Genomic DNA, 55645 nt, shown 5'->3' with positions numbered 1-55645 from the left:
TTATTTAAATATAATTTAATAATCATTAAGGAGAATCTTCTATGGAAAATATAGATATTGGCAAAAAAATTGAAAAGCAAAGAAAAGCAAAAGGTTTAACTAGTAAAGAACTAGCAAATATGGCTGAAATCACACCATCTATGTTAAGTCAAATTGAACGTGGTTCTGCTAACCCTTCTATTCAAACATTAAAGGTACTCGCAAAAGCACTTGATGTTCCAACGTTTAGCTTTTTACTTGAAGAAACAAATACAGATGATTTAATCGTACGCTCTCATAAACGTAAGAAAATGATTATCGATAATTTATCATATGAAATGCTATCACCTGATTTCACAGGAAATTTAGCAACAGCAATTATGACTGTTCCTCCAAATACTGCTTCATCAGAAAATGTTCTAGAACATAAAGGAGAAGAACTAGCATTTGTATTAGACGGGAAAATCACATTGCACTTAAATGAAGAAGAGTACACATTAGAAACTGGTGATAGCGTAAAAATACCAGCTTATTTAAAACATAAATGGGTAAATCAATTCGAGAAAAATGCGATTGTTTTATTTTCTGTTACTCCGCCGATTTTTTAATTCATATGATGATAAAAAAATAGCCATGCATGGAGGATGCTCTCCGTACATGGCTATTTTTATTTTTTTGGTACTAACAAAATCCCTAAACTAATAACACAAAAACTGAGTATTTGCTGTATTGAAAGACCAAATAGAACTGAATTTTGTTCATTAATAAGTGAAATAATGATATGAGCAATTCCCTCGGAAATTAAAAAGAAGCTTATATTCTTTCCATTTCCTAATCTTTCATTTTTAATCCATAACGAACCAATTATACCCAGTGCGAGTATAATCTCATACATGAAAATAGGATGATACAAAAATTTTGATTCATATATTTTCATCCCCCATGGCAGTGTCGTTTGTATACCTACTTCTTGATGGAATAGAAAATAAAAGATAATACACACACACAATCCAAAGGGTAATGTATCAAGTAAAATTCGAAGAGAAAATTGCTCTTTTTTACTTTTCCAAACAATGTATATACTAGCCATAATAAAACCTACTATAATATGTTGAATACTTCCTACAGCTAATAATGCTTGCATTGGCGCCCCAATGGCCCATACTGGATTTAAAATTGCCGGTGCGAATTTCCATATGAATACAATGATGAGAAGACCATTCGTTACTGCATCCATCATTTTTTCATATTGAATATTTTGCTTTTTCATCCTTAGTTTCATCAGAGTAAATCCAAATAGACTTCCTATTATAAGAGAAACTGGTTGTAACCTCACCATCCACTCCATCACTATGAAATCCCCTCTTAATTCTCAATTATTTTCTTAAACTTCTCTTCTAATTGATCTGGAGGTAATACACCTCGTGCATGATCTACAATAATTCCATCTTTATTAACAAAAAATGTCGTTGGTAAAGAGAATACTTTATAATCTAATCCAGCTACTCCGTCCATATCTAATAGAACAGGAAATTTAAATCCGTGACGATCTGCGAATGCGCTCGCTTCTTGTACTGGATCACCGATTGTTGCATTTACCGCAAAGATTTCAACATCCTCCTTATATTTATCATACAAACGAACTAGGTCAGGAGCCTCCATTTCACATGGGCCACACCACGATGCCCAAAAATTAATAACATATGGTTTTCCCTTTGCATCATTTAACGAATACAGCTTCCCGTCCAATCCTTTTAATGTTATGTTTGGTGCTTTAAATCCCACTTGTGGTAATACTTCTTTCTCTTTTAGCTCCGCTTGTTTCGCTTTTCTTTCTTTTTCTTCTTTCTTTGTATTATAAAAATTAACCCCTGCCCAAATTAGTGCCCCGGTCAGTATAATAGCAATTAGTTTCTTCACTTTTCTTCCTCCTCATTTCTAAAATCCCGTAAATCCGCCGAATAGACGAATAAAGAACGCTGTAATTTTCGTCATTTGATTCGTATATAATAAAACCCCTGTTAAAATCATCATTCCACCGCCGATTTTCATCATGACATTGGCATAAGTAACAATCCATTTTACCTTTCCAATAAAAAATGCCATCACGAAAAACGGAACTGCAAAGCCAAGAGTATATGCCGTAATATAAAGAAGCGCACTTTCAGGATTGGTCGCCCCGAGCATAAGCACTGCAGAAAATATCGGACCAACACACGGTGTCCATCCTGCTGCATATGTCATGCCGACCAAAACTGAGCGAATATATCCTGTCGATTTACTTCTATACTGCACTTTTTTCTCTGCCATAAGCCACTTAGGCTGAAACAATCCGGTCATAAATAACCCCATCAAAACAATAAAAATCCCACCAATTTGCTGAATCAATCTTTGATTAGATGAAAAAGTAATCCCAATCCAACTCACCGATAAACCTAACGCATAAAATATAACCGAGAAACCGATCATAAAAAATACTGTATGTATAATCGCTGACTTTTGCATAATTCCACGATTTTCTTTTAAATCTTGAATGGAAACACCTGTAATATATGATAAATAAGATGGATATAGCGGTAAAGAACATGGTGATATAAATGACAGTACCCCCGCCCCTACTACAAGCCAAATTGTTAAATCGGCTGCATTCATTTTATTCCTCCTAACCACACTACAAATCGTAGTGTTAACTATTAAAAAAAGAGGCTATATGCACTCTCCAACAATAAGTACAATCGACATACAAAATAGCCCTAACGTTACATATACTGAATTCGTATGTAATGGTATATTCAGCTTAATAACTTTCTCATTCAACACTTGCTCAATCCGTAAATTAATTGCAGTTTTCGCAAACGAAGCTGTAATACATTGATTTTCCATCGTCTTTATTTTAATTAATTTTAATAATGCACTACCTAGCTCAAATGAAGATTTCATTTTTTGCATCGCATATTTATCTGCTGCTAACTCTTGATACGTATGATATCGTTGTAGCAACCCTTTTAATATCGGAATATACATCATTCCCTCTGCTAACAACGTAAAACAAAATAATTTTAGCGGATCCAGATTGTTTTGATGATATTCTTCATGGAATACAATCGCATCAATTTCTTCCTCTGAAAACGTCTGAAGTATTCCTTCTGACATAACAACTTTCGGACGAAATAATCCAATTGTAAATGCTGCAACTTCCATAGTCGGCAGTATATATATTTGTTTTCCTTTTCTAATGAAAGGGAAAATTACTTTTTGCAATTTTTTACTATAGAAAAATTGCCGCCAAAGTCTTTTGCACACTATCAATACAGTAAGTAATAATAATCCAGCTATTATAATACGAATCAGCGATAGTTCTTTCATATGTTTTTCTAATTCAAACAAGCAAAGTTTTGAAAGAAAGAACGCCTTATTTTGAAAAAGAAATGGATATGAAACGTAATACACTAACATGCTGAAAAAGAGAGTACTTACAATTACTGCTAACAATACGATTTTACGCATTTGCCATTTCATTTTATCGATCCTCTTTTTTTAATTGACTCAATTTGTCTTCTAATTTTTTTATTAAAGTCGGATCAGCCTGCTCTAACTCATCTAGCATATGATTTACAACTAAATCTCCAAACTCCCCCATTAATTCCTGTGTCATTTTCTTCGTTTGATTGGATAAGAATTCTTCTTTTGTTTGTACAGCACGATATATGCCACTTCTTTTCACAGTCTGTTTTTCTAAGTGTAATTTCTCTACTAACCTGTTCATAACTGTCATAACAGTATTAAAATTCACAGGCGATTCTTCACTTAATTTCTGCTGCACTTCTTTAATCGCAATACCCTCAGTAGACCAAACAATCTCCATAATTTTCGCTTCAAGCGGTCCAAAGAAGTGATTTAACCCTTGCTCATTTAACTTATAGTTTTGAGTAAACATAGTACGGCTCCTTCCACACTACAGATTGTAGTATGAATTAAATGAAAGGTCAAACTCGAATAATATAAACTAATATCCACTAATTATAAATCTGTACTCCGTTCCATTCATTGTAAACCTAACTTCTCTCCAAATGTAGCGAAGAGGTAATACTCTAATATTTGCACACTAAACTTCTCATTACGCCCGAGTGCAAATAATTCCCGATCTTTAGCTACGATAGTATCTAATGGAATCACCACATTATCCACTATTTTTGTAATTTCAATTATATTACTTTCTACGTTTACTTCTGTTTTAAATTCAATATTTTCTAATACTATATGTGAACGTCTTCCTGATGCAAAAAAAGTAAAGTTAGGATTTTTAAAAATTCCAATTTCACTCTCTAACGGATATAAATATTTATAAATTATCTCTCTGTGCCCATCTTTTATTATTTTTTCATCTTTTTCATCATCTAAATATTCTTTTACCTTCGCTGCGAACTCAAATCGAAAATCCACTCTTTCACGCTCCCTCTTTTCAGTTTACGCTAATAAATATATTAATATAATTTTACCATATTATAAAATAACTTCCTATAAAAAGTAAAAACCACTTTTGTAAAACCTCTGGTATTCCCCGCACTTTTTAAATATAAACACTCTTTCAATATTAATTAGTACGCCGTTATATTCATTTAAACATATTGTTTCCATACTTTAAAACAATATTATCCAGTATTATATATCAATACAGTGAAACTTTAATCAGTGGGGTTTTGTTCATCCCCTACTGATTATTAGTTGAACCAATCGGGCGTTTACGGGCAGTTGATCTCCCACCTAACCGCTTTGCTCCAGTCGAATTTTGAGGTGGGAGTCTTACTGCCCGTTAATGCGGGATAAACTGCTTCTAATTCCTTTCTATCCACAGCTATCGACTCCTTATGCTATTCCAATATATTGTTCACTTTATTTCCCCTTATTCATTAAATCACAGAAGGAATGTAACTCCCCGCTATCGAATTTTTACATAACAAATATTATTAGGTGGTGCTTTACTATGAAATTAGCTGTCATTGGTGGCGGTGATTTACAAGATCCAAATCACTTGCATATTAATGAACGACTTATAGAATTAACAAATAAACAATACCCAAAAGTATTATTCATTCCAACAGCTAGTCGTGATGATGAAGGATATATAAAGTTATTTTTAGAAACGTTTGAAAAGCAATTACATTGTGAGGTTCAAATTTTACGCATTATAACCGAAACACCTACTAAATATGAAATAGATGAGATGATTCATTCTGCCGATTTAATTTATCTTGGCGGTGGAAATTACGTTCACATGCTTGAACAATGGAAAGAACATAAACTAGATGAAAAGTTACTATTTGCTTTAAAACGTGGAACACTTATTGCAGGATATAGTGCCGGCGCTATGTGCTGGTTCACATCTAGCCTACGTTCAGATTATGAAGGTTCTGGTTATATAGAAAGTAGTGGCTGGAGTATTGTTAACAAAAGATTTTGCCCTCATTACAATCAATTAAATAGAATGAATGCTTTCCATACGTTTTTACAAACTCACCAAGGTAATATAGAAGGCATTGCATTAGAAGATAATTGCGCTTTATATATTACAGAAGGTTCATTTGAAATTATCGGTGAGCCAGATACAGCTTGGGAGTTTTATATGAATAATGGAAAACTCATTAGACAACATTTTGACATAACTTTAAAAAGTTATTTATAAGCATTCATTAACGAAAAATGTCCCTAAGTATAATGACTTAGGGACATTTTCATCTTTCAACTCACTAATCGTGTAATTCGTTTCTTCTGCCATGAAAGCTTATAATATGCATACTGTAATATTAAGCTGACGATGAATGCAGCTGGATACCCAATCCATATCCCTTCTATTCCAAGGCTCGTATGGTAAGAAAGATAATACGCCACAGGTACTTCAACAAGCCAAATTGATACAACACTGATTACAGTTGGCCATAGTACTGTACCACTTGCTCGCATTGTCGCACTAATAATTTGTGCATGACCGAAAATTAAGTAGCTCCATAATGTAATCATGATTAGACTATGAGCAATGTCAATTGTATTTTGACTTGTTAAAAATAGTGCTAAAATATCTCTTGAGAACAAGTAAATAAGAGATATTAATACACCACCAATAATATAATTCATGATGATTCCGGCCTTAACAACTTTCTGCAATCGATCAAATTGGTTCGCACCAATTGATTGCGCCGCAAAAATTGATACGGTAATGCCGAGACTAACTGCCGGCATTTGTACATAACTTGCAACTTGGTTCACAACACCATACGCCGCTGTTGCATCTGATCCATAGCGATTCACAAATGCAATTACCGCAATTTCTGATAATGAAACTAATATCATATTAATACTCGCTGGAATACCAAGTCGTAACAATAACTTTAATAACTCCCAGTCCATACGAAGATATTTTCTTACTGTAGCGTCTAATTGCAGTGGATGATTTTTCTTCTTTAAATACACTAGCATGACAATAAACGTAATAACTGTGGATATAACAGAAGCATACGCTGCTCCATAAACATCTAATTTCGGAGCTCCTAACCAGCCAAAAATAAGAATTGGTAATAAGATCATATTTAGCGCTGTACTTACGATTAAAAAGTAAAATGGCGTTTTAGAATCTCCTGTACCTCTCATAAATGTTGTGTATGCAAAATATAAAAATAATACTGGCATAGATATAAATAAAATTCTTGCGTAATGCACACTTATTTCAATAATATTTTCGGGTGTTCCCATAAGGCGCATAATATCCGTTGCAAAAATACTGCCTATTATCGCCAACACGACTCCGATAATAAAAGTAAACGTAAGCGTCGTACCAACGATAGCTTTTAAGCGCTCTTCATTTTTAGCACCAAATGCCTGACCAATTAAAATTGAACTACCAGAACCAATTCCAATTACAAATGAAACGAGCAGGAAAAATAACGGGAAGAATGCCGATATAGCTGCTAGATCATTTACGCCAAGCCATCTTCCTACTACTACCATTCCAAATAACTGTCCAACTGACTGTAATACATTACTTAAAAGTAACGGCACTAAAAACATGGACATCGATTTCCATATCGGCTTATGTTCCGTTTCTGACTGCTGTGACTCTACACCTTCTTTATTGTTATCTGTAGGTGGTTTCAAATTTCATTTCCCCTTTTATTAATTTCTGCACGGTTATATCCGTGCGCTCCGTACTGTTCCAACTTTTCCAATTCTACTTTCGATATTGAAATGCCCAGTCCCTTTCTTTTTGAGACCTCTGATGCTTCAAGTTCATCATACATTTTTTTGTATTTATAATGCGCTACATATTTCAATCCATATCTCTTTGTATAGTTGTTTTTATTCTGTGCTTCTATTCATTTTCTTTGCTTCACACTTATAACTTCACCCAATATTGGCTTCCATCAGCTGTTCTATCTAAAAAACCATACTCGATTAAATATCTTCTTAAAGTTACAAAATCCGGATATACATTTTCTAAAACTGTATTTACTTCTTTTTCCGTATACTTTTCATTGCTATCAAATTTCTTCACTAAATGACGCAATATAATTAATTTACGCTTTTGCTTTTTCGGAAATTTAGAAAGCGGTCCATCCAAACCTTCTGTAAAATGCGCTGTTAAAACTTCAGCATTTTCTTCCTCTGTAATATTGTATCGATCATCCACCATCGTAGCTGTTCTATGAATCGGTACAAATTTAGTTTGAACTTTTGATTTTTCTTCTGACAATTCCATTAACGCTAAAAATACTTTCGCTTGCTTCATTTTCTCTCGTAATGTAAATCGATGATTGCGAATCGTCGACGTGCTCCCGCCATCCATTTCTTTTACAATCTCTTTATCGTTAAGTCCCATATGGAAAAACTGAACCATTTTCTTTTGCAAATCAGTTAAACCTGTAAACTTCTTATCAAGATTTAATAAATAATCAAACATAGACGTGTGCTCATTTTGAATATGCAACTGTACAAACTTCTCTGCTTCATACAAAACTTGATTTTCTTGATAAATAACCCCTTTAATAAACGTTTCTCCACATGCTAAACAAATATACTCCTCTGCTGCCTCGTCAAATACATACCCTTTCTTTAATTCCTCTACCGACGCATCCCAAAACTTCTCTGAAATATCACTCATACTAAACACTCCTTTAAAAGGTTTACTTAAAAACAAACAAATTACAATAACGTTTATTATCACTACATCATCTTAACATATAAAAAGTAAACATTTCAATGTTTCGTTTACCTATTTTATAAACTTTAATTAAAACATCTATTAACAAATCTTAAAAAGGACTTAAAACAACGAAAAGCGAATGTGTTTATATAAATTAATTACTATAGGATGTGAAATAGAGCATGATTATTCTTCAAGACCCTTGGTTTACGGTTCACATCATACACTTGGTCTTTCTCCTACTATATTGAAAGAAGTAAAATACGCTATTCAATATTTAAGTGATAACAACCTCGTTCAACATGGAACCGGCATTCACTCATTCCAAAACTTCAGCATTCAATTTTAACTACAAAAAAGGTGTTTCCACATATAGAAACACCTTTTTACCTTTTATATATTTTATAAACAACTTCCACTAAAACTTTACTCGCTTGTACAAGTACATGTTTTCGCTTTCCATCCTCAACGAATCTATTTGAGCAGCCACTCATAATCATCATACAACTAATTATGACTAGCACTACACTTCTATTCTTGTTAGTCACTTTATGCCACTCCACTACTAAAAACTTCATTTAAATTTATCCTATCAAAAAATTTTACACGAATAATAAACCGAAAGAATATGCAATTCTGCATATTCCCACGTTTCATTACGATGTTATGATTTAATTTAGTTAATGAACACGTATAACGAGGTGACTAACTTGAAGTTTAAAGCGAAAAAAATCCATTTCATGTCATTTTCATTACATTATTTATAATTTTTTTTTTCATTTCGCTATTCTTCCAAAATGAAAATTCTATTTTTTTCACTCTTATGATGCTGTTAAATATCGTGAATCTTTCTTCATTCTATTTCTCTCACTACAACATAACGGAATCTTCTCTCATAATAAAAAACGGTTTCATACTACGTACTGAAATTCCATTTGAAGATATTCGTCACATTAAATACTCTGGCAAAACACTCCGTTCAGAAAAATGGACTAGGCAGCAATTAGAAATTGATTATAATTTATTTGACTCAGTGACAACTTTCGTACCACAAGAAGAAGAAAAATTCATTTTACTCTTAAAAGAGAACTGTCCGAATATGAAAGTAATGAATCGAACACCCCACTAATTCATACCAATAGTGGAGTAAAGTTATATTAAAAGTTCGTTAATAAATTTACGAGTTATTTTTTTATCCTAATGTCCATACTCCTATAATTCAATTACATATATTGTTAATAATGATGAAAGGAGGAACAACAATGGAGAATACAAATAGCAAACTATTTGTCAACACTGAGCAAGGTGTATTTACCTCTCAAAAACTTCAAGTAGCTATGGATCAAGCTTTTCGAGTTCCTGTATTTTTAAGTACTGTAAATACACTTAATCAACTACAACAGCAATTTTTAGACAGGCTCATTTTTGAACTGGAGCAAGCTCTTCTTTTTCCTCGCACAATTCCACGAAGCGATCAATATCCTGAATCACCTTTAACAAGCATAAGAAGAATGATTTTATCAAGTTATGGCCTCGTGGCTGTAGATTTTCAGCGTTTTTTTGTACAAGCCGTGAAAACAAATGTAGGTCCATTTTTACCAGACACACCATTTTGGGAAGGGACTCCTTTTTCTCAAATCGAGCCAGCTATGGGGTACCAATACGGACTTCCCCTCCTATTAATTCGTGAAACGGGAACCGATGTAAATAGAGGGATTTGGCAAATAGGAAATGCACCATTCTTAATTTTAGACTGGAATTCCGACACACAATCTATAGATTCATTTTTTAGTAGTGTTTCATGGAGACAATTTTTTGCGAATTGGACTGGTCATGTAAGAAATGGATATTATCTACAAACAGAACCTGCGTTTAAATATTAATTGCTTACTCTGGCTAACTCAATTCTAAGTTAGCCTATTTTCATGACATAAAGCTCCCCCTATATTCCTATAACAAACAATATGAACATACAAAGGCGAACTGTTACTCTAAAATAATGAACAGTGCTTCGTATGTATAAGCTAAGTCATGGAGAATTAACAGTTAAATTATTACAAAATATGCATAACCCTTTAAGTATATTTACTTTCCCACAAGGCATTATAAATGAATATCAAAAAAAGCCAAGATTCTAAATTAAGAACCTTGGCCTCTTCTATTATTCTTTCGGAGCAATCATTTTTTTCGGATCTACAATTTCATCAAATTGCTCTTCTGTTAGTAGTCCTGATTGCAGTGCTGCTTCTTTTAAAGTTAATCCATCCTTATGAGCATGCTTCGCAATTTTCGCTGCATTTTCATATCCGATATGCGGATTTAGCGCTGTTACAAGCATTAATGAACGATTCACATTCTCATTAATTACTTCTTCATCCGCTTCGATACCAACTGCACATTTATCATTGAATGACACAGTTGCATCAGCTAATAAGTGAGCAGATTGCAGGAAGTTGTAAGCAATAACTGGTTTGAATACGTTTAGCTCAAAATTACCTTGGCTCGCAGCAAATCCGATTGTTGTGTCATTCCCCATAACTTGTGCTACAACCATTGTTAATGCTTCACTTTGCGTTGGATTCACTTTACCTGGCATAATAGAGCTTCCTGGTTCATTTGCAGGAATAATAATTTCCCCAAGACCACTACGCGGACCACTTGCAAGCCAGCGCACATCGTTAGCAATCTTCATTAAATCAGCAGCTAATGCTTTTAATGCTCCGTGTGCAAATACAACTTCATCATGACTCGTTAACGCATGGAATTTATTTGGTGCAGAAACAAATTGTTTACCTGTAAACAGACTAATTTCTTCTGCTACCATCTCACCAAATTTAGGGTGTGCATTAATTCCAGTTCCAACTGCAGTACCACCAATTGCTAATTCTTTCATATATGTATTGCTATCTGCAATCATACGCTCTGTTTTTTCAAGCATACGGTGCCATCCGCTAATTTCTTGTCCTAACGTTAAAGGTGTTGCATCTTGTAAATGCGTACGACCGATTTTAATAATATGTTCAAATGCAGTTACTTTTTCTGCTAAGGTTTCTTTTAATTTCGTAATAGCCGGTAATACATGATTTTCTACCGCGATTACACACGCTACATGAAGCGCTGTTGGGAATGTATCGTTTGAACTTTGAGACATGTTCACATCATCATTCGGATGAATATGTACGTCAGATCCCTTTTCTTTCAAAATTTGATTACCGCGGTTTGCAATTACTTCATTTACATTCATATTCGATTGTGTACCACTACCCGTTTGCCATACGACAAGTGGAAAATGTTCATTCCATTTCCCTGCAATAACTTCATCAGCAGCTTCCACAATTGCTTGCGTCTTCTCTTCTGATAGCTTTCCTAATTTTTGATTGCTAATCGCTGCACTCTTCTTTAAAATCGCAAATGCTTTTACAATTTCAAGTGGCATATGCTCTGTTCCAATTGGAAAGTTTTCCTTACTGCGCTGCGTTTGTGCTGCCCATAATTTATCAGCTGGAACTTTCATTTCTCCTAATGTATCTCTTTCAATTCTGTACTCCATTTTTTCATCCCCTTGAAAATAAAATACCTACATTTCTCATTTTAACAGACTTTCACCCAAATGATAAGAATTCTCACTCTTGTGTATAAAAAAAATTACCTTCCGCCACCGCAGAAGGTAATTTTTTATGATGCTTGCTTTCCTTTATCCGCATCATCTACATACCAAATGAACTTGCCTGTATATCCATAAATAACTGCTAAAATGAGTGATACGAAGCTTAGCCACATAAATGGCACGTATGATAACGTTGATACACCTAAAATACCAGCCATAAAAATACCATTATCAGACCACGGAACCATACCAGAAGTTAACGTTCCACCTACTTCTGAGTTACGTGCTAATACGCGGCGGTCTATTTTTAATTTATCATAGCTATCTTCCATAATTTTTGGTGTTAAAATAAGTGATACGTACATCGCACAACCAAATATATTTGCTAAAAACGCAACAATTAATGTAGACAATGTTACATTACCTGCAGAATTTAATTTCTTCTCAAATTTTGATACGATTACTTTAAGAACACCTAACTTTTCAAGTAGTCCACCAAAACCTAAGCCGAAAATAATAACGGCTACTGAACCGAGCATACCGTTAATTCCACCACGGTTTAATAACTTATCGACAAACTCAACACCAGATTGAATTGAGAATCCGTTATATGCTGTTCCAATCGCCTCTCCAAAGTTCATTCCTTGGAAAAGAGCTGCCCAAATTGCACCAATTAAAGCTCCCATAGCAATTGTTGGCATAGACGGTTTCTTCATCGCCAATAGCACAATAACAATGACCGCTGGAACAAGCATCCATATTTTAATATCAAAGTGCTTTAATAAAGATTCTTTTAAAAACTCTACTCTATTTAAATCTACATTATCCCCGCCATACATCCATCCAGCAACAGTAAACATAATGCTAGTGATAATATAAGCTGGAACGTCTAATACGAGCATAGCTCGAACGTGAGCAATAACATCTACTTTCGCCATAGAAGCTGCAAGAACTGTGCTATCAGAAAGTGGTGATAATTTGTCTCCGAAATAAGCTCCTGAAAGGACTGCACCCGCAACAAGCGGAAGTGGTAATCCAAGCCCTTCACCTATCGCCATCATAGCAATACCTGCAGTTCCAACTGTTCCCCATGATGTTCCTGTCGCGATAGAAGTGATTGAACAAATAATTAAAGTTGCCAACAAGAATATGCTAGGGTGAATGAATTCTAATCCATAATAAATTAATGTAGGTACAACCCCACCAGCAATCCACGTTCCAATTAAAGCCCCAACTGCAACTAAAATAAGAATTGCTTCTAATCCATTAGAAATCCCTTTCGTAATTGCATCTTGCAATTCTTGATAACGAAATCCTAATCTTAATCCAAGCGCAATAACTAAAAACCATGAAATAAATAGCGCTAATTGAATTGGGAGATCAAAAATCGTTTGGAAGTAAAAAACGACAGCAAGAAATAGGCATAAAAGAATAATAATTTCTAGCATCGATGGTAATCTTACACTTTTCATTTTTTTCTCTCCTTACAAGTCGATAACATGATGTATGTAGTCTTACGTGTATGTAGTATACAATTAGCGAAGACAAAACAAAATTTTCATATTATTTCGATTTATTTTTCCAGTATAATATATTCACAACCCTTTCTATTGTAAAAGTAGATGACTCTTTTCGCAATGAAAAATATAAAAAATATTGTATTTTTATTTATTTAGATAAAAACACCTAATGAAATAAAACTTTAATCAATGAGGGTTTTATCCATCCCCCACTAATTATTAACCCATAATAACCTTTTTAATATTTGCCTCAACAAAACTTTTCACTACCGCTTTCACCTCATATGTAATAATATATTTCCACATAAAAAAAGAGCACACATCATTTAATCGATGCATGCCCCTCTTTTATTTATACATATTTTGTATCTCTTCTTTATTTTTAAGTATTTTCGAAAATTTATCGCTACAACCTTTCGGAAATAAAACTCCGAGTCCATATGAATGCCCAAACTGAAAATGAGGGTGTTTCACCTTGACCTCATCCCAAAACTTATACACACCGAAATCACCGTTTTTAACTTCGATATCATGAAATAATACAATACCGTTTTTCGCAACTTTAGGTAACCATGTTTTATAATCATGAGAAACAGCTTCATACGTATGATAGCCATCAATATGCAAAAGATTTATCGTTTCATCTTGAAACTGATCCAGAGCCCCATCAAAAGTAGATCGAATTAGATTTCCTATATTAGGGTAACTAATATTCACAACTTTTTCTACTATATGAAAAATCCCTTCTCCATATGGACCTGTATGCTCATCTCCAGCCCAAGTATCTACAGCAAAACACTTAGTTGACAACCCTCCGTCTTTTACCCCCTGGCAAAAACTAAAAAAGGAAGCACCTAAATGTGTGCCTAGCTCAACTAAAGTTCCTGGCTTTTCAAATCGTACTAAATCATATGCGAAATCCAAATGCCCACTCCAAGCAGATTGCGATCGAATAATATGGCTAAAATTATCAAATTCAAACGATGGTTTATGAGTAACCCAGTTCATCTCATATCTCCTTATACACATATTTTTAACAAACCAAATTACTCTTATTTTTATTTTTTGGGCGTCGCGATTATGATTATATTTCATAAAAATATGCAGAATTTATTCTTTTGAAATTCAATTAAAGATCAATTTTCTCTCCTTCACTATATTTATATTTAACTGGATGATTGTCCAAATGATTCCTACTACAACACAAATTTATTTAGTTATGAAGAAACTGGGATGAACGATATGGAGATCAAATAACTGAGCTCGTATTTATTGGCATTAACAGAAAAAGAAATGAAACAAGATTGGAATATCTTTGTTGATCCTATTCCAGCTTTTACTTATACTTCATAACAAAGTGAAAAAAGGCTTCCGTAGAATGAAGCCTTTTTTCATTTTGTAGTACTCTTATTTAACAGATTTGCTTTAATAAGAAACATAATTGTACCTAAAACAACTAATATAGCATATACGATACCAACTACATCACCTATTTTTTCTAAGCCAAACGGTAATATTATAGTAACAACTCCGACTATATAGGAAAATACTCCTGAAAGCTTCGCTAATTTATTTTTATCTCCAACAAACGTTTCTTCTTGATATCCTGCCAACAAAAACAATCTCTTTTTCACATGCATTTGATACCCTAAAAAAATGATTTCTATGAAAGAATAATAAAGCTGGTTACACAAAAGTGTAACCAGCTCCTTCTTTAATAATCTATATGCTATGCCTAAATATTTACGTAATCTTCAATATCTTCGTACTCTTTTTCCAATTCCTCTAAAGACAGCTCGTATAATTGTCGGTCGCGAATCTTAAACACCCCTGCTCCAATTAACTCATCAATTAAATGCCTCTTACGATTTTCAACAGCAAAACGGAGTTGACTACTCATCTTTTAAAAAACTCCTTTCTACGATCATTGAAAATGATAATCTTTATCAATTACCACTTTTGATTATAAAAGATGATTCTTAATAAGTAAAGTAATCTTATGAAATATTTACCTTACAAAGTATTTGTGGCCACATTATATATATGTATGCCATGCGAAAAATGTTATGACACTTTTTCTAATCCTTTTTCTTTCATACTTTGCAAGTTGTCTCACTATGATTAAATTCACCTTCAATTTCTACTTGAATGGTGACATGTTCTACATGAAACTCCCTCTTTAATACATCGGTAGCTTCCCTTAATACACTTTGCGTTTCATTCCCTTTAATAATAAGGTGACATGTTAATACTTGAAAATCCGATGTGACAGACCATATGTGCAAATCATGGACTTCTTTTACAATCGTAATATTTAATAATGTGTTTTTTACTTCTTCAACATCTATATGCTGCGGTGCACCTTCCATTAATATATGAACCGTATCACGTGTTACACGCCATCCACTTATAATGACTAAAATAGACACAAGAATACTAGCAATCGCATCTGCAGCAGTCCATCCGAAAAATTTAATAAGTAACGCTGCAATAATCGCTCCGACTGACCCTAATAGATCACCTAGTACGTGTAAGAAAGCACTTCTTAAATTCAAATTACCTTTCACATCTCCGCCTCTCATTAATATCCAAGCTGATAAAATATTAATAAGCAGACCAAGTACAGCAATAATGAGCATTCCATTACTAGCAATCTCAACTGGTTCTTGAAAACGACGAATTGCTTCAATAAAAATGTATATAGAAATGACAATAAGTACAACACCGTTACATAATGCCGCTAACATTTCGACTCGCTTATATCCGTATGTTTTCGCGGTTGTTGCTGTTTTCTCTCCAAGCTTGAACGCAAGTAAACTTAAAGCTAAGGATACCGCATCACTTAACATATGTCCTGCGTCAGATAATAGTGCTAAGCTATTTGTTACAAATCCCCCAATAACTTCAGCAATCATAAAGCTTGTTGTTAATAGGAAGGCAAGTAATAACGCCTTTTTATTTTTAGAATGTCCGTGATCATGTGAATGTCCCATACAAATGCTCCTTTAAGTGCAATATCTGTATGTTAGTATGAAACAAACTCCCCACCTTTATCCCGCTTCCTCTGTATACAAACTTCGCTACTTTTCAAACAAGTCCTTTTTCTCAACTAAAAACAAGACTACTTCTTTTTTATTTTCATATTGTTTACTAATGAAAGAATTTTTAAGGAGGTTACTAAAATGAAACGTTTATTTCTCTGTATGGAGCGTGAACTTGTTGTAGTCAAAGAACAATATGGTCACTATGAAACAGCATATCACTTACAAAATATCCAGCCTACTTGTATTGCTGTTGATCCATTTCAAAAGAATCGTGTATATTGTGGCACATTCGGACGAGGTTTATGGTTAAGCGATGATGGTGGGGATTCATGGAGACCCATTGGGGATTCTTATCGTTACTTTGATTTTCCGAAAGAAGATGGTATTTTACATTCTTCGATCACTTCCATAACGATCAGCTCTAATGAACAAGTTAACGGATATGGCGTCGTTTATGTAGGCACAGAACCTAGTGCTTTATTCCGTTCAGAAAATGGTGGTGAAACGTGGACTGAACTTAAAAATATGAAATCATTATTATCTTCCTATACGTGGGCTTTCCCACCCAGACCTTTTACTCATCACGTACGCTGGATTACAGTTGATCCAAACAATCCAAATACAATCCACGTTTCCATCGAAGCTGGTGCTGTTATTCAAAGCAACGATAAAGGGCATACATGGATTGATAAAAAATTCGGTGCTCCTATCGATGCTCATCAATTACTCATGCATCCTGACGCACCAAATCGCCTATATGCATCATGCGGTGACGGATTTATGGGCGGCCCTGATCGTGCATATCTTGAAAGTTATAACAGTGGAAACAGCTGGATCTCATGTAGTGAAGGACTTGAACATCATTATTTATACAGCATGGCTATCGATCCAGCTGATTGTAATACGATTCTCGTTTCTGCTGCACCGAGTGCTGATCTCGCTCATCACCGCATTCCTTATGAATCTTATATTTATCGAAAAACGAAAGATACTCCTTTCCAGCAAGTACAGCAAGGACTACCATCAGCAATCGGTACAGTCATTTCGATGTTTGCGACAAACCCAGCAGAACCACATATGTTTTACACTTTAAATAACAACGGCATCTTCCAATCTGTAGATAGCGGCGAATCGTGGGAGCAACTAAACATTCCGTGGAAAGATGAGTATAAAACGCAGCATCCTCATGCATTACTCGTTACTAGCTCTTAACAAAAAGAGAGACTGCCTATTTATTCATTTCAGGCAGTCTCTCTTTTTATTTCTTTAAATCAATCACAATATCATCTAACACAATATCTTTACTCTTCGCTTCTTTTTTCGGCACTTCAATTTTCTTCTCTTTCCCATTCACATACTCCACTCCACCATGATTTTCAGGTGTATGAACTCGCAAGTGCACGTGAGGTGTGACAATAAGCTTTGTAGCATTTTCGTTCAACTTTTGGAAGGTAGCACTCCAACTACTTTTATGCGGTTCTGCTACTTTACTGCTTCCACCATTTCCTTTACCTGCATATTTATTTCCTATATCATCTTTTATTTCTAATTCCACATCAGCGCTATCCCATATACTTCTTAATGCCTTAGATTCTTCTTGATTGTAAAAAACGATAAAGGACATCGGGGTTACTTCCATTTTGTCTATATTTACTTTTATTAATTCATTTTCAGAAACCCCATTAACCTTTGCTTCCTTACTATCCATTGCTTTTAAACTAAGTGCGAAATTCCAGTTCCCCTTTATTACATTACCTTCATAATCCAACTCAATTGCTTCTATATCCCACCAAACATTTGCAACATCAAGCCTTTCATTATCAGTATCACTCATAGTGGTCATACCTACATATTTTCCCTCTCCAACTTTTGTAACTTTCGAACTACCTGCCCCGCCATTAAAGCCCATAACTTGCGGACTTCCAAATAGGAACGGTTTCTCTCCTAAATCTTTTTCACTCTCAATAGAATATGTGATTGTAATTGTTCTCCCATCAAACACAGCATCATTAATTGTAACTTTAACCCCATTACTCTCTCTCGTCATATTCAATTCAGTCGAAAACTCTTTATAATTTTCATATAATCCTGTTCTACCGTTATCTAAAAAGCGGAATATGTCACCTACAATTGGCAATCCCCCAGCATATGTAGGAAATCCGATACCGAGTGTTGCAACTGATAATCCTACTAAAATAGATGCAGCAGCGACACCTTTTTTCCAAGTTTTCATCTTTTTCTTCGTACGTATAGATCGTTTTAAATTACGTTTCACTTTTTCTTTTTCAATTTCAGAAGTCTCAAGTTCTTTTTCATCTATATCAATATCATTTAATAGTTCATAAATGTCTTTCATATTACACTACCTCCAAAACTAATATTCGTAGCATTTTGTTGTAGTTTCTTCTTCCCGCGATACACACGATTATCTATCGCCGCTCGGGTTAATCCTAATTTATCTCCTATTTCCTCTGTCTTCATACCGAGGAGATATTTCATAACGAACACCTTTTGATCTAAAGGTTCCAATTGATTAATAAGCTTCAATAACTCTTCCCTATCTTCCATAAGAATTAATTCGTCTTCTGCCGATTTTTCCGTACTTATATGAAACTCATCTGAAATGATTTCTACTTTTTTAGTCGCTTTCCGGTAATAATCAATTGCCTTAAACTTTGCAATCGCCGCAATCCATTTTTTAAAATCACTCGGCTCTCCATGAAATTTATTTGCGTTATTCCAAATGGAAAGAAATATATCATTTACACATTCCTCTATCAATCCATCATTTTGAACTGGGAGAAGAACTTTGTGCGTTATCCCCTTTATGAGCGGTAAGTATGTATCAACAACAAATTCTAGCGCATCTTCTTTTTGCCGCTGTAATCTTTTTATATAATTTTTCTCATTTGATTTCATGTAGCGATTCCCCTTATTTTTTGGTAAAAGCTTTTACACCCTATATAACGTCCAGAAAAAATTTTTCTCTCATCTTTTTATTGTTTTTTGTATGCAATGGAATACTTTTCCTTTCCCATTGTCTCATATAACTTTGAATTTGAAGAAAATTTTCTCAAGTCTACAATTTAATTCATGTAGTACACTATTTATGTAGCCTTTCTTTAACTTAGTGTACATTTTATTTTATTAATCTACTTTTAATTATTTTAAATTAGGAGATGAGATGTGTATGTGTGGAATTACAGGCTGGGTAGATTGGAAAAAGGATCTTTCCAATGAACATGTTATTTTAGAAAAGATGGCAAGTAGTATTCAGCATCGCGGTCCGGATGCTGAAGGATTTTGGTTTTCACCTCACGCGGCTTTTGCACACCGGCGTTTAATTGTTATTGACCCAGAAGGCGGGACACAGCCGAAGACATTCCGTGCTGGTGATTATACGTATGCTCTTACTTATAATGGAGAAATTTATAATTTTCGTGAACTGAGAGAGCAACTTCAAAAATGTGGGCATGCATTTGAAACACACTCAGACACAGAAGTGCTACTACATGCTTATTTAGAATGGAAAGAAGACTGCGTACAACATTTAAACGGAATTTTCGCTTTCGCCTTATGGGATGATCAGAAGCAGCAATTGTTTTTAGCACGCGATCATTTAGGTGTAAAACCACTCTTTTATACAGAAAGAAATGGCAGTATTATTTTCGGTTCTGAAATAAAAGCATTATTAGCTCACCCATCTGTTCCTGCTGAAATTGATACGGACGGAATAAATGAAGTATTTGGATTAGGCTTATTTCGAACTCCAGGATGTGGTGTCTTTAAACATATTCAAGAAGTTCGTGCTGGACATTCTATAACATTCACACGTGATAAAAAAATAGTTAAGAAGTATTGGAATTTAGAAAGTAAGATCCATACCGACTCTATCGAAGACACATCTTCGCATATTTTATCTATTTTACAAGATACAGTAAAAAGACAACTAATTGCCGATGTTCCCCTCGTATGTATGTTATCAGGCGGATTAGATTCTAGTGGTATTACTGCACTGGCGGGTAAAGAATTTAGAGAGGGAAACAAAACACTTCACACATATTCAATCGACTTTTTAAATAGTGCGAAAGATTTCGAACTGACATTTGCTCGAACTGGTCTAGATGCTCCTTGGGTAAAACGTGTTTCTGAGCATGTAGGGACATCGCATCATGACATTGTTGTTAATGCAGAAGAATTAGCAAATCACTTATTCGTTCCCCTTCATGCGAAGGATTTACCTAGTGCAGGCGAAATGGAAACTTCACTATATTTACTATTTTGCGAAATGAAAAAAGATGCAACCGTGGCTTTATCTGGGGAGTCGGCTGATGAAGTATTCGGGGGGTATCCTTGGTTTCACCAAGAAGAACTATTATACGTGGATAAGTTTCCGTGGTTAACAAACTGGAAAAACACATCTTCTCTATTATTAAACGACGTAACAAAGCAATGTAATCCTGAGCATTATATTAATAAACGATTCCATGAGGCTGCTCTTGAAGTACCTACTCTTGAAGGTGAAAGTAAAAAACCCGCGAAACAACGGCAAATGTTTTATTTATTTTTAACACGATTCCTTCCGTTCTTACTCGACCGTAAAGACCGTATGAGTATGGCTGTAGGATTTGAAGTTCGTGTACCGTTTTGCGATTATAGACTAGTTGAATATTTATGGAACGTACCTTTTAACATCAAAAGTATTGATAATATTGAAAAAGGTATTTTGCGTAGAGCACTGAAACCTGCTTTACCTGATGATGTGCGAAATAGAAGAAAAAGCGCTTATCCTACTTCACAAGATCCACACTATTTACAAACAATCCGCAATTTAACACTTGATATGTGCAGCAATAAAAACAATCCTGTTTTCTCACTTATTAACCATTCCATATTACTTGCAATTGCTGATCAAAGTAATACAGAGATTAACAATTTTGAAGCAAGAAGTGCAATGGAGTACATGCTCCAAGTAAATGAATGGTTGAAAACGTACCACATTCATATCGCTTAACAAAAAGGAGTTCAAGGACAAAACCCTTGAACTCCTCTTCATGTATTAATTGGCACATTGTTTATTTTCAGTATCAATGGACCATCCAATAATCGTGGCACAATCTCTACCTTTCCACTGCAGTACATTTGTTAATACAGGCTCAATCTGTAAAGAAGTTCCGTCGTGTAATATTTCTACTAAAGATTGATCATCATCAAACTTTCGTTTATCACATTCTAAAATACCATCTGTTGCCATTACAATGTGATTCTGACCTTTTTCTAATCCCCTTATCCCTGATGTAAAGCAAGGTGTATTCGCTGCAAAAACATTTTTTCTTCCTATATATTCATAGTTTTTACGCTTATTTAGCCTACCTTTTCCGTTTTTCGTTTTCTCTGAATGGAATAAATACGCGAAGCAATCACCAACTGATAGCCAATATAAGAACTCGCCTTTTCTTAAACAAATTAAACATGCAAGTTCCTCATCATCTTGGTCACATTTCTTGATAAATAGCTCATCTGTAAATAACGCTAATAAATACATATGTGTATGATGAAAAGCTAGATGGATTGGATATGAAAATAGCTCTTTTAGTTTTTCTTCTCTTTCTGAAATAGCTTCTATTATATAATGTATATTTTTCGTTTTATGATGTGTATCAAAAATCATAACAAATTCAAATTCTAATTTCGGATCCCACCAAGCTAGTACTGCATCTCCTCTTTCATATGCATCACTCTCTTGATTCCCTCCATATACGCCGACTGAAAGAGGACCACATTTTTCAACATGTATTTGATCTACATACATCTTTTCATGACTAATCCATTTAAATGTATTCACAGCTATCATCCTCTCTCTTGCTAAATGTATACCTTTACACATAGATTACCTTATATTTCAATAAAAATAAACTTTTTCAACATTTATTATGAAAATAACAGGATTTTAATTCTTACAAGACGAATATATCTTATAATACGATATAAAAATTAGGGGGAATTATAATATGAAAGACATTAATCCACATTGGGAGACAATATACTACCACTTACGCTATGAATATGAAGACAATCTTTCTCATCAAGCAATTCGTATTTTACAAATCACTTCTCGGGAAAAAGATATAACAATTGGAAAAATTGCTTCTGAACTTGGTTTATCTCATAACACAGCGTCCGAACATGTAAAACGTCTTATTCAAAAAGGATTTATCATGAAAGAAAGAAATAAACAAGATGAAAGAGTTGTGAACCTTACATTAACGGCAGAAGGAATTGAAGCATTAGAAAAGCATACTTTGCTAGATAAAGAAAAAATACAAATATTAGAATCACAGTTATCAAAAGAAGAGCAACAATTAATAGCAAAAGCCTTTTCGTTATTAGCTAAGGAGGCAAAATATGCATTTCCTCGTTAAGGTCATCGTTTCTGCACTTATTATCGGCGTTATTACTGAAGTCGCTAAACATTATAGTACGATAGGCGGCTTTATTGCTGCCCTTCCTCTTGTGAGTTTACTTAGTTTATTTTGGATTTCTTTCGAAGGTGGGAGTAAACAGGAGTTAAGTCAATTCGCTATGGGCGTATTATATGGATTTCCTGCATCAGCATTACTATTATTTATTGTTTATATCGGTTTAAAGAACTCCTTTTCACTTAATACGTCTGTACTCTTTGGCATATGTGCCTGGTGTATCGTCTTTACTTGCCAAAAATTATTTCAAGCTTAGGGGGAATTACTATTAATAGATCAGTAGAGATATTTGGACAAAATGTAGAAGTATATATGAGAGGTAATAGTAAACAAACTATAGTCATTCAAACAGGAATGGGATGCTCATTTTATGATTGGCTTCCTATTATAGAAAAGCTTTCACAAAACTTTACAGTCATTTCATATCATCGCCCAGGTTACGGAGAAAGTGAGCTAGGAACTAATCCACGTACAACAATACAAGCTGCAAAGGAACTACATATGCTGCTACATGAACTAGATATTTACGAGCCTATCATTTTAATCGGTCATTCCTATGGAGGTTTATGCGCACAACATTTTGCGATATTACATGAGGATCAAATTAAAGCACTTATTTTAGTTGATTCTACTTCCATGAACTTACACCGATTAGATGAACTTCATTTACCAGTTTCTGATCAAACTGATTCTGATGATATTTGGCTACAGAAATATCATACTTACCCCAACATGGATGCAGATGCACTTTATACTGAACTAAAACCTATGCTCATCAATACAACAAAACAGCATATCAAATTTTCTATATCTCCTTTATTATATAATGCAATGGCTTCTGAACTATCGGAGTGGAAAAATTGTGCTCGCTCAATAAAAAAACAACACAAAACATTAGAAATACCATTAATCGTTATCGGTAGAGATTCTCAATATTCTATTGCTCAATTGATTGAGGGCGGTATGCCAAAAGAAGAAGCTACACAACTTGAAGATATGTGGCAAGAACTTATTCGTGAACAATTAAATCTCTCAATAAACAGCCAATACATTTTGGCTGAACATGCTAGTCATGGAATAGAAAATGATCGCCCAGATACTATCATTGAAGCCATTCACTCATTGTAAATAAAAAAAGGAAGCAACTAAAGCTGCTTCCTTACTTATCTATTCATAGTCTTCTTCGTCATCATCAACTTCTTCATAATACGAACTCCCATTGCTTACATATATAGGACCATTCGCAACATCAATACGTAGTACCCATGCCCATGGCACAGCTAAACGTTTATGTATTGCTCTCCAAAAATTCATTGATTTTCTTTCGTACTCCTGGAACTCCTGAAGTAACTCTTTATAGGAGGAACCGTCTAACTGAATATTTGCTTCTAATAAACGAGAATGGGCATAGTACTGTAACTCTAGTTCAGCAGCAATCTCCATTTCTTCTTCCGTTGCCATACCTATAATTGCTCCATCTGCTGGTGCGATTTCATATACGTTGTGAACTTCAATAAGCCCTTCTTTCTCTTTCTCAAACATGTAAACAGCCTCCTTTAACCAATATTTTTTATGTTACAAAGTCATACTTCTACAATACCTTCTCTCTTTCCTCTTTTTTTGATAAACTTTTACAAAATGTTTATCTGATGACCGGTTTTTTCTATTCTTTCAGCAGAAATGAAATCATTATTATCAAAAATCAATTTATACACATCGGGCATATGAAGTGTTTTCCAAAACTGAAAATCATATTTCGAATCAAAATAATTCATTAGTAACACCATAATATTCCCATGAGTACCTATTAAAATATTCTTTCCTTTATATTTTCCCAATATATTTTGCATACATAATACAGCACGTCTTTGTGCTACATCATTTGATTCCCCGCCTTCGTATGCAAAAGTCCAGTCTTCCCACACCTTCTGAATAGCATCATTAAAATCCTGTACTGGTTCTTTACTTAATAACCTTTCCCGTAAATCTTCTTCCAATTGTATTGATAGTTTATTTGCATTCGCAATTCCTTCAACGGTCTGAATCGCTCTTTCGTATGGACTAGAAATAACAACATCAATCTTCTCATCTTTTAACAAGATTGTTATGTTTTGTGCATCTAACCAACCCTTCTCAGATAAGGGACGTTCCCTTTCTTCCTTTGTATATGTAGAGTGAGCGTGGCGAACGAAATATATTGTAGTCATTTATTCAACTTCCTTTCTTAGTTTCAATCAATATTCAACGGAGTAAATAGGAAATCCTATATCATTAAAAGAAAAGGACGCTTTCTAATAAGCGCCCTTTGTTTACATAATAAAATTATTTCATTATAACTTTCTTCTGAATTCTTCATCTGTTATAACATCTCGAATGAAGTAATCTATATTATTTCTAAGCTTTTGGTATGTAATTTGATTATCTATATCATCAAACATTATTACAACCTCAACCTTGTTCCCCTTTTTATCCGTAGTATACAAACTTTTTGTCAATACGAATGCGGTAGAACCACCTTTTTGCCCAGCATATTCAAACTTACTATTTTCAACTGTTCCTTTAAAAACATTCTCAATTTCATCTTGCATTAATTCTGGAAAATAATTTCTACTATTTATCTTTTCCATTATACTCATATAATCTTTAGCATTTGCACTCACTAATCGATCTGACCAAATACGTTGAAATTCCATATCTACTTTCAATGGAATTTCCCGCTTTTTCCATTCTTCTTCATCTTTCATCCATTCATGAATCTGTAACACATGTTTACTATACTCATCCTTTGACATGTTACGTATCATTTCTAACGATTGATCTTCTGACTCATGAAGCTCTTTTTCTACGTATCCTCTCATATATAGTGAAGCAGTATAAGAAGTGAACTTGTCATGACTAGTAAGCTCTAACTCTTTTATACTTTCATTTACTCTTTCTATGCCAAGCTTCTCTAACAAATATGTTGTATTTGCATTAGAACTATAATGAATCATCCCTTTAGCGATTTCTTCTAAAGCGATTTGTCCATTTTTTACTACCTCTCTCGCTTTGGCATCTTCTAACCAGGCAGGATGCGCCCCACCATCAGTGTTTTTAACATAATATTTTTCTAATTCATGCAATGAAATTTGCTCATCTCGGCTTACCTTTCCTTCTGACACTTGTTTAGCAAATTCCACTGCTATTACGATTTTTGCCATACTCGCTAATGGCAATTTTTTATTTTCATTTATAGATGTTAATACTTCGCCATTTCTTCTAATAAGTAATGAGCATGTTTCATTATTTTTATGTTCTTTTATGTAATTTAAAACATACTTTGGATCTTCTTTTGACAAATAATTTTTCATAATTACAAAGAAAGCTACAATGCCTACTATAATAACTCCCACAATAATCCCTATAATCTTTAATATATTCACAATATGCCCCTCCTCTAATAAAGTGAAACTATAATCAGTGGGGGTTTTGTTCATCCCCCACTGATTATTAGTTGAACCAATCGGGCGTTTACGGGCAGTTGATCTCCCACCTAACTTCTTTGCCCCAACCGAATTTTGAGGTGGGAGTTTTACTGCCCGTTAATGCGGGATAAATTCCCTTCTATATAATCATTATACCGAGCTTAATTACAAAATTATACAAAGCAGAATAACTCTTCCTTACACTTGAAAGAGTTATTCTATATCGTATAGGAAAATTCGTGATTTGCTCATCATTTACATAACAAAAAAACATGCTTTCACTATGAGAGCATGTTTTGTGATTTTTTTCACATTGTTTAGTTAAAAAATAAACCTTTTACTTACCATGATGTAACATTAAATCACTGAGTTCTTCTTCAATGTGATTTAATTTCGCAACGCCTTCTTTCCATTTATGAATATAACGTGAAACCCCAACGAAAAATAAAATAATAATTGTGGAAAGAATAATACCATACACGATAGCTACAGTACTCATAGTTACACTTCCTTGTAATTAGTTATGTTTTTATTATAAACCTTTTTCTTTTAAAATACTTCGATTTCAACTTTTTGTAACAAAATTGATTTTTCTAACAAATAAATAAAAAGACTTTATATTTTTATCCTACCAAATATCACCTTATATTCTTTAAACATCTCCATTTGTTAAAAAACGTTCGAAAAAGGAAAATTTTTCACAAAATATACAAAACTTCACCATATGTACTATTACCATATGGGTTATATTATTTAATAGTGTAAAGGGGATGATACAATATGACGACTTGGTTTATTGTACTGTTAGTTGTATTTGGGGCATTTAAAATTATCGTTTCTAGCCTTCCTAACTCTGTTATTGAATCCATTATTAGCAGGTACGAAACACATCCGCAACTTGATGAAGAGAATGTGACTGTTACAATCAATGGAAATAGCTTAGAAGGCGAAAAGAAATCTCAAATTATTAATGATTTTAATGAAGGTTTATTTTTAGATCGCTATTATGCACCACCACAAAATGAGAGCACTCCATTAATTATTAATGCAATACGTGGCAAAAAAGATTTTACATTTTATATTTATAGTCATGAAGAGCATGTTGATGTTGTAAAACAACATAAAAAGAAAGTAGTTGCTTATAGTTTACGCTCTAAAAACCTACAAAATAGTGATATGTTCGTATCAGCTGATTTAGCTTAATGCTCATATATTAGAAAAAGGAATCCATGGCATATGGATTCCTTCCTTCTTTCTTATTTACTGAAAAATCAGCTCTGTCTTCAAACTATCTTTCGATAACAGCCATCCTTTTTTCTCTATACTCGCCATTAATAATTCTCTTTGTTTTGTTGCAATACTTTCCTCATTTGTTTTAAACGACACTTCTATTACGAAATCATCTTCTATTTTCCCGGTATTACTTAATGGCCAAATTTCAATATTCGTTTTTATATTTTCAAATTCACCTGTATACCGTTTCATTAATACAGGACCGTAAATGTGAGAATCCTTGAGCATCTCTTCTCCCCAATTCGTATACAACCATTTGTTCATTTTCCCTGGTAACTTTTCTATTAACATATTTTGAGCAGCTTGTTCATTTGGTAAATCAAGTACCCCATATCCTTTAGCACTGTAACTTTTCTTATTTGAAATACTTAACGTTTTCTTCCCAAATCCCCAATCTATTTCCGCCTCATAACTATCAGTTTTACTATCAAATCCATCTTTTTTAGCTACTTCTAGTGCATCTTGAATTACACCATTTTGAATAGGATATCTTTTTTTATATGTTAGCTCAAAATCTTTACTAAATTCTTTCTTTCGAATTCTCGCAAACCACCCTTCGTTACTTAAACTTTTATTCACCGTATCTAAAAATTGCACTTGTATTCTTTCATAATTTGTACCAGCCTGGAAATGTTCTAGTACCTCTTGCTTCATCTCTTTGTTATAACCTAATACTTGTTCTGGCTTTAATAATAACTTCACTTCAAAACTAGGTTTCATTGGACTAGCAGCAAACCCTTCCTTAACGTTATAAAGGAAACAACAAAAGAAAATGCTTACGAATACAAATACTTTTTTCATATACCTATCCCCTTTACATTTTAAATTACTTCTATACGTTCCATTGCAAGTGAATATATATTTTCATATCCTGCTGTACTTAGCTTTTGTTGTAATCGATCCGTATCCTCTTTAAGAGCGTGCACTAACACCGTATGTTCTGGTAATAATGTATTTAACATTTCCTTAACATCACTTATACTTTGATGAACTTTATACGGAACTCGATTCACCCTACATGTATTCCTTACATGCTCTTTCATAACTTTTTCTGCAAAACTCCCTTTAGCAATATGTCCTGTAAAAATAATGGAATTCCGTTCTTCATGCCGAAGTTGTTCATAGTATAACTGTGCTCTTTTCGTTTGCATATTCGCATCACTCATTACAACTATTCCGTAACTATTTTGCATACTAATGTCATTATCCATAACTATTATGTTTCTTTTCAAACTCTCCATAATCCATTGAAGTCCTTCATTATTTTTTAGCCAATCTTTATATATGAACATCTCTTCAAATCCAGCCAAAATTTCTTTATCTACTATAAGCGGAAATTCTTTATATCGTTCATATAAATACAATACTATATCTTGCGCCCTACCAAGTTGCGGCAGCGGTAGTAATGCTATTCCTTTATTTTGCATAACTCGTTCAATTTCTGTACATAGATCGTCTAATCTTTCATTTTGCGAAACATCATCAGTGTGGTAAGCGGCATCTACAATTGCAATTTTTATATCGCTTCGCAAATTTTCAGGTAAATTAGCTCGTAGTATATTAGATTCTGCTGAATAATCACCAGAATAAAATACGTATGTATTACACATATCCACTAAAAACCAAACAGCTCCTAATACATGCCCACTATACCCCCATTGAAACCGCAACGTCGGTGTAATCTGTATCCATTCATTTGGATTACTAATCTCATCAATACATACATAATTTAAATCTTTAATATTTTGGTCGTTATAAGGTAAATCCCACCCTTTTGAAAGATTGTAGTTTCTCCATTTTTCAAAATAAGCTGGCAGTTGCTCCTTCGTATAACGAGTCGTCCAAATTTTTTTCTTATATCCATACTTCGTCAATAAAGGTAATCCCATCGTATGATCTTCATGAATATGTGATAAAAATACCGCATCCAAAAATGTAACTATTTCTCTTTCTATTTTTGGATAACTCTCCTCATAGGATCGATTAATACCACAATCAAATACTATTCTCATCTCTTTATTTTTTACAAAATAGCAGGAACGACCGTATTCTCCCGCTCCTCCCCATACTTCCATCCTCATCATGCTACCCCTTTTCGTTTTTGCTCCATATGTTGCAGAAGTAATAAGCACATTGTTGTAAGCCCAACAGAAACAACGGCCATCGCCATTCCTATAGATACTTCCCCTTGTTCAAATTGAGCAAAAATAAACGTTGCTGACGTTTCTACTGATGGAGGTAGTACGAGAAGCGATGCTACTAACTCTCTTATCGAAATCGTAAATGTCATCGCCCATCCAGCAAGAATGCCTGGGATAATAAGAGGCAATATTATTTTTCTAAAAATATAAATATAATTTCCAGAAAAAACACTCCCTGCCTGTACAAGAGAATCATCAATTTGTCCGAGCGATGCTTTTACATACTGCACCGTATAAGGTAAAAAAAGAACAACATACGTTACTATAACCATGACAGGCGTATTGTAAATTGATATAGGCATATATGGTGAATTCCAAAATAAAATAAGCCCTACAACCATCACTATTCCTGGTACCATATTCGGTAACATACCGCACATATCAAGCCATTTTTCAGAGGACTTTTTCCCCTTTCGAATCATAAGTGCCAAAAAGACCCCAACAATTACAGCAACAATCGCTGTTACGAGTGAAAAAAGAAAACTGTTCCATAAAGCTTCTAATCCTGGAGAACCTATTGTAAACAATGCTTCATAATGGCTTGTTGTAAAGTTATTTAAATGTAAGCCACCGCCTCTTAATTTTGACAAAGAAGCAATAAGTATAGAAAAGTATGGGATTCCAATTGCTACTATTAGTAAAGCAATTACATAAATCCATGCTATAAAACGTGTAAATGTAGACAAAGTATATCTTTTAGATTTCACACCTTTTCCACTAACCATTGCATATGAGTACTTTCGATTCAATACATTTTGCATATACCAAATGAGCATACACGCACTAAGTAATAAAGAAGATAATGCTGTTGCACTACTAAAATCAATCGGCCAACTCGAAATAAATTTATGAATCTCAGATGTTAACACATGGAAACCAATTCTACGTCCAAATGTAGCTGGCGTTCCAAATTCTGCAATCGTCTTTACGAAAATAAGTAAAGCACCCATTACATAACTTGATAATAATAACGGTAATATTATTTTTCTTAAACGATAGAAGAATCCACCACCATGAACTGCTGCAGCTTCTTCTTTACTACTCCCAATCTGAAGTAACGTGTTCTTTAACATGAAGTAAAGGAATGGGAATAAATGCAGACTCATAATTAGAACCATACCTCCTAAACTAAAAAACGAAGATGAAATCGTCTTTAGCATCGGAAAAAATTGTTCAAAATAGCCGTTAGGTTGCATGAACAAAATCCAGCCCATCGATCCAATATACGGCGGCGTCATAAATGGAATCATAAAAACAATGTCCAATTTACTATGCTTTCCAACATCTGTTTTGCTCATAATGAACGCTAATGGAAATGCTAATATTGTAGCTCCTAGTACAACGAGTACACCTAGCAACATTGAATTCAGAAAAATTCCAGCTAATCCACCACTCTGCATGACTTCAAAAGGCTTTAAAAAATTCCAACTGCTATTTTCATATACACTAGAAAATAAAATGAGAAAAAGCGGAATGACGATTAACATCACCACAAGTAACAATGCTACTGTCATTCCAACTTGTCTTACTGATACGAATCGATTTACCATGTAATCACCATCTTATTGAAATACTTTCTTAAATTGTTTTGCTATTTCATCTTGTTCTTTCTCAACTGTTTTCCAATCAATATTTAATACTGGGATTTCTTCTACATTTGGTCTATTTTCAGCTTTTATATCTTTTCTACCAGGCAATAAATACGCTTTAGAAATTTGTTTTTGCACATCATCTGATAATAAGTAATCAATAAACTCTTTTGCACCTTCTACATTTTTACTATCCTTCATAATGCCTGCTGCCCGTGGACTAATGACTGTTCCGCTTTTTGGATATACGATATCAACCGGTTCACCCTTTGCTTTTGCACTGTACGTCATATAATCAACACCAGCAATTACCATATCTTTCGCACCTGTTACAACTGGATCTAACGCTTCTTGGTTTGCCCCTGCTACTGTAACTTCATTTTTCTTAAGCTGTTCAAATAACTTCCATCCACCTTGTCCATTCTTTTTCACGTATCCTGTTACAAAGTCTAAAGCCGAACCTGAAAGCGCTGGATCTGGAAGATTCACTTTCCCTTTCCATTCTCCTTTTGTTATATCGCTCCAGTCTTCAGGCGCTGTCTTCACATTTTTTGTGTTGTACACAATTCCTAATGCTGAAGCACTATATCCAAAATAATGTCCTTTATCATCCGACCATTCAGAACGAAGCTTATCAGCTTGTTTCGCTTCTTTATAAGCTAACGTTTGACCATCTTTCTTTAATCCTTCCATAGCGGGTAAAGAAGCGAGTACGACAACGTCAACGACTGGATTTTTCTTTTCAGCTTCCATTCTCGCTAAAATCTTACCTGTTGTTCCTTGAAACATTTCCACTTTTATACCGGTTTTCTTTTCAAAGTCCTTTTGAATTTTTTCTGCTAATCCTTTTGGTCCTGCACTATATACAACAATTTTCTTTTCATTAGAATTTTTATTGTTTGCATCTACATTACCTGTCTTTGAGCTACAACCTGTTACTACAGCAGAAAATAGTAAAGTACATACAAATAAAGACTTAAGCGAACTGAATTTCTTCATACGATTCTCCCCCTATATGATGAATACATTTTTTTGGTACATATAACGATACCGGTTTACCGATGCTTAGCTTACTATTGTTATAAGCTGTCCATACACCGAGTGTCCCCATATTTACTTTCACTTCATAACGTTCTCCTACATATGTAACGTGCTGAATTTCACCTGTATACATGTCGCACGCGTCATTTTTTGTCCAGCTCACGTGCTCTGGGCGAATCATTTGTTTATTCTCTACAAGCCAATTTGCTTTACCAACAAACTTTGCAACAAATTCATGAGACGGTTTCACATAAATATTTTCTGGTGTTCCTTTTTGTAATACTTCCCCTTGTTTCATTACAATAATTTGGTCTGACATTGACATAGCTTCTGTTTGATCGTGTGTTACATACAATGCCGTTAAACCAATGGAATGAACGATATCCATAAGCTCTAAGCGCATTTCTTCTCGTAAAATTGCATCGAGTGCACTTAACGGTTCATCAAACAAAATAAAATGAGGCTTTGTTACGATTGCTCTAGCAAATGCGACACGTTGCTGCTGTCCGCCAGAAAGTTCGTGTGGATATCTTTTCTCCATACCTTGCAAGCGAACTCGCTTTATCGCATCTTCTACCTTTTCGCGTAAATGATTCGTTTGCTTTGTAGCCCTTAAACCAAATGCAACATTTTCAAAAACAGTCATATGCGGCCATAAAGCAAAATCCTGAAATACCATACCGATATTCCGTTCATGAGGAGATGTTTTTACCTTTTTTGTAGACGAATACATACACTTATCTCCAAAATATATTTCTCCTTTATCCGGTTCTTCAAGTCCTGCAATCATTCTAAGCAAAGTCGTTTTCCCGCATCCCGAAGGTCCTAAAAGTGTGGTAAACTCTCCTTTTTTCATTACAATTTGTAACGGTTTTAACGCCTGCATTTCTCCAAATGTCTTTTCTAATCCATGAATTTTAATATCCATCGGTTCACCTCTCTCCCCTCATTCTTAACCTGCTTTCATTCTATATGGAAGATTTATACTGAATGTTAATGTACTGTAAAGATTAAATTAAAAAACTTCTAATAAACTATTTATTTCTATAGATTTTTTCTATAGTTAAAATAAAAAAGGCGGGTAACTCATAATGAATCTCTTAAAATTAGAAATTGTAGTGCTTATTAAGAAATACAAAAAGCTTACGATTGTTGCAGAAAAACTTGGTGTTAAACAACCTACTATTACATTTCATATAAAAAGCTTAGAAGAGGAACTCGGTGTGTCTTTATTTGAATTACGTTCCGGAAGATATTTCTTAACAGAGGCTGGCGAGGCGTTGCATCATTATGCTTGCAAAATAGATGCACTTATGAAAGAAGCTAGACGGGTGACACAAGAATTTAAAGATTTTAATAAAGGAGCTATAACAATTGGCGCTAGTTATGTACCAGCAACTTACCTTTTACCAGAAGTTGTTCACCAATTTCAGTGCGAATTTCCAAATATAAAAATAACACTCATGGTAAAAACTGCGCCTGAAATTCGGACGATGCTACAAAATCATGAAATTGATCTCGGGGTAATTTCTGCGGCGCCGTTTGATGAACCACTTTTAAAACAAACAAAAATAATACCTGATACACTTGTTCTTGCTTTTTCCAAAGAACATCATTTTTCAAAAAAAGAAAGTGTATCCTTACAAGATATCGAAAAAGAACGTATATTATTGCATCGTAATCCATCTACAACGAGAGATTTACTTACACAATGGATGTTATCATATAACATTACTTTCCAATCTGAAATTGAACTAGATTCATTAGAAACGATGAAACAAATTTTAAAGTATGGTAATGGGGTTGCCTTTATTTCTAAACTTGCTATTGAACAAGAAGTAGAGCGAAATGAGCTATGCTGTATACCGATCCCAGGATTTGAATTTCAGCGTAATATTTATACCATTCATCATGAGGACAGGTGGAATTCAAAAATAATTTCTTTTTTACTACAAAGTATCACTTCTTTTGCAGCAAAAAGTTAAAAGGCTGTCGTTATACACGACAGCCTTTTTAACTATATCTCTATTTATTTTTCTTTTCCTCAATTTTCACTTGTGCCTCTTCAGCCTTATCTAATGCTTCTGACACTTTTTTCTCTTTTTCTTTTACTTCATCTATACTATCGACAGCTTTAATTAGTTTATCGATTCCTTCTTCATTTACTTTTTTTTGTTTCGCTACTCTTTCATTTACTTTCTCTTCAACGTCTTTTGCTTTTTGAAGCATATTTTCTGCATTTGATTTCACAGCCTTTTCAAGTGCATCATCTTTTTTCTTTTGCAACACTTCATTCGCATCGTCTTTCGTTTCTAAATACTTACCATCTTTTAATGCTGTTGCACCGTGATCTAGTAACTGAGCGACTTCTTTATACGCCTTCGCTTCATTTCCTGATTTTTCTTTTTCCGCTTTTTCAAACCACATAATCGCATCACTATATTTTTCATTTTTCAATGATTGCATACCTGTTTCAATATACGTGTCATAATTACTACATCCAGTCATTACGACTAACAGAAAAAGCATAACAAAACTTAATTTTTTCATGATGTTTTCTCCTTTTCTTTGCCTGCTCACTTTACTGTAACATACATGAAAAGGAGTTTCAAAAACTAAAATACTAATTTGGTCATTTTTATATTGTTAAAATTTTCTTTTAAGCCGATACATCCACTTGTTTTTTCGCCATATGCTGCTTTACTCCAACTAATACAACTAACAATAATCCTCCACCTAATGTCATCATAACAATGCTAGTTGGCAACATATCTAATAATAATCCATATACAATCATACCGAGCGGCGCGATTGCAGTAGCAATAGTTTCAAGTAGGCCGAATACACGCCCTAAATAGCTTGGATCTGTCGTCTTTTGCATATGTACTTGCATCGGGATATTTACGATCATCATTGACATACCAGTTAACATCATAAAAACGATATAGTAAATAAAACTTGCTACTTTCGGAATGGTAACTAACAACGGGAAGACTGTACATAAACTCAAACCCGCAAATAAAAACAGCCCAATATAAATAGAACGAAACGGATTATTCACTTCTTTACGCACTGATAAAGCAATCGCACCAATTAGCATCCCGACTGCTAGCATTCCCTCTACAACTCCGAGTTGTTTCGAGGATAAATGCAAGTTTTGAATAACAATATATGGAAGTGAAACGAAAAGTGCACTCGCAAAAAAGTTAACCCATAAAGCAATTTTCATTAGTCCATATATTTCATGCTGCTGTTTTACATATGAGAAACCCTCTTTTATACTCGTCAAGAAATGCTCCTTATTTTCAGCCACTTCTTTTTTATATAAATCAAATACGATAAATAATTGTACAATAACTGCTAAAAAGAATGTAATGCTATTTAACAGAAAGAACGACTTAATTGAAAAGAAACCAAATACAACTCCGCCAATAATCGGCGCTAAAATATTTGATAAAGAAGCTGCCGTCTGGTTCAAAGCACTCGCTTTTTGAATACGCCCTTCATCAACTAAATTAGGAATAGATGAAGTAAACGCAACAGAATAAAAACTTGCGCAAATTGATAATAATGCTGCTGATACATAAATAAAAAGGAGTGATGGTCCAAGCATTATTGTAAGAATAAACATAATAAGCATCGTTAAGCTACTTAATAAATCAGTGCCAATGACAAGCCATTTTCGATTGACGCGGTCAGCTACAGCACCTGCAATCGGTCCACAAATCATTCTTGGTATTGATCCGCAAATAAGCGTAATCGCAAATCCCATTCCTGAGCCCGTTGTCTTTAATACGTATAGCCCCATTGCAAACGTATAAATACCCGCCCCTAACAAAGATGTCATCTTTCCAATCATCATTAAAATAATATTTCTCGTTGCAATCTTCATTTTCCAATCATTTTGACCTATACTTACATCTTCCATTATGACACTCTCCCCTTAAAAGTTAAATTGTGTTAAACTTATTATATAATCAACTTTCCAATTTTTACAACAAAAAGTTAAATTATATTTAACTTTTTAATTATAAAGGAGCAATGTTATGGCAACTCTCGGCGAAAAAATTAAGGCGTTACGAAAAGAAAAAAAGCTTACGCAAACCGAGCTAGCAGGTTCGGAACTGACAAAAAGTATGCTTAGTCAAATTGAAAATGGAAAAGCTACACCTTCTATGAAAACATTACAATATATCGCTAATAAACTTGGATGTGAAACGAGTTTTTTACTAGAAGAAGATGATGCAGAAATCGTAGAACTTATTCAAAAAATGGAGCAACTTATAAAAGCTAATAAATGTGATAAGGTGTATGAAACTTTACTTCCTATCGTTCAAAAGGAACTCCCTCTCACTTTAAATACTGCCCGATTGTATAAACACTTTATTACTGGAGCAGCTATAATGAAAGATTGCAACATTGAATCTTTCGTTGAAAAAGCAACTTCTATTTTTGAAAAATATACTTTATACAGAGACAGTACTGAAACAAAATTAACATTCTCTTATACGTTATTCTCACGTAAAAAGTATGAGGAATGTTTGCAACTTATTGCTCGTATTCGAGATGATTATGAAGCGAACCATTTAGAAATGGATCTTATTATACATATCAGATTGTGCTTAAAAGAAGCCATTATTTTACTCGCATGTGGCAAATATGAGGAATGTGAAAAAATCATATTAGAAGCATTAGCATTTTCAAAAAAACATCAAGTGTATTATAAAACAGATGAATTTTATCGCATATTATCTTATCAAAAAGTCATGACGGCTGATAAAGAACAGTATTTACATTACATTAAGAAATCTGAGCAATTCGCCATTTTTACTGAAGACACTTTATCCGTTGCGATCGTAGATATATTAAAAGCGTATTACTACAACACGATTACTAAAGAATATACAATTGCATTAGAACATGTAGAACAATTTCGAGAAAAACTAAAAGACGAACCGATTTTCCAAGAGGATGGATTGTATTACCTCGAAACCGGAAAAGCTTTGTACGGATTAAAAAAATACGAGGAAGCTCTGAAAGCTTTTCAACATGCTAAAATACCAGATTATATGATGCATCCACTTGATCAAGCATGGCTTACAACGGCAGGTGCATATCGTGCCCTTTGTTATGTAAAACTTAACGATAAGCAAAGAGCTCTTGAAGAAGCAACAGAAGCAGCTCAAAAGATACAACCTTATCCGGATTCCATCTTTTCTTCTTTTATTAAAGAAACATTACAAATAATACAAAAACTTTAAGAATGTCTCGAAATGGTATATTATTCCTCCTTTTTAGCAAAGATAATAATAATGGGAGGAATATAAATGAATATACAACGCGCAAAAGAGCTTTCAGAGTCATCAGAAGAAGCCAATGTCAGTTTTCAAGGCATGCCTGTTATGATTCAACACGTTGACGAAAACAACGAAACCGCCCGCATATATGAAGTAACAAATCCAAGACGCGAATTAACAGTTCCAGTTAATAGCTTAGAGGAAATATAAAAAATGCCACTTCTTTTTTTGAAGTGGCATTTTTCTTACTTTAGATTACTTAATATAAATCCCTTCTATCCTCTGTTTTACAACACCTAAAAAAAATAAGAATCTTCTACTTCTTTTCTGTTTTTAACCTGCTAAAATACAAACTATGAATTAATTATTCGCACTATACATTAAGGGGGAAAAATAATGAAATATGATTTAGAAAAAAACAAGCCCTATTATGCAGTTATATTCACTTCAAATCTATCAAATGATACAACAGATTATAGTACCGTTTCCGAAAAAATGGAGGAACTTGCGAAACAGCAACCTGGATTTTTAGGTGTCGAAAGCGCACGTGATAATTCGGGACTCGGCATTACAATTTCTTATTGGGAGTCACTTGAAGCAATTGAAAATTGGAAAAAGAACGCCTTACATAAAGAAGCGAAAAAAAGAGGCCGTGAGCAATGGTATGAAAACTTCCACCTGCGCATCTGCCTTGTTGAGAAAGAATATAAGTTTCATAGAGGTACATTGTAACTATGAAGAAAAAACTAGCTCTCGTTGTTGTTCATGAAATATACGGTGTGAATGATCATATGCAGCACGTTATAGACCGCTTCACTTCATCTAATATAGATGTATTTTGTCCTAACCTTCTACAATTACAAAATGCATTTCATTATAGTGATGAAGAAAAAGCATATCAGTATTTTATGAATCAAATTGGATTTGATGATGGAAAAGAGCAAATTGAAGAACTCATTACTAGCCTTTCCAGTAGTTACACACATATTGGACTTATCGGTTTTAGCGTTGGAGCGACAATTGCTTGGCTCTGTAGTAACAATCCCAGAATAGATTTTATCATTGGGTGTTACGGTTCCCGTATACGTGACTATGTTCATATTAAACCTACATGTGCTACCTTACTTATTTTCCCTGAACAAGAAGCTAGTTTTTCAGTCCCCTGCTTAATGAAAGCATTGCAGCAACAAAGCAATCCGCTATTAGAAATAAAACAACTACATGGCGAACATGGATTTTTAAATCCATACACAGAAAAATATAACAAGCAATCTACAAAGCAAGTATACAATATAATAGATTCATTTCTTATGAAAACTATGTTGTAAAGGAGTTTCAAATGCCACTAACATTACTATTACTCATATTCATAATAATTCCCTTCATTTCAGCATTAGCTCTCATTTTTATGACGGTTAAAAAAGGAACTTTTCTAAACCGACCATACTTACAATCATTCATCGTATGTGCTCTATTTTTTACGAATTGGATATTATATTTAATAAATTTTTATTCATTACTACCTGAGAAAGTTAGTCGATTTATATTTCTACCTATTTGGTTTTCCCTTTGCGTTTTAGGATTTATCGTTTTCGCACGCGAATGGAAGAACAATCGTGTTTTTTCCATATCTATCGGTTTTCTTTCTTTTATTAGTTTTCTATTTGGATTATTGTTGTTAGTTCTTTCGGGAATGTGACTGTGAAATGGTAGTAAAAACCTAATCACTTTATTTCATTAACAGCTTTGACCTGAACTTGGTATAATACCAAGTTCGGGTCTATTAATTTCTCCTTAATTTTTATGTAATTATTATATCTCATCTATTTTACACTCTCTTCTTGAAATCATTCCACAGTCTTTTAAACTTAGAAATTCATAGTATCAAGGAATTGTTCAGCTGCTTCATTCTCCTCAATATACTTTTGAAGTCGTATATTCATGATCCCCATATAATCATACCAATTTTAATAAATTCATTAATCACTTTTTAACAATTGAACTATCTTATCTTAAACAAATTGAAACTATATGGCATTTTCTTAATGATTGTAAAACCATTGTAAAAATTATAAATCTTTATATCTTATTATTTACACGTACAGTTAAATAGATTATTATCTTTATTGAGAAGGCCTCTCAATAATAAAATAACAGGGAGAAAAACATGAAAACAAAAATTTTTTCTATTATTACAGCTTTAACTTTAATGACATGTTTCGCTATACCAACATTAGCAGCATCTAGTAGTTACAGTTTTAAAATGGACTATCGAGTGGTGGATGGTAGTAAAAACAAACAGTTCCACACACTGTCTAAAGGAAGTGTATATATCAATGGGAGCGCATATATATATTCTACTGATGGAGGAGCGATGGGACCTTACGATGTAAAATATACTCTGTACAGATCTGCATGGGGTTCGGACCCTAGTTATGGAACAGTTAATGGCGGCATAAATAAATCTTTCTCTGGTGCATACAATGTTGATACAAATTCAAATGAATACTACTTATTTATTTGGAAAACAAATGACGATGGACAGAATGTAAAAGGGAACGGAAAAATATCTAATTAAAATATTGCTACTAAACTATGATGTCTAATAATAGACATCATAGTTTAAATATGAAAATATGAGGGATTTTAAACATGCTAATTGACTTTGATGGTTTTATTTTTATTGGAGCATTTATTATATGGTTATTTTTACTCCTCTTTTTTAAGTTACACCTAAAAAAGAGGAACATGTACTTACTATTTTTTTCAATATTTTATTTGTACCTTTGTGTAGTACTTAATTATACCCAATTCCCAATTATTATAGATGAAAATATGAAAAAAGAAATTGGACAAAATGTTTGGAGAGATGCTAATTTTATACCATTCAACACGGAGCATTTCGCTATAACAACATCATTACTTAATATACTACTAACAATTCCTTTTGGCTTTGGTTTTCCTTACATAAAAAAGACGAATTTCAAACAAGTTGTTTTATCAGGAATTGTCTTAGGGTTCTTGTTAGAAAATCTACAACTTTTATCAGCACTTTATGCCGGATTCACTTTTCGATATGTCGATATAAACGATGTAATTTTTAATTGTATGGGTGTCATTTTAGGGTATGGTATATCAAAAGGCTTTACCCTTGTGTATAGAACATTTATACACAAACTTGATATTAAATTGAATTCCTTTTTAAGATATATTTATGAAACGAACAATTCCTCAACATGACTTCCCTTTTACATTAGCATGTTCTATAACGTTTTATAGAACATTATAAAGCAAGAAAAATAGAAGAAAGAAAAGCCAACATTCAACTTTTCTTCCTTCTATTTTTATCTTTAGATTTCACTGTTACTGATTCACAAGGTGTGTAGTAAATTTGAGGTGTCGCCTTATCAACCACCATCATAAACGTAATAAAACCGATAATAAAGAAAATGAATACCGTTAATAAAATAGCGCCTATCGTTAAAAGTATCATAACACCACCCCTATATATTTCATGTTATTACACCTTTCGCTATTATATGAGCTGAATCCTTTTTAGAAAAATAAACGTAACAAAATAATTACAATGACTCCTGTTAATACTGTTCCTAATAAACTACGAGTATATATCGCTACGAAGAATGTTGGGATTGCCGCAATGATATAATCCCACTGCACTGTCTCATGCATAAATAATACTTGTGCTAAAAGTGCTGCTAATATCGCAATTGGTATGTAATTTAACCATTTTAAACCCCAGTCTGGAATTTGTAGTTTGCTAAATACGAGTAGAGGTAAAATACGTGGCACGAGTGTGACAGCTCCTGCTGCTAGTAAAAGTAATAATACGTCTAATCTCATTTCCATTTTTCAATCACCACTCCAATCGTCGCAGCTAATAAGGTTGCAATGATAACTGCTATACTATCTGGCATAAATAAGTGTGAAACGTATGCGATAATAATCGCTACAATTGCAACACTTAGATGAATGGCTAGTTTCGGTTTACTACTTATTAGCTGAAGTACAAATAATCCGATAAACATCGCTGGTAACGCATAATCCATTCCGTACGTATGAGGATCTGGTATCCACTCTCCAAAAAGCCCTCCGAGAACTGTAGCTAAAATCCAATTTAAATATGCTGTTACATTAAGTCCCATCATCCATTTCTCGCCTAAATAGCCTTTTTGTGCTGCTTGTTGCACTGCAACGCCGAAAGTTTCATCTGTAATTTGCGAACCAATTATTAAATTTTTAAAAAGAGGTATCTTGGTGAAGTAAGGTGCGAGTGCAGCACTCATTAATAAGTGACGTAAATTAACAAAGAACACAGTAAAAATAATTGCCGAGACTGGGGCACCAGCTGCATACATACCCGCTAATATAAACTGAGCAGAACCTGCGTAAATTAATGTGGACATAAAAGCAATTTCTATGATCGAGAAACCTGCTGTTTTCGCAATAACACCAGCCGCTATACCGATGCTCAAATATCCAAATACAGTTGGTAAACAATCCTTTACACCTTGCTGAAATGAATCATCGCTCTGCAGTGTCATATGTGCTTGAGCTTTATTCACCATTATCTCCCTCCATTTCTTCCATAGTACGTTTTCCTGTTACGACATGAACTAAATCTATGTTTTCACGCCATAATGTATCTAATTTATCAGCTCCAAACTCCTTCGTAATCTCTTCCACCATAATGTCGTGCCGAACATATTCTGTAGCGACGAGAACTAAAGCTGGATCGTACGTTGTAACGGCCCATGAAGTGCTATCATTTGAAAAGTTAGCAATTAATACTTCTTCCCCATCACGCGCGATAACAGTTAAATGACCACCCATTCTCTTTTCAACGACGTGAGGTGTCATATAATTATGGTGAAATGTCGCTCCTATTTTTGTTTCTGGAGCACCAAATAAAATTGAAAAAATATGTACGCCTTCCGCTTCCTTTCTATGAATGTATGGCTCAATCTCATGCACTTGATCTTCCCATACAGAAACCCATAACTCTTCCTTTGCTCTATTAATTATATTGCATATTTCTTTCAAAATACGATCATTTGAGCGAATATGCGAAATTACATCAATTTGTCGCTCTTGTTCTAAACAATTTAATTTTCGGTCTAAAAATTCAAAGGACTTTTCAAAATCTTTTCGCATTCGATCCATTAATTCCGTAGCTGGCACTGGTACATATTTCACTGGTTCAGAAGGAACGATATGCACCGCTCCTTTATCCATCAACTTGCCAAGTACTTCATAAATCATCGAACGAGGTACGCCTGTTTGTTTACTCACTTCATAACCTGTTACTGGATAATGTTTTAATAGTCCAATATACGCTTTACATTCGTACTGGGAAAAACCTAACTTTTGTAACTCCTTTATTATTTCATCCATCGGTAACCCCTCACAATTTATATAGCTCTAATTTTAAAACGACGATTTCACTTTCCATTAGTAGTTATTGTTATACCTACTAATATAAAAAAGAAGCCTCTACAAGTCAACTGATAATTCCGAATTTTTATTCGAAATAAAAAGCCTTCTTTTGAAAGGCTTTTTGTGCATAATGAATTATTTCAACTGTAGAGCATTTGATATATTACCCTCCAAATGCTCACGTAAGGTTGAACCTGTATACTCTTCCCTAAACACACCCGCTCTCACGAATAAAGGAATGACTTCACTAAAGAATAAATCCAATGATTTTGGAGGACCGCCTGGAATTGCAATGAATCCATCTAGTGCCCCTGCTTCAAATCTTTCCATAATTTGTTTAAAAACGTCTTGTGGTGTACCAATTGCAACCCAATGAGCAGAACCAACAACTTCTGGTCGTTCTAGTATTTGCTCAACAGTTGGTTCATTTTTTATGATGAAATTCCGTAATAATTCCGCATGTGTTTTACTACGTACAGTTTGATCTCTACTTGGTAGCATATCTTCAGTAACCTTACTTTCTAATGGTATCCCTCTAACATCTAATCCGAGAACCATTTCGAGTAAAGCGCACCTCTTCTCTTTTGTAAGATGTTGATGAGCTTGCCTGTGCATTTCTAGTGCTTCTTCATATGAATCACCAATAAAGAAATATAAACCAGGCAATACACGTATATCATCTTGCTTTCGGCCATGCTTTTCTGCTCTTCTTCTTAAATCTTGACGAAGTTCGATTCCTGATTCTACATCTGGCATCGCGGCGAAAATTGCATCCGCAACAGAAGCAGCGAAATTCCGGCCAGACTCTGACGCACCCGCTTGAAATAAAGGCATTTCCCCAGAAATATGTTGAGGAACATTAAGTGGACCTTTCACCTCAAAGTGTTCCCCACTATGCTCAATTGGCTGTACCATATCTCTAATTACGTCTGCGTTATCTACTTTCAAAACTTCATAAGGATGACTCCTCCAAAGTTTTCTTACTAACTCTGTACATTCTGCCGCTTTCGCGTATCGTTCCTCGGATGGTGGCATCCCTGCCCCACCAAAGTTTTCAGCACCATCAATTGATGTGACAATGTTCCATCCTACTCGGCCGTTACTAATCCAATTTAAAGATTGTAGTTGCCTTGCTAGTATATATGGTGGATAAAAGGATGTTGAAGCGGTCGTAACGACTCCAATCTTTTCTGTTGCATAAGCGATAGCAGTAAAAAGTAATGTTGGATCTAAAATTACATTCCCCTTATTACGTGCAATTAAATCTGGATGTGCCACTAAATAATCTGCTTTAAAAACAAAATCTAACTTAGCCTTCTCTGCCAGTTGTGCTAACTCTACTTGTTCATCGATTCCTGAATCAAACTTATTCTCTTGTTCTTTCTTTCTAGAAATCAAACATAGTCCAATGCAAAGCTGTTTTTTTATAGACATATGTACACACCTTCCCCTTATTTTTAATTCACCTAGTTAAACAAGTGATTCGACCATTACAACTTCCTTTCTTATTAAACATCATAAAATGATATTGATAATCATTATCATTTTATGATGTAACTGAAATAAAAGCAACAACAAAAAAGACTCCCGCTAACGGGAGTCTTTTATCTCAATATTTCATTTGCTTCTTTTTCATAAATTTTATCAAATGAAGTCATAATACGCTGCGATGCTTGAATCATTTTTTGACTCGACATAAGATCTGCCATCTCTTTCGTCATATCTACATTTGAATTTTCTAGCATATGATTTTTCACAATCCCTGTTCCATTCGGTAAATCAGCGAGGTTACCTTCTGCTAGTGTAAAACTTTTATTTTCTCGTTGCACAAGGCGAGCATTCGTTTCTGCATCTACTGTTTTCGTTTGCAAGCGGCCAATATTATTTTGTGTTACTTCATCGTATAATGTACCGTCTGCTTGTACAGCTATCTTTGCTCCTTCTGGAATACGAATACGTTCATTATTCTCACCCATTACGAAAGCACCAGATGCTGTTTGTAAATAACGATCACTATTTAATGTAAAACTACCGTCTCTCGTTAAAAATGTTTCATCATTTTTAGATGTAACGAAAAATGATGATGTGCCAGCCGCACCGTCGTCTAAAAAGAAATCTGTAGCACTATTTGTCATTTGTACATTTCCTTGTACTAAGTTCACATGCGTCGCAGCTGGTACGACAGCGTAATCGACCGAACCGATATTTGTCATCGCACCGTCACCGCGGCGATATGTGTCTTGCACATCAAATACTTTAGAAGTCATGTTTTCTGCTTTAAATCCTGTTGTTTGGGCATTTGCAACGTTATTTGAATGAACATTAATATGCTGCATGTAATTCATCATACCCATAGAACCTATATAAAGACCGTTCATACTCGTTTGAATAAGGCAAGCGCCTTATTCTTCACCTCTTTTCTTACGATGTTTGTAACATTTGTTTTGCTAAATGTTCAGCTGTAGCGATATGTATATGTTGCTTCACATCTTGTCCGTCTGTCATTAATACAATTGGAGCCGATGAAACTGCTGGAATTTTCAACAATTCACCACTACTCGCTGTTTCATCAAATTTCGTAAACACGATACCATCAATATGAATATCTTTAAAGTTCGTAATGATTTCAATCATGTCTTTACTTTTCATAGAAGCTGATAACGTTAAACAAATATAATCTGGCTCTACTTGCCCCATCGTCTCAATCATTTCTTCTACCGTTTCTGACGTACGATAATTTTTCCCAGCTGTATCAATTAAAATATAATCGACGCGCGCTTCTTCTTTAAAATAAGTAAGCGCCCTTGCCATTGCGGCTTCATCTCGCACAGCGATAACTTCTGCTCCAATTGTTTTTACGTAATCTTGCAGTTGCTGTACTGTCCCGATGCGAGAGTGATCTGTCGTAATAAAACCAACCGTTTTTTTCTTACCGTGAAACTGCCATGCCATTTTCGCAAGTGTCGTCGTTTTTCCAACGCCAGTTGGACCGATTAATGCAATTGTTTGTACCTCTTTTTCAAATACGTTTTCAGTATTGAAATGAGATCTCATATCTTCCAATATGTATCCGATGACTTCTTCTTCTGTAATCATCGTCGCATTCTCAAACTTCACTTTTAATTTTTCAGCATATGCATGAATGAAATATTGTTCCACATCGTTTTGTTCTAACATCCGGATTACTTTTTGAATAATAAATGGTACAGATTCCTGATTTTCTTTTTTTATAACTACTTCTTCTTTCTTTACAGAAATAGCTTGTTTCACAACAGGCTGCTTTTTCGTTACTTTCGTCTCCTCCATATGTTTCACAATGACGATTCCTTTTTCAAACAGTTGTAATAGTTTTTCTTTTTTTCTTGCCCATTCTTCACTATTTCCTGTTTGCATCGCCGCATATGACATAGAAGTCGTTACGTTTTCTAAATTGTGCAAGACTGATTGAATTCCATTTGCCTTCACGATTTCTTCTGAAGGTTCATTTACAACATCCATTAATTGTTCATGAAATTGAGTTACGCCTTCATTACTTTCTTCCTGTTTATCTTCAGGAAAAGCGACTAACATTTCATAATTCTTTTTCCAAAAAAACGGGATATTTCGTTTTACACTTTCATCGACAACGTAGTAATAATCTGTACCATATTGGTCAAATAATTTTCGATACAATTCATTTTTCGAAGCTGCTTTTATTCGCATTAACGCTTCTTTTTTTTCTGTACTTTCCATTACTTCACCCCCTACTATTCAATATAAGCAATTTGATCTACAACAATTTCTGGTGCCAATTCACTAATACATAATACTTTAGCTTCTATTTGATAACGTTCAAGAAGTCTCACAATAGCAAATCTGAAATCTTTTCTACGCGTTAATAATACTGGCTCTCTTCCCATTAAACGAGCTTGTTTGAAAACGCGCTGTACTTGTTCTACTACACGCGTTTCTAAATCTAAATCCCAGTTTAATAAATAACCTTGGTATGAATTATTAACAACATCTGCATCTAACTCAAGCGAATCAGCGAAGAGTGCTGCATAAATTTTCCCATCAGGATTTTTCGCACTCTCACAAATAACTTTTGAAATACATTCACGAACAAACGCCGTTACACCATCAACATGGTTTTGATAAATTTCTTTCCCGTCAATAATACCTTCAATAATTGTCGGTAAATCACGGATTGAAATTCCTTCTTTCAGAAGCTGCTTAATAACATTTTGAACGAGTGATAAATCGATTTCTTTCTTCTTAATCTCTTCTAATAAAACGCCATTATCAGTTTCAAGCGAGTGAATCAAGTCTTTCACATGTTGACGCTGAATTAACTCATGAAGGTTACGTCTAACGACAACATCTAAATGCGTAATTAAAATGCTAAGCGGCTCTAACACTTGATAGCCTTTCATTTGTGCATCTTGTACCATATGCTCCAAAATCCAATATCCATCTTCACCAAAAATTGGATCTTTCGCTGGTTCTGCATCTAAATCAGCCATTACGTTCGGTGTTTTCAGTGCTAGTAAATAACCTGATTTTAAAACTCCTTCAGCAGCTTTCGCACCTTTAATACGAATAATGTAACGTCCGCGCGGTCTAAAACTCGTATTATCTTTAAAGTTAATTCCAGGAACGTTAATACCAAGGTCGGTAATAATCGACTTCCTCATAAGAACAACTTTATCTCGAGCTGTTTCCCCGTTAATCTTCTGCTTTACAAGCGCCGCTAAATCTAAACCGAGCTCTACAATAATTGGATATTTATCTGTAAAGACTCCGAATGAATCTTCCACTTGCTGTAATTGCTCTTCATCGCCTTGAATCATTTCTAATTCTTTTTGAAGCTCGTCTTCTTTTTCTTTCTTTATTCGCTTTTTATTACGAATTCCTAAGAAAATAATCGTGCCTCCAACGAGCGCAAATGGTAAAAATGGTAGCGGTGTAAAAACACCCATTGCGATAAATAAACCACCGAGTGCATATACAACAACTTCATGCGCTAATAACTCTTTAAAAATTCCTTCAGTTACTGTATCTGCTGAACCGTCAAATACACGCGTTACGATAATACCTGTTGAAATCGCAAGCATTAACGAACCGATTTGGTTTACAATTCCGTCACCGACAGTTAACTGTGTATAGTGAATAGCCGCATCTGCAAAGCTCATTCCTTGCTGCATCATACCAACAATTAAACCGAAAATAATGTTTACAAATAAAATGACAATCCCGAAAATAACGTCCCCTTTAATGAACTTTCCGGCACCATCCATCGCTCCGTAAAACTCTGTTTCCATATTTAATTTTTTTCGTTTCGCCTGTGCATCTTTTTCTGTAATAAGACGCTGATTCAAGTCAGCATCGATAGACATTTGTTTCCCTGGTAAAGAATCAAGTGTAAAGCGAGCTGCTACTTCAGCTGTACGAGACGCACCGTTTGCAACGATAAACTGGAATATGATTAAAACTATAAAAATAACGATACCAATTAATAAGTTCCCACCAATTACGAACTGACCGAACTCTTCAATAACATGACCCGCATTTCCGTCTGTTAAAATCGCTCGCGTCGTCGAAACGTTAATCGATACGCGGAAAATCCCGATTAATAACAACATCGTCGGAAATGACTTTAATTCATCCCACTCGTTAATACTTGTAGCTCGCATATAAATAAGCACTGACATACTTAGTAGAAAAACGATAACGATATCAAGTATAAATGGTGGAAGTGGAATTAAGAGCGCCACAACGAATGACGCTGCTAAAAAGATAGAAAAATAGGTTCTTGCAGAATCCATCTTAAACAAAGAGATCCCCTCCAAACGCGCTATTATACTTCAAGTTCTTTCGTTTGAATTAAATAGCGCATAACTTCAATTACAGCTACATATAAATCTTCTGGAATCGTCTCATCTTCCTCGACTTGATAATATAAAGAACGAGCGAGCGGACGGTTCTCTACCATTGGTATTTCTTGTTCACGGGCAAGCGTTCGTATATATAATGCGAGCTCATCTTCCCCTTTTGCAACGACAATAGGCGCCGCATCAACTTGTTTATTGTAACGAAGCACCACTGAAATATGCGTCGGGTTGTTCACAATAAACGTTGCACCATCCATCTTCTTCGCGATTGTCCCTTGCAAGATGGCATGCATAAAGTTTTTTCGTTTCCCCTTTACTTGCGGGTCCCCTTCATTATCTTTATGCTCTTGTTTCACTTCTTCTTTTTTCATCTTAATATCTTGTTCGTACTCCCATTTTTGATAAATGAAATCAATAATAGAAAGAATGATTAAAATAATTAAAATGGCTAAAAAGATAAATTTAATTTGGCTAATAATTTCAGTAAGTGACGCTGTCCAGTTAAATCCAATCATACTAACAATCTTCTCTAAATTCTTTTTAAAGAGAACGTACGAAACGTAACCGATTAATCCCATATAAAACAGTGATTTCAAAATATCTACTAAACTTTTACGACTAAACAATCTCGTAAAATAGTTTTTCGGATTAATACGTGATGCTTTCGGCTTAAGTACTTTAGAAGAAAATAAGAAACCAACTTGAATCATATAATTGAACAAATGAAAAGCATATACAAGTATTAATATAGGAGCCGATACTTTCAGAAGTAATATACCCATTAAATAAAAATACTCGGTCGAATCTGTATTTTTTCCAATTTGATCAAACAGTACCGCTACGGAATGTGCAATCTCATAGCCGAGCCAATCTCCGAAAAAGTAAACGACAACTGCTAATACGAGAATGGAAAATAAATTATTTAAATCTTTACTCCGGGCGATATTCCCTTCTTCACGCGATTTTTTACGCTTCTGCGGGGTGGCCTTTTCTGTTTTATTATCCTTTGCCATACGCGTCCCCCTACTTCGTTAAGAAAAAGTTAAATAGTTTCGTATACTCTTCCAGTAATACGTCTGTCATATTTTTAAACACATAACCGAGCATCGGTACGCTCATCGCAATAAACAAAATACCACACGTTATTTTAATTACGTACGCATTCATAAAAACGTTTAATTGTGGTGCATTTTTTGCGATTAAAATAAGGACGAAATTAATAATGAATAGACTGCCCATAAGTGGCAAAGCAATTTCAACCGCTGATGTAATTGCAAATAATAACGTTGCGAGTAGACTATCTAAAAAACTAGTCGTCAACAATTTTGAAATCGCCTCTGTATATTGAAACGACTTTAAAATCGTGGCAACGAAATAGTTAATGCCGCCCAGTGAAATAAAAATAATAAGAAAAAATATATCAAAAATTGTTGATAGTAAAGTAGACTGTGATCCTGCATTCACATCAAATAAACTCGCCTGCGATAAACCGATATCAAAGTCTAAAATATGCCCTGCCATTTTCGGAATGTTCCACAGCATCTCTACAATTTTTGAAAGTGATAATCCAATTACAATTTGCGTTCCTGCATAAGCTGCAACATCCCAAACTGTCTTTATGTGAGAGACATCCACTTGATCGGCCACTGTAATCGAAAGAGCGAGTCCAAATGTAACCTTTGCCATCGCCGGAATTGATCGGCCTGAGAAAAACGGTAGAAAATATAAAAATGAAGTAATGCGACAAAACGCAAAAAACGTCGCCGCCCATAATTCCATATTCATTTCAGTTCACCTATCTTAGTACGAACGCAATAGCGATGGGATTTTATCAAATAAATCTAAAATAAGCATCGTTAACTCTTGAAACATCCACGGACCTAAAATGATAATAACGAGCACAATACTCGCCATTTTCGGTAAAAACGTCAGCGTTTGCTCTTGAATTTGCATCATCGCCATAATAACCGCGATAATAATAACGACAATCATACTTACAACGGCAATCGGCATTAAAATCATAACCCCTTTATAAAAAAAGGTTTGGAAAATATCTATAATTGGTGACGTATTCATTTATATGACTCCTATCACATAGCATCAAACGCTTCAGGCGACCGTTTTAAACATAATATCGACGATTTTTGTATATCCACCTAAATATACGAAAACGAGTATTTTAAATGGTAAACTTAAAATCATCGGCGGTACCATCATCATCCCAAGGTACATTAAAAGTGTACTAATAATTAAATCAATAAAGACAAACGCTAAATAAATGAACATCCCTGTAAGTAACCCTTTTTGAATTTGCGTTAACGTAAAGGATGGCACAAGCGTAAACAATGAAAGATCCTTTAAATCTTTCGGCAACTCTTCTCCACGCACTTTCAGCATCATTTTCAAATCATGCTTATACGTATGCTTCGACATATAATCTTTCATAATCGGAGCTGTCGTCTCCGCAGCTTGACTTACTGTTATTTTTTCTTTCGTCATCGGGTCCCACACATCACTCTTTAATTGACCAAGCACTGGCTGCATTGTAAACAGCGATAAAAATAATGCGAGTCCAACAAGCACTTGGTTCGGTGGTAAATTCATAACCCCAAGCCCTTGACGAGTAATCCCAAGAACAATCATAAAATAAGTAAAATGCGTAAATAAAAGAACGATAGAAGAAGATAATGATAGAAGGGTAACGAGTGCGAATAGTTGTACACTTGAATTACTCGTAAACTCTTTTCCATTTTCGAAATTAATAAAACCGTTCGGGGCTGCATACGCTGGATTTACAAAAACAATTGAAAAAATAATAGAAAATACGAAAATAACGGCAAATAACGATAACTGTTTCTTTATTCTCATGATGGATCCTCTACTTTTTTCGTTTCACTCTTCACCGCGTCTTCTAGCGCTTGTTGAAACTGATTTCCTGTTCCTGTTAATTGCACAGATTGTACACCGTTATTACTTATAACAGTAAACACTTGCTTCCCGTCCACTTCAAATAAAAAGGCGCTCGTTTGATGATTTAAATAAACACCGTCTTTCACTTGAATATGGCCGTTTTCACCTTGCTTAAAAAACTGCTGTTTGCGCGTCTTTTTCGTCATATAATATGCACCATAGCCGAGCGCACCAAACAGTAAAACGACTTGAAATAAGGTCGTCATATACGACATATGACTCCTCCTCTACTCTTTATCCTGCATTTGATTTTGCGCCTTCATAAGCGCCGCGTGTTTCTTGTCAGCTTCAATTTCAGAAATAATAATGCCAAACTTCTCGTCCATTACTATTGCCTCACCAATACCGACTTTCATATCACTTAAATATACATCTACTTTATGTCCTAAATTTTTCTCTACTTCAAGAACATCGCCAACTTTTAATTGTTTCACATCGCCAAGCTGAATCGATGACTTCCCAAGCTTTACACCAAGTTCAATCAAAATATCCGAAACGGTATCAATATGCGCTTTACCCGCTTCATTTCGCTTCCCTGCAAATTCTTCTAATCCCATTAATGACACAGGAGATACTTCATGCTTCATATGGATCCTCCTACTCTATAAAACTTTTAAATAGGAGCGCCTTACGCGTTCCATCTTTCCCAATAAAACAATTAAATTTATGTTTCCCATCTACATAACCACGTAGTTGATCTGAAACTTTCGTATGAAGCGGAATAATATCGCCTTCTTCAATTTTCTCAATCTCACCAATCGTCATCTTTTGCTCACCAATCGCAACGTGAACAGGTTTGTACACTTGATTTACTTTCACTTCTACTTCAGACGTATATTTTTTACGCTTATCTGAAGAATGTTCGACAATATTTTCAGACGTTAACTTATCCATAATCTCTTCAACAGATAAGAACGGAATACCAATACGAACCGTCGTATTCCAAAACTCTGTTTTCATATTTACATTCAGTAATGAAATAATATCGCTTGGCGTTGTAATCTTCAGCGCATTCGGATCTGTCTCCGTCGTTACAAACTTCGGTTCAATCGCAACAACGCTTTCAAATGATTGCTCTAAATTTTTACAAAGTAGCAAGAATATATTATCAAGCGTTAAAAACTCAAACGCCGTTAACGGTCTGCGCATCGTAAAGTTACGCTTACTATCTCCGCCAAGCCAGCATTCATGAATATATATAACGAACGCTAAATCAATCTCAATAACAATTTCGCCAAGTTCTGGTAAACCTAGATCTATCACGCAATATAAATAATAATCTTTCGGCATTTTCTCTACATACTCACTCGTAAATGGAACTTGCTCAACCGTTGAAGGCTCGAGTTCAATTGGAATACGCATACGAGCTGACAACGTCTGTGACGTCTGCTTTCCAAATGTAGACGCAATCGCCTGCAAACTACGTAAATGCTCAACACCGAACTTCTCCGGTCTATTAAAATCATACTCTTGAAATTTATCTTGCTTCCCTGCTTCTTGTGCGAAAGCTGGCATTTCCTCGCCTTCATTTACCGCCTTCAGCAGGGCATCAATTTGCTCTTGGCTTAATTTTTCGCCACTCATGATAATCCCCTTCCCTACCTTTTCAATTCAACGATTTCGACATACATTTTCCCATTCTTCGTCAAAATCTTTCCGGTTCCAATCTCTTCATTCTCAAGCATAAGACGCACCGTATTTTTCGTTGAATTTTCAAGACGATACAATGTACCTTTCGTAATATGAAGCAGATCTTCAATTTTCTTTTTCGTATTTCCGATTTCAAAATAAATTGTTAACGGAATATCATCTTGTAATTTCAAATCTAGCCAACTCCCATATCATGTTCACAAAAATTTCATGTTCTCTCTATATATGAAATTTCTTATTTTGAAACGTCGATATTTAATATTTTTTTAATATATCCTTGCGTTTCTTTAAATGGCGGTACGCCTCCGTACTTTCTCACATTACCAGGACCAGCATTATAAGAAGCAAGCGCCAATACGAGATCACCGTTATTTTTCTTTAAATAACCACTTAACTCTTTCACACCGCCCTCAATACTTTCAGCTGGTGAAAATGGATTTTTTATACCCATCTCTTTCACATTCGCTGGCATAAGCTGCATTAACCCCATCGCCCCTGCATGTGACACCGTTTTCGGATTAAAATTAGACTCCACTTCAATCATTTTTTGAATTAACGTTTTCGGAATTCCATATGTATTACTTACACGATCAATAATATCCTCATACTTACCTTCATTGGAAGAACGTATTTTTTGAATATTATACTTCTTCGTTAATTCCCACATATCAGCAGGCTCATTTTTCGTTTCTGGGAAACGTCGTTCAAACTCTTTTTGTGCAACTTGCACTTCATCTACTTGCTTCGTTTCAGCTTTCTCCGTCTCCTCAGGCTTACTCGCTTCCTCTACTTTATTAATAGATTCTTCTGGTTTATTAACAACCGTTTCTATTTTCATAGATTGTACCGGCTGACTCATATCTTCTACTTTTGCCGGCTGCGTAGTAACCTTCGACTCCTTCGCAGGTTCACTCTGCAACTTCTCTTGAAAACGACTACTAACGAATGCTTGTGGACTGCTTAGCTTCTGCTGAATTTGTCCTTTTTTATATGCAAGAACTTCTTTTACTATATTTCCAACTACCATAATATCACCTTTTCAGTAAACAAAGATATTCTATATATTAGAGTTTTTTTTAAAAGTTTGCAATAATCCTTTTGATAATATTGTAATAAAAAAATGAACAAATAGAAAATTATCATTTTTTTATATTCAATAATTACAATTAATCGTTGACACGATATATACCAAGGATTACAATTAATCTCGAAATTGATTTTTTTGCATATTTACGTTTATCAATTAACAGAAAAATCAATATAAAAAAATGGGGGTTCTTATCATGAGAATTAATACAAACATTAACAGCATGCGTACACAAGAGTACATGCGACAAAACCAAGACAAAATGAATACATCTATGAACCGTTTATCTAGCGGTAAATCAATCAACAGTGCAGCTGACGATGCGGCTGGCTTAGCTATCGCTACTCGTATGCGTGCGAAAGAAGGCGGATTAAACGTTGGAGCACGTAACACACAAGACGCTATGTCTGCTTTACGTACTGGTGACGCTGCATTAGGTTCAGTTTCAAATATCTTACTTCGTATGCGTGACCTTGCAACACAAGCATCAAGCGGTACAAACAACGATAAAGATATCGCATCTATGGACAAAGAGTATCAAGCATTAGCACAAGAAATTGATCATATTGCTGACAAAACAAATTTCAATGGTAATGCATTTTTAGGTGGTCCTGGTGGGAAAGATATCACGATTCAACTTTCTGATGCTTCAAGTGATACAATGAAAATCACAGCTATCGATACAAAAGCTATAACAACTGCAACTTTAGCTACACCTACAGCTACAGGCACAGATAAGGCTTTAAATGCAGCTTCTGCACCAGCTCAAATCACAGCTCTTGACACTGCTATTCAAGAAATTGCTGACGCTAGAGCAACTTTCGGTTCTCAATTAAACCGTTTAGACCATAACTTAAACAACGTAACGAGCCAAGCTACTAATATGGCATCTTCTGCTTCTCAAAT

65 protein-coding genes and 4 pseudogenes are annotated in these 55645 nt (G+C 34.5%); 21 read left to right on the top strand and 48 right to left on the bottom strand.

The annotated features are described in order from the left end of the window. The first annotated feature begins 41 nt into the window (after positions 1-41). Positions 42-587 (top strand): helix-turn-helix domain-containing protein, encoded by a 546-nt coding sequence (locus ACFWDE_RS13210; RefSeq protein WP_002148990.1) that lies wholly within the window; start codon positions 42-44, stop codon positions 585-587. 59 nt (positions 588-646) lie between these two features. On the opposite strand, the gene ACFWDE_RS13205 is transcribed toward ACFWDE_RS13210, so the two are convergent. From ACFWDE_RS13205 to ACFWDE_RS13180, 6 genes are all read right to left on the bottom strand, one after another. Then, the gene (locus ACFWDE_RS13205) at positions 647-1330 is read right to left on the bottom strand and encodes a prolipoprotein diacylglyceryl transferase family protein (RefSeq protein ID WP_377892784.1); all 684 of its coding nucleotides are present in this window, start codon (positions 1328-1330) and stop codon (positions 647-649) included. Positions 1331-1344: 14 nt separating this feature from the next. Continuing rightward, entirely contained in the window at positions 1345-1899 is a 555-nt protein-coding gene (locus ACFWDE_RS13200) for a TlpA family protein disulfide reductase (RefSeq protein ID WP_377892783.1), read from the bottom strand. Positions 1900-1917: 18 nt separating this feature from the next. After that, positions 1918-2631, bottom strand: coding sequence for a cytochrome c-type biogenesis protein CcdA (gene ccdA, locus ACFWDE_RS13195; protein ID WP_377892781.1), 714 nt, complete (start codon positions 2629-2631; stop codon positions 1918-1920). Between the two features lie 54 nt (positions 2632-2685). After that, positions 2686-3498, bottom strand: a complete 813-nt coding sequence (locus ACFWDE_RS13190) for a M56 family metallopeptidase (protein ID WP_002148997.1) — start codon at positions 3496-3498, stop codon at positions 2686-2688. A 1-nt stretch (position 3499) separates the two neighbouring features. Further along, on the bottom strand, positions 3500-3916 hold the full coding sequence (locus ACFWDE_RS13185) for a BlaI/MecI/CopY family transcriptional regulator (protein ID WP_002149004.1): 417 nt from the start codon (positions 3914-3916) through the stop codon (positions 3500-3502). A gap of 107 nt (positions 3917-4023) precedes the next feature. Next, positions 4024-4422 carry a DUF3942 family protein gene (locus tag ACFWDE_RS13180; RefSeq protein WP_377892779.1) on the bottom strand — a complete coding sequence of 133 codons (399 nt, stop codon included), beginning with the start codon at positions 4420-4422 and terminating at the stop codon, positions 4024-4026. A gap of 541 nt (positions 4423-4963) precedes the next feature. Between ACFWDE_RS13180 and ACFWDE_RS13175 the strand changes: the two genes are divergently transcribed. Continuing rightward, a complete protein-coding gene (locus ACFWDE_RS13175; protein ID WP_002149007.1) occupies positions 4964-5662 on the top strand; it encodes a peptidase E in 699 nt (232 codons plus the stop codon). Positions 5663-5718: 56 nt separating this feature from the next. Here the strand turns inward: ACFWDE_RS13175 and ACFWDE_RS13170 are convergent, their stop codons facing one another. From ACFWDE_RS13170 to ACFWDE_RS13160, 3 genes are all read right to left on the bottom strand, one after another. Beyond that, a complete protein-coding gene (locus ACFWDE_RS13170; RefSeq protein WP_377892778.1) occupies positions 5719-7128 on the bottom strand; it encodes an MATE family efflux transporter in 1410 nt (469 codons plus the stop codon). Beyond that, on the bottom strand, positions 7125-7304 hold the full coding sequence (locus ACFWDE_RS13165) for a hypothetical protein (RefSeq protein ID WP_002149011.1): 180 nt from the start codon (positions 7302-7304) through the stop codon (positions 7125-7127). The genes ACFWDE_RS13170 and ACFWDE_RS13165 overlap by 4 nt, the downstream gene beginning before the upstream one ends. 62 nt (positions 7305-7366) lie before the next feature. Further along, on the bottom strand, positions 7367-8131 hold the full coding sequence (locus ACFWDE_RS13160) for a DUF2087 domain-containing protein (protein ID WP_377892775.1): 765 nt from the start codon (positions 8129-8131) through the stop codon (positions 7367-7369). A gap of 247 nt (positions 8132-8378) precedes the next feature. Here ACFWDE_RS13160 and ACFWDE_RS13155 point away from each other — a divergent pair. Next, a pseudogene (locus ACFWDE_RS13155) lies at positions 8379-8522 on the top strand (MBL fold metallo-hydrolase); the annotation flags it as partial. 37 nt (positions 8523-8559) lie between these two features. Here ACFWDE_RS13155 and ACFWDE_RS13150 read toward each other — a convergent pair. Then, entirely contained in the window at positions 8560-8751 is a 192-nt protein-coding gene (locus tag ACFWDE_RS13150; RefSeq protein ID WP_002135479.1) for a hypothetical protein, read from the bottom strand. A gap of 132 nt (positions 8752-8883) precedes the next feature. Here ACFWDE_RS13150 and ACFWDE_RS13145 point away from each other — a divergent pair. Both ACFWDE_RS13145 and ACFWDE_RS13140 read left to right on the top strand, forming a co-directional pair. Then, a pseudogene (locus ACFWDE_RS13145) lies at positions 8884-9302 on the top strand (PH domain-containing protein). A gap of 133 nt (positions 9303-9435) precedes the next feature. After that, the gene (locus ACFWDE_RS13140; protein ID WP_377892773.1) at positions 9436-10056 is read left to right on the top strand and encodes a hypothetical protein; all 621 of its coding nucleotides are present in this window, start codon (positions 9436-9438) and stop codon (positions 10054-10056) included. A gap of 278 nt (positions 10057-10334) precedes the next feature. Here ACFWDE_RS13140 and fumC read toward each other — a convergent pair whose 3' ends face one another. The 3 genes from fumC to ACFWDE_RS13125 form a co-directional block, all read right to left on the bottom strand. Then, positions 10335-11723: a class II fumarate hydratase gene (gene fumC, locus ACFWDE_RS13135; RefSeq protein ID WP_002016545.1), complete on the bottom strand. Its 1389-nt coding sequence runs from the start codon at positions 11721-11723 to the stop codon at positions 10335-10337. 125 nt (positions 11724-11848) lie between these two features. Next, entirely contained in the window at positions 11849-13252 is a 1404-nt protein-coding gene (gene nhaC / locus ACFWDE_RS13130) for a Na+/H+ antiporter NhaC (RefSeq protein ID WP_377892770.1), read from the bottom strand. Positions 13253-13648: 396 nt separating this feature from the next. After that, positions 13649-14308 carry a class I SAM-dependent methyltransferase gene (locus tag ACFWDE_RS13125; RefSeq protein WP_377892769.1) on the bottom strand — a complete coding sequence of 220 codons (660 nt, stop codon included), beginning with the start codon at positions 14306-14308 and terminating at the stop codon, positions 13649-13651. A 215-nt stretch (positions 14309-14523) separates the two neighbouring features. Between ACFWDE_RS13125 and ACFWDE_RS13120 the strand changes: the two are divergent. Then, positions 14524-14653 (top strand): annotated as a pseudogene (locus tag ACFWDE_RS13120) (cobalamin biosynthesis protein); the annotation flags it as partial. 38 nt (positions 14654-14691) lie between these two features. Here the strand turns inward: ACFWDE_RS13120 and ACFWDE_RS13115 are convergent. The 3 genes from ACFWDE_RS13115 to ACFWDE_RS13105 all read right to left on the bottom strand — a co-directional run bounded on the left by ACFWDE_RS13115 (position 14692) and on the right by ACFWDE_RS13105 (position 16293). Continuing rightward, complete coding sequence (locus ACFWDE_RS13115; RefSeq protein WP_002149019.1) at positions 14692-14994, bottom strand: DUF3784 domain-containing protein; 303 nt, start codon at positions 14992-14994, stop codon at positions 14692-14694. A gap of 41 nt (positions 14995-15035) precedes the next feature. Next, a complete protein-coding gene (gene fbpA / locus ACFWDE_RS13110; protein ID WP_002149020.1) occupies positions 15036-15200 on the bottom strand; it encodes a Fur-regulated basic protein FbpA in 165 nt (54 codons plus the stop codon). A gap of 193 nt (positions 15201-15393) precedes the next feature. Next, positions 15394-16293, bottom strand: a complete 900-nt coding sequence (locus ACFWDE_RS13105) for a cation diffusion facilitator family transporter (protein ID WP_377892766.1) — start codon at positions 16291-16293, stop codon at positions 15394-15396. 189 nt (positions 16294-16482) lie between these two features. Between ACFWDE_RS13105 and ACFWDE_RS13100 the strand changes: the two genes are divergently transcribed. Then, positions 16483-17556 (top strand): WD40/YVTN/BNR-like repeat-containing protein, encoded by a 1074-nt coding sequence (locus ACFWDE_RS13100; RefSeq protein ID WP_377892764.1) that lies wholly within the window; start codon positions 16483-16485, stop codon positions 17554-17556. 46 nt (positions 17557-17602) lie between these two features. Here ACFWDE_RS13100 and ACFWDE_RS13095 read toward each other — a convergent pair whose 3' ends face one another. Both ACFWDE_RS13095 and ACFWDE_RS13090 read right to left on the bottom strand, forming a co-directional pair. After that, entirely contained in the window at positions 17603-18700 is a 1098-nt protein-coding gene (locus ACFWDE_RS13095) for a DUF4179 domain-containing protein (RefSeq protein WP_377892763.1), read from the bottom strand. Further along, positions 18697-19263 carry a sigma-70 family RNA polymerase sigma factor gene (locus ACFWDE_RS13090; RefSeq protein ID WP_002149029.1) on the bottom strand — a complete coding sequence of 189 codons (567 nt, stop codon included), beginning with the start codon at positions 19261-19263 and terminating at the stop codon, positions 18697-18699. Before ACFWDE_RS13090 ends, ACFWDE_RS13095 begins: the two co-directional genes overlap by 4 nt. Positions 19264-19534: 271 nt before the next feature. On the opposite strand from ACFWDE_RS13090, the gene asnB reads away from it, so the two are divergent. Further along, positions 19535-21358 carry an asparagine synthase (glutamine-hydrolyzing) gene (asnB, locus tag ACFWDE_RS13085; RefSeq protein WP_377892761.1) on the top strand — a complete coding sequence of 608 codons (1824 nt, stop codon included), beginning with the start codon at positions 19535-19537 and terminating at the stop codon, positions 21356-21358. Positions 21359-21403: 45 nt separating this feature from the next. Here the strand turns inward: asnB and ACFWDE_RS13080 are convergent, their stop codons facing one another. Then, entirely contained in the window at positions 21404-22231 is an 828-nt protein-coding gene (locus ACFWDE_RS13080; RefSeq protein WP_377892760.1) for a PP2C family serine/threonine-protein phosphatase, read from the bottom strand. A gap of 124 nt (positions 22232-22355) precedes the next feature. On the opposite strand from ACFWDE_RS13080, the gene ACFWDE_RS13075 reads away from it, so the two are divergent. The 3 genes from ACFWDE_RS13075 to ACFWDE_RS13065 are packed head-to-tail and all read left to right on the top strand — an operon-like array spanning position 22356 to position 23951. Then, complete coding sequence (locus ACFWDE_RS13075) at positions 22356-22766, top strand: MarR family winged helix-turn-helix transcriptional regulator (RefSeq protein ID WP_377892758.1); 411 nt, start codon at positions 22356-22358, stop codon at positions 22764-22766. Continuing rightward, positions 22750-23079 carry a DUF3147 family protein gene (locus tag ACFWDE_RS13070; RefSeq protein ID WP_219917877.1) on the top strand — a complete coding sequence of 110 codons (330 nt, stop codon included), beginning with the start codon at positions 22750-22752 and terminating at the stop codon, positions 23077-23079. Before ACFWDE_RS13075 ends, ACFWDE_RS13070 begins: the two co-directional genes overlap by 17 nt. Continuing rightward, complete coding sequence (locus tag ACFWDE_RS13065; protein WP_377892756.1) at positions 23031-23951, top strand: alpha/beta fold hydrolase; 921 nt, start codon at positions 23031-23033, stop codon at positions 23949-23951. Before ACFWDE_RS13070 ends, ACFWDE_RS13065 begins: the two co-directional genes overlap by 49 nt. 39 nt (positions 23952-23990) lie before the next feature. Here the strand turns inward: ACFWDE_RS13065 and ACFWDE_RS13060 are convergent, their stop codons facing one another. From ACFWDE_RS13060 to ACFWDE_RS13040, 5 genes and pseudogenes are all read right to left on the bottom strand, one after another. Beyond that, the gene (locus ACFWDE_RS13060; RefSeq protein WP_000461761.1) at positions 23991-24365 is read right to left on the bottom strand and encodes a hypothetical protein; all 375 of its coding nucleotides are present in this window, start codon (positions 24363-24365) and stop codon (positions 23991-23993) included. An 89-nt stretch (positions 24366-24454) separates the two neighbouring features. After that, positions 24455-25030 (bottom strand): histidine phosphatase family protein, encoded by a 576-nt coding sequence (locus tag ACFWDE_RS13055; RefSeq protein ID WP_377892754.1) that lies wholly within the window; start codon positions 25028-25030, stop codon positions 24455-24457. Positions 25031-25153: 123 nt separating this feature from the next. Beyond that, positions 25154-26245 carry a serine hydrolase gene (locus ACFWDE_RS13050; protein WP_377892753.1) on the bottom strand — a complete coding sequence of 364 codons (1092 nt, stop codon included), beginning with the start codon at positions 26243-26245 and terminating at the stop codon, positions 25154-25156. 379 nt (positions 26246-26624) lie between these two features. Then, positions 26625-26786, bottom strand: a complete 162-nt coding sequence (locus ACFWDE_RS13045; RefSeq protein ID WP_002158451.1) for a hypothetical protein — start codon at positions 26784-26786, stop codon at positions 26625-26627. 50 nt (positions 26787-26836) lie between these two features. After that, positions 26837-27026: pseudogene (locus ACFWDE_RS13040) on the bottom strand (hypothetical protein). Positions 27027-27067: 41 nt separating this feature from the next. Between ACFWDE_RS13040 and ACFWDE_RS13035 the strand changes: the two are divergent. Further along, positions 27068-27490: a YfmQ family protein gene (locus tag ACFWDE_RS13035; protein ID WP_131231730.1), complete on the top strand. Its 423-nt coding sequence runs from the start codon at positions 27068-27070 to the stop codon at positions 27488-27490. Positions 27491-27547: 57 nt separating this feature from the next. Here the strand turns inward: ACFWDE_RS13035 and ACFWDE_RS13030 are convergent, their stop codons facing one another. From ACFWDE_RS13030 to ACFWDE_RS13010, 5 genes are read right to left on the bottom strand one after another with little or no spacing between them, the layout of a single operon-like run. Beyond that, positions 27548-28381 carry a hypothetical protein gene (locus ACFWDE_RS13030; RefSeq protein WP_377892751.1) on the bottom strand — a complete coding sequence of 278 codons (834 nt, stop codon included), beginning with the start codon at positions 28379-28381 and terminating at the stop codon, positions 27548-27550. Positions 28382-28401: 20 nt separating this feature from the next. Then, the gene (locus tag ACFWDE_RS13025; RefSeq protein ID WP_377892749.1) at positions 28402-29664 is read right to left on the bottom strand and encodes an MBL fold metallo-hydrolase; all 1263 of its coding nucleotides are present in this window, start codon (positions 29662-29664) and stop codon (positions 28402-28404) included. Beyond that, positions 29661-31331, bottom strand: coding sequence for an ABC transporter permease (locus tag ACFWDE_RS13020; protein WP_377892748.1), 1671 nt, complete (start codon positions 31329-31331; stop codon positions 29661-29663). Before ACFWDE_RS13020 ends, ACFWDE_RS13025 begins: the two co-directional genes overlap by 4 nt. Before the next feature lie 12 nt (positions 31332-31343). Further along, entirely contained in the window at positions 31344-32369 is a 1026-nt protein-coding gene (locus ACFWDE_RS13015; RefSeq protein ID WP_377892747.1) for an ABC transporter substrate-binding protein, read from the bottom strand. Further along, a complete protein-coding gene (locus tag ACFWDE_RS13010; RefSeq protein ID WP_377892745.1) occupies positions 32347-33339 on the bottom strand; it encodes an ABC transporter ATP-binding protein in 993 nt (330 codons plus the stop codon). Before ACFWDE_RS13010 ends, ACFWDE_RS13015 begins: the two co-directional genes overlap by 23 nt. Positions 33340-33502: 163 nt before the next feature. Here ACFWDE_RS13010 and ACFWDE_RS13005 point away from each other — a divergent pair, with 163 nt between their 5' ends. After that, entirely contained in the window at positions 33503-34396 is an 894-nt protein-coding gene (locus ACFWDE_RS13005) for a LysR substrate-binding domain-containing protein (protein ID WP_377892743.1), read from the top strand. A gap of 40 nt (positions 34397-34436) precedes the next feature. On the opposite strand, the gene ACFWDE_RS13000 is transcribed toward ACFWDE_RS13005, so the two are convergent. Both ACFWDE_RS13000 and ACFWDE_RS12995 read right to left on the bottom strand, forming a co-directional pair. Next, the gene (locus tag ACFWDE_RS13000; RefSeq protein WP_377892741.1) at positions 34437-34961 is read right to left on the bottom strand and encodes a COG3014 family protein; all 525 of its coding nucleotides are present in this window, start codon (positions 34959-34961) and stop codon (positions 34437-34439) included. Positions 34962-35070: 109 nt separating this feature from the next. After that, entirely contained in the window at positions 35071-36339 is a 1269-nt protein-coding gene (locus ACFWDE_RS12995) for an MFS transporter (RefSeq protein WP_377892739.1), read from the bottom strand. A gap of 118 nt (positions 36340-36457) precedes the next feature. Between ACFWDE_RS12995 and ACFWDE_RS12990 the strand changes: the two genes are divergently transcribed. The 7 genes from ACFWDE_RS12990 (at position 36458) to ACFWDE_RS12960 (ending at position 40948) form a co-directional block, all read left to right on the top strand. Further along, a complete protein-coding gene (locus ACFWDE_RS12990; RefSeq protein WP_377892737.1) occupies positions 36458-37672 on the top strand; it encodes a helix-turn-helix domain-containing protein in 1215 nt (404 codons plus the stop codon). 66 nt (positions 37673-37738) lie between these two features. Beyond that, entirely contained in the window at positions 37739-37918 is a 180-nt protein-coding gene (locus ACFWDE_RS12985) for an H-type small acid-soluble spore protein (RefSeq protein WP_002064678.1), read from the top strand. Between the two features lie 186 nt (positions 37919-38104). Further along, entirely contained in the window at positions 38105-38440 is a 336-nt protein-coding gene (locus ACFWDE_RS12980; RefSeq protein WP_002064676.1) for an antibiotic biosynthesis monooxygenase family protein, read from the top strand. 2 nt (positions 38441-38442) lie between these two features. After that, positions 38443-39036: a dienelactone hydrolase family protein gene (locus ACFWDE_RS12975; RefSeq protein ID WP_016094370.1), complete on the top strand. Its 594-nt coding sequence runs from the start codon at positions 38443-38445 to the stop codon at positions 39034-39036. Between the two features lie 11 nt (positions 39037-39047). Continuing rightward, positions 39048-39407 carry a hypothetical protein gene (locus ACFWDE_RS12970; protein ID WP_016094371.1) on the top strand — a complete coding sequence of 120 codons (360 nt, stop codon included), beginning with the start codon at positions 39048-39050 and terminating at the stop codon, positions 39405-39407. 468 nt (positions 39408-39875) lie between these two features. Continuing rightward, positions 39876-40286 (top strand): hypothetical protein, encoded by a 411-nt coding sequence (locus tag ACFWDE_RS12965; protein WP_002064674.1) that lies wholly within the window; start codon positions 39876-39878, stop codon positions 40284-40286. A 74-nt stretch (positions 40287-40360) separates the two neighbouring features. After that, on the top strand, positions 40361-40948 hold the full coding sequence (locus ACFWDE_RS12960; protein ID WP_377892734.1) for a VanZ family protein: 588 nt from the start codon (positions 40361-40363) through the stop codon (positions 40946-40948). A gap of 82 nt (positions 40949-41030) precedes the next feature. Here ACFWDE_RS12960 and ACFWDE_RS12955 read toward each other — a convergent pair whose 3' ends face one another. The 17 genes from ACFWDE_RS12955 to ACFWDE_RS12875 form a co-directional block, all read right to left on the bottom strand. Beyond that, positions 41031-41201 (bottom strand): DUF3951 domain-containing protein, encoded by a 171-nt coding sequence (locus ACFWDE_RS12955; protein ID WP_002064673.1) that lies wholly within the window; start codon positions 41199-41201, stop codon positions 41031-41033. Between the two features lie 62 nt (positions 41202-41263). Next, entirely contained in the window at positions 41264-41575 is a 312-nt protein-coding gene (locus tag ACFWDE_RS12950; RefSeq protein ID WP_070141625.1) for an AzlD domain-containing protein, read from the bottom strand. Beyond that, positions 41566-42294, bottom strand: a complete 729-nt coding sequence (locus ACFWDE_RS12945; RefSeq protein ID WP_033706620.1) for an AzlC family ABC transporter permease — start codon at positions 42292-42294, stop codon at positions 41566-41568. The genes ACFWDE_RS12950 and ACFWDE_RS12945 overlap by 10 nt, the downstream gene beginning before the upstream one ends. Then, a complete protein-coding gene (locus ACFWDE_RS12940; protein WP_377892731.1) occupies positions 42284-43120 on the bottom strand; it encodes a TrmB family transcriptional regulator in 837 nt (278 codons plus the stop codon). The genes ACFWDE_RS12945 and ACFWDE_RS12940 overlap by 11 nt, the downstream gene beginning before the upstream one ends. A gap of 177 nt (positions 43121-43297) precedes the next feature. Next, complete coding sequence (locus ACFWDE_RS12935; RefSeq protein ID WP_377892729.1) at positions 43298-44596, bottom strand: NtaA/DmoA family FMN-dependent monooxygenase; 1299 nt, start codon at positions 44594-44596, stop codon at positions 43298-43300. Positions 44597-44766: 170 nt separating this feature from the next. After that, entirely contained in the window at positions 44767-45540 is a 774-nt protein-coding gene (locus ACFWDE_RS12930; RefSeq protein ID WP_377892728.1) for a flagellar basal-body rod protein FlgG, read from the bottom strand. Between the two features lie 43 nt (positions 45541-45583). After that, positions 45584-46894: a flagellar biosynthesis GTPase FlhF gene (gene flhF, locus ACFWDE_RS12925; RefSeq protein ID WP_377892726.1), complete on the bottom strand. Its 1311-nt coding sequence runs from the start codon at positions 46892-46894 to the stop codon at positions 45584-45586. 14 nt (positions 46895-46908) lie between these two features. Further along, positions 46909-48975, bottom strand: coding sequence for a flagellar biosynthesis protein FlhA (gene flhA, locus ACFWDE_RS12920; protein ID WP_377892724.1), 2067 nt, complete (start codon positions 48973-48975; stop codon positions 46909-46911). A gap of 23 nt (positions 48976-48998) precedes the next feature. Next, positions 48999-50045, bottom strand: coding sequence for a flagellar type III secretion system protein FlhB (gene flhB, locus ACFWDE_RS12915; protein WP_002011992.1), 1047 nt, complete (start codon positions 50043-50045; stop codon positions 48999-49001). A gap of 10 nt (positions 50046-50055) precedes the next feature. Beyond that, positions 50056-50817: a flagellar biosynthetic protein FliR gene (locus ACFWDE_RS12910; protein ID WP_001055697.1), complete on the bottom strand. Its 762-nt coding sequence runs from the start codon at positions 50815-50817 to the stop codon at positions 50056-50058. Between the two features lie 15 nt (positions 50818-50832). Beyond that, a complete protein-coding gene (locus tag ACFWDE_RS12905; RefSeq protein ID WP_002011993.1) occupies positions 50833-51108 on the bottom strand; it encodes a flagellar biosynthetic protein FliQ in 276 nt (91 codons plus the stop codon). Between the two features lie 33 nt (positions 51109-51141). Next, positions 51142-51900, bottom strand: coding sequence for a flagellar type III secretion system pore protein FliP (locus ACFWDE_RS12900; protein WP_002135432.1), 759 nt, complete (start codon positions 51898-51900; stop codon positions 51142-51144). Beyond that, positions 51897-52217 carry a hypothetical protein gene (locus ACFWDE_RS12895; protein ID WP_000121176.1) on the bottom strand — a complete coding sequence of 107 codons (321 nt, stop codon included), beginning with the start codon at positions 52215-52217 and terminating at the stop codon, positions 51897-51899. Before ACFWDE_RS12895 ends, ACFWDE_RS12900 begins: the two co-directional genes overlap by 4 nt. Before the next feature lie 12 nt (positions 52218-52229). Continuing rightward, complete coding sequence (locus tag ACFWDE_RS12890) at positions 52230-52589, bottom strand: flagellar motor switch protein FliN (protein ID WP_377892720.1); 360 nt, start codon at positions 52587-52589, stop codon at positions 52230-52232. Between the two features lie 10 nt (positions 52590-52599). After that, entirely contained in the window at positions 52600-53586 is a 987-nt protein-coding gene (fliM, locus tag ACFWDE_RS12885; protein ID WP_002086450.1) for a flagellar motor switch protein FliM, read from the bottom strand. A 14-nt stretch (positions 53587-53600) separates the two neighbouring features. Beyond that, positions 53601-53825: a flagellar motor switch protein FliN gene (locus ACFWDE_RS12880; RefSeq protein ID WP_000775712.1), complete on the bottom strand. Its 225-nt coding sequence runs from the start codon at positions 53823-53825 to the stop codon at positions 53601-53603. A gap of 62 nt (positions 53826-53887) precedes the next feature. After that, a complete protein-coding gene (locus ACFWDE_RS12875; RefSeq protein WP_377892719.1) occupies positions 53888-54679 on the bottom strand; it encodes a lytic transglycosylase domain-containing protein in 792 nt (263 codons plus the stop codon). A gap of 256 nt (positions 54680-54935) precedes the next feature. Here ACFWDE_RS12875 and ACFWDE_RS12870 point away from each other — a divergent pair. Beyond that, positions 54936-55645 (top strand): flagellin N-terminal helical domain-containing protein (locus ACFWDE_RS12870; protein ID WP_377892717.1); only part of this gene is annotated, 710 nt, incomplete at its 3' end.

Source organism: Bacillus sp. NPDC060175, from assembly GCF_042728695.1.
GTDB lineage: Bacteria > Bacillota > Bacilli > Bacillales > Bacillaceae_G > Bacillus_A.
This window is presented reverse-complemented; position numbering and strand designations above follow the sequence as displayed.

Coding starts and splice junctions, on each gene's coding strand:
- ACFWDE_RS13210 (WP_002148990.1), top strand. CDS start 42: ATGGAAAATATAGATATTGGCAAAAAAATTGAAAAGCAAAGAAAAGCA.
- ccdA (WP_377892781.1), bottom strand. CDS start 2,631: ATGAATGCAGCCGATTTAACAATTTGGCTTGTAGTAGGGGCGGGGGTA.
- ACFWDE_RS13190 (WP_002148997.1), bottom strand. CDS start 3,498: ATGAAATGGCAAATGCGTAAAATCGTATTGTTAGCAGTAATTGTAAGT.
- ACFWDE_RS13185 (WP_002149004.1), bottom strand. CDS start 3,916: ATGTTTACTCAAAACTATAAGTTAAATGAGCAAGGGTTAAATCACTTC.
- ACFWDE_RS13175 (WP_002149007.1), top strand. CDS start 4,964: ATGAAATTAGCTGTCATTGGTGGCGGTGATTTACAAGATCCAAATCAC.
- ACFWDE_RS13160 (WP_377892775.1), bottom strand. CDS start 8,131: ATGAGTGATATTTCAGAGAAGTTTTGGGATGCGTCGGTAGAGGAATTA.
- ACFWDE_RS13150 (WP_002135479.1), bottom strand. CDS start 8,751: ATGAAGTTTTTAGTAGTGGAGTGGCATAAAGTGACTAACAAGAATAGA.
- ACFWDE_RS13140 (WP_377892773.1), top strand. CDS start 9,436: ATGGAGAATACAAATAGCAAACTATTTGTCAACACTGAGCAAGGTGTA.
- fumC (WP_002016545.1), bottom strand. CDS start 11,723: ATGGAGTACAGAATTGAAAGAGATACATTAGGAGAAATGAAAGTTCCA.
- nhaC (WP_377892770.1), bottom strand. CDS start 13,252: ATGAAAAGTGTAAGATTACCATCGATGCTAGAAATTATTATTCTTTTA.
- ACFWDE_RS13125 (WP_377892769.1), bottom strand. CDS start 14,308: ATGAACTGGGTTACTCATAAACCATCGTTTGAATTTGATAATTTTAGC.
- fbpA (WP_002149020.1), bottom strand. CDS start 15,200: ATGAGTAGTCAACTCCGTTTTGCTGTTGAAAATCGTAAGAGGCATTTA.
- ACFWDE_RS13105 (WP_377892766.1), bottom strand. CDS start 16,293: ATGGGACATTCACATGATCACGGACATTCTAAAAATAAAAAGGCGTTA.
- ACFWDE_RS13100 (WP_377892764.1), top strand. CDS start 16,483: ATGAAACGTTTATTTCTCTGTATGGAGCGTGAACTTGTTGTAGTCAAA.
- ACFWDE_RS13095 (WP_377892763.1), bottom strand. CDS start 18,700: ATGAAAGACATTTATGAACTATTAAATGATATTGATATAGATGAAAAA.
- ACFWDE_RS13090 (WP_002149029.1), bottom strand. CDS start 19,263: ATGAAATCAAATGAGAAAAATTATATAAAAAGATTACAGCGGCAAAAA.
- asnB (WP_377892761.1), top strand. CDS start 19,535: ATGTGTGGAATTACAGGCTGGGTAGATTGGAAAAAGGATCTTTCCAAT.
- ACFWDE_RS13080 (WP_377892760.1), bottom strand. CDS start 22,231: ATGTGTAAAGGTATACATTTAGCAAGAGAGAGGATGATAGCTGTGAAT.
- ACFWDE_RS13075 (WP_377892758.1), top strand. CDS start 22,356: ATGAAAGACATTAATCCACATTGGGAGACAATATACTACCACTTACGC.
- ACFWDE_RS13070 (WP_219917877.1), top strand. CDS start 22,750: ATGCATTTCCTCGTTAAGGTCATCGTTTCTGCACTTATTATCGGCGTT.
- ACFWDE_RS13065 (WP_377892756.1), top strand. CDS start 23,031: ATGTGCCTGGTGTATCGTCTTTACTTGCCAAAAATTATTTCAAGCTTA.
- ACFWDE_RS13060 (WP_000461761.1), bottom strand. CDS start 24,365: ATGTTTGAGAAAGAGAAAGAAGGGCTTATTGAAGTTCACAACGTATAT.
- ACFWDE_RS13055 (WP_377892754.1), bottom strand. CDS start 25,030: ATGACTACAATATATTTCGTTCGCCACGCTCACTCTACATATACAAAG.
- ACFWDE_RS13045 (WP_002158451.1), bottom strand. CDS start 26,786: ATGAGTACTGTAGCTATCGTGTATGGTATTATTCTTTCCACAATTATT.
- ACFWDE_RS13035 (WP_131231730.1), top strand. CDS start 27,068: ATGACGACTTGGTTTATTGTACTGTTAGTTGTATTTGGGGCATTTAAA.
- ACFWDE_RS13030 (WP_377892751.1), bottom strand. CDS start 28,381: ATGAAAAAAGTATTTGTATTCGTAAGCATTTTCTTTTGTTGTTTCCTT.
- ACFWDE_RS13025 (WP_377892749.1), bottom strand. CDS start 29,664: ATGATGAGGATGGAAGTATGGGGAGGAGCGGGAGAATACGGTCGTTCC.
- ACFWDE_RS13020 (WP_377892748.1), bottom strand. CDS start 31,331: ATGGTAAATCGATTCGTATCAGTAAGACAAGTTGGAATGACAGTAGCA.
- ACFWDE_RS13015 (WP_377892747.1), bottom strand. CDS start 32,369: ATGAAGAAATTCAGTTCGCTTAAGTCTTTATTTGTATGTACTTTACTA.
- ACFWDE_RS13010 (WP_377892745.1), bottom strand. CDS start 33,339: ATGGATATTAAAATTCATGGATTAGAAAAGACATTTGGAGAAATGCAG.
- ACFWDE_RS13005 (WP_377892743.1), top strand. CDS start 33,503: ATGAATCTCTTAAAATTAGAAATTGTAGTGCTTATTAAGAAATACAAA.
- ACFWDE_RS13000 (WP_377892741.1), bottom strand. CDS start 34,961: ATGAAAAAATTAAGTTTTGTTATGCTTTTTCTGTTAGTCGTAATGACT.
- ACFWDE_RS12995 (WP_377892739.1), bottom strand. CDS start 36,339: ATGGAAGATGTAAGTATAGGTCAAAATGATTGGAAAATGAAGATTGCA.
- ACFWDE_RS12990 (WP_377892737.1), top strand. CDS start 36,458: ATGGCAACTCTCGGCGAAAAAATTAAGGCGTTACGAAAAGAAAAAAAG.
- ACFWDE_RS12985 (WP_002064678.1), top strand. CDS start 37,739: ATGAATATACAACGCGCAAAAGAGCTTTCAGAGTCATCAGAAGAAGCC.
- ACFWDE_RS12980 (WP_002064676.1), top strand. CDS start 38,105: ATGAAATATGATTTAGAAAAAAACAAGCCCTATTATGCAGTTATATTC.
- ACFWDE_RS12975 (WP_016094370.1), top strand. CDS start 38,443: ATGAAGAAAAAACTAGCTCTCGTTGTTGTTCATGAAATATACGGTGTG.
- ACFWDE_RS12970 (WP_016094371.1), top strand. CDS start 39,048: ATGCCACTAACATTACTATTACTCATATTCATAATAATTCCCTTCATT.
- ACFWDE_RS12965 (WP_002064674.1), top strand. CDS start 39,876: ATGAAAACAAAAATTTTTTCTATTATTACAGCTTTAACTTTAATGACA.
- ACFWDE_RS12960 (WP_377892734.1), top strand. CDS start 40,361: ATGCTAATTGACTTTGATGGTTTTATTTTTATTGGAGCATTTATTATA.
- ACFWDE_RS12955 (WP_002064673.1), bottom strand. CDS start 41,201: ATGATACTTTTAACGATAGGCGCTATTTTATTAACGGTATTCATTTTC.
- ACFWDE_RS12950 (WP_070141625.1), bottom strand. CDS start 41,575: ATGGAAATGAGATTAGACGTATTATTACTTTTACTAGCAGCAGGAGCT.
- ACFWDE_RS12945 (WP_033706620.1), bottom strand. CDS start 42,294: ATGGTGAATAAAGCTCAAGCACATATGACACTGCAGAGCGATGATTCA.
- ACFWDE_RS12940 (WP_377892731.1), bottom strand. CDS start 43,120: ATGGATGAAATAATAAAGGAGTTACAAAAGTTAGGTTTTTCCCAGTAC.
- ACFWDE_RS12935 (WP_377892729.1), bottom strand. CDS start 44,596: ATGTCTATAAAAAAACAGCTTTGCATTGGACTATGTTTGATTTCTAGA.
- ACFWDE_RS12930 (WP_377892728.1), bottom strand. CDS start 45,540: ATGAACGGTCTTTATATAGGTTCTATGGGTATGATGAATTACATGCAG.
- flhF (WP_377892726.1), bottom strand. CDS start 46,894: ATGGAAAGTACAGAAAAAAAAGAAGCGTTAATGCGAATAAAAGCAGCT.
- flhB (WP_002011992.1), bottom strand. CDS start 50,045: ATGGCAAAGGATAATAAAACAGAAAAGGCCACCCCGCAGAAGCGTAAA.
- ACFWDE_RS12910 (WP_001055697.1), bottom strand. CDS start 50,817: ATGAATATGGAATTATGGGCGGCGACGTTTTTTGCGTTTTGTCGCATT.
- ACFWDE_RS12905 (WP_002011993.1), bottom strand. CDS start 51,108: ATGAATACGTCACCAATTATAGATATTTTCCAAACCTTTTTTTATAAA.
- ACFWDE_RS12900 (WP_002135432.1), bottom strand. CDS start 51,900: ATGAGAATAAAGAAACAGTTATCGTTATTTGCCGTTATTTTCGTATTT.
- ACFWDE_RS12895 (WP_000121176.1), bottom strand. CDS start 52,217: ATGTCGTATATGACGACCTTATTTCAAGTCGTTTTACTGTTTGGTGCG.
- ACFWDE_RS12890 (WP_377892720.1), bottom strand. CDS start 52,589: ATGAAGCATGAAGTATCTCCTGTGTCATTAATGGGATTAGAAGAATTT.
- fliM (WP_002086450.1), bottom strand. CDS start 53,586: ATGAGTGGCGAAAAATTAAGCCAAGAGCAAATTGATGCCCTGCTGAAG.
- ACFWDE_RS12875 (WP_377892719.1), bottom strand. CDS start 54,679: ATGGTAGTTGGAAATATAGTAAAAGAAGTTCTTGCATATAAAAAAGGA.